The organism is Methylobacterium sp. W2 (assembly GCF_020662345.1).
Classification (GTDB): domain Bacteria; phylum Pseudomonadota; class Alphaproteobacteria; order Rhizobiales; family Beijerinckiaceae; genus Methylobacterium.
Genome location: NZ_VMOA01000001.1, coordinates 226,514 through 282,419, shown reverse-complemented (window position 1 = coordinate 282,419; position 55,906 = coordinate 226,514). Strand labels below are relative to the sequence as shown.

52 protein-coding genes and 1 tRNA gene (1 of these 53 only partly in view) are annotated in these 55,906 nt (G+C 67.2%); 25 read left to right on the top strand and 28 right to left on the bottom strand.

Going from position 1 to position 55,906, the window contains the following annotated elements; translation table 11 throughout:
* The 3 genes from FPV16_RS01305 to FPV16_RS01295 all read left to right on the top strand — a co-directional run.
* Positions 1-663 (top strand): extensin family protein (locus tag FPV16_RS01305; protein ID WP_227435520.1); only part of this gene is annotated, 663 nt, incomplete at its 5' end.
* Positions 664-740: 77 nt separating this feature from the next.
* Positions 741-2,093 carry a L,D-transpeptidase family protein gene (locus tag FPV16_RS01300; protein WP_227435518.1) on the top strand — a complete coding sequence of 451 codons (1,353 nt, stop codon included), beginning with the start codon at positions 741-743 and terminating at the stop codon, positions 2,091-2,093.
* 257 nt (positions 2,094-2,350) lie between these two features.
* Complete coding sequence (locus FPV16_RS01295; RefSeq protein ID WP_227435516.1) at positions 2,351-3,820, top strand: PAS domain S-box protein; 1,470 nt, start codon at positions 2,351-2,353, stop codon at positions 3,818-3,820.
* A gap of 468 nt (positions 3,821-4,288) precedes the next feature.
* Here FPV16_RS01295 and FPV16_RS01290 read toward each other — a convergent pair whose 3' ends face one another.
* The 3 genes from FPV16_RS01290 to FPV16_RS01280 are packed head-to-tail and all read right to left on the bottom strand — an operon-like array spanning position 4,289 to position 7,187.
* Positions 4,289-5,029: an ABC transporter permease gene (locus tag FPV16_RS01290; RefSeq protein WP_227435514.1), complete on the bottom strand. Its 741-nt coding sequence runs from the start codon at positions 5,027-5,029 to the stop codon at positions 4,289-4,291.
* Positions 5,026-6,183: an ABC transporter permease subunit gene (locus FPV16_RS01285; protein WP_227435513.1), complete on the bottom strand. Its 1,158-nt coding sequence runs from the start codon at positions 6,181-6,183 to the stop codon at positions 5,026-5,028. Before FPV16_RS01285 ends, FPV16_RS01290 begins: the two co-directional genes overlap by 4 nt.
* Before the next feature lie 23 nt (positions 6,184-6,206).
* The gene (locus tag FPV16_RS01280; protein ID WP_264483617.1) at positions 6,207-7,187 is read right to left on the bottom strand and encodes a glycine betaine ABC transporter substrate-binding protein; all 981 of its coding nucleotides are present in this window, start codon (positions 7,185-7,187) and stop codon (positions 6,207-6,209) included.
* Between the two features lie 187 nt (positions 7,188-7,374).
* Here FPV16_RS01280 and FPV16_RS01275 point away from each other — a divergent pair, with 187 nt between their 5' ends.
* On the top strand, positions 7,375-7,764 hold the full coding sequence (locus tag FPV16_RS01275; protein ID WP_227435557.1) for a response regulator: 390 nt from the start codon (positions 7,375-7,377) through the stop codon (positions 7,762-7,764).
* Between the two features lie 36 nt (positions 7,765-7,800).
* Here FPV16_RS01275 and FPV16_RS01270 read toward each other — a convergent pair whose 3' ends face one another.
* The gene (locus tag FPV16_RS01270) at positions 7,801-8,193 is read right to left on the bottom strand and encodes a YraN family protein (protein ID WP_227435510.1); all 393 of its coding nucleotides are present in this window, start codon (positions 8,191-8,193) and stop codon (positions 7,801-7,803) included.
* Positions 8,180-9,142 (bottom strand): 16S rRNA (cytidine(1402)-2'-O)-methyltransferase, encoded by a 963-nt coding sequence (gene rsmI / locus FPV16_RS01265; RefSeq protein WP_227435509.1) that lies wholly within the window; start codon positions 9,140-9,142, stop codon positions 8,180-8,182. The genes FPV16_RS01270 and rsmI overlap by 14 nt, the downstream gene beginning before the upstream one ends.
* Before the next feature lie 289 nt (positions 9,143-9,431).
* Between rsmI and FPV16_RS01260 the strand changes: the two genes are divergently transcribed.
* Complete coding sequence (locus FPV16_RS01260; RefSeq protein ID WP_413629140.1) at positions 9,432-10,523, top strand: penicillin-binding protein activator; 1,092 nt, start codon at positions 9,432-9,434, stop codon at positions 10,521-10,523.
* Positions 10,524-10,609: 86 nt separating this feature from the next.
* On the opposite strand, the gene hemW is transcribed toward FPV16_RS01260, so the two are convergent.
* From hemW to FPV16_RS01240, 4 genes are all read right to left on the bottom strand, one after another.
* Positions 10,610-11,788 (bottom strand): radical SAM family heme chaperone HemW, encoded by a 1,179-nt coding sequence (hemW, locus tag FPV16_RS01255; protein WP_227435555.1) that lies wholly within the window; start codon positions 11,786-11,788, stop codon positions 10,610-10,612.
* A gap of 114 nt (positions 11,789-11,902) precedes the next feature.
* Positions 11,903-12,538 (bottom strand): RdgB/HAM1 family non-canonical purine NTP pyrophosphatase, encoded by a 636-nt coding sequence (gene rdgB, locus FPV16_RS01250; protein WP_227435507.1) that lies wholly within the window; start codon positions 12,536-12,538, stop codon positions 11,903-11,905.
* Positions 12,535-13,248: a ribonuclease PH gene (gene rph / locus FPV16_RS01245; protein WP_227435506.1), complete on the bottom strand. Its 714-nt coding sequence runs from the start codon at positions 13,246-13,248 to the stop codon at positions 12,535-12,537. The genes rdgB and rph overlap by 4 nt, the downstream gene beginning before the upstream one ends.
* A gap of 121 nt (positions 13,249-13,369) precedes the next feature.
* Positions 13,370-13,690: a hypothetical protein gene (locus FPV16_RS01240; protein ID WP_227435505.1), complete on the bottom strand. Its 321-nt coding sequence runs from the start codon at positions 13,688-13,690 to the stop codon at positions 13,370-13,372.
* Between the two features lie 484 nt (positions 13,691-14,174).
* On the opposite strand from FPV16_RS01240, the gene FPV16_RS01235 reads away from it, so the two are divergent.
* On the top strand, positions 14,175-15,215 hold the full coding sequence (locus FPV16_RS01235; RefSeq protein WP_227435503.1) for a glutamine synthetase beta-grasp domain-containing protein: 1,041 nt from the start codon (positions 14,175-14,177) through the stop codon (positions 15,213-15,215).
* A 192-nt stretch (positions 15,216-15,407) separates the two neighbouring features.
* Here the strand turns inward: FPV16_RS01235 and FPV16_RS01230 are convergent, their stop codons facing one another.
* Positions 15,408-16,010, bottom strand: coding sequence for a glutathione S-transferase family protein (locus FPV16_RS01230; protein WP_227435501.1), 603 nt, complete (start codon positions 16,008-16,010; stop codon positions 15,408-15,410).
* A gap of 75 nt (positions 16,011-16,085) precedes the next feature.
* Between FPV16_RS01230 and FPV16_RS01225 the strand changes: the two genes are divergently transcribed.
* Positions 16,086-16,790, top strand: coding sequence for a helix-turn-helix transcriptional regulator (locus tag FPV16_RS01225; protein WP_227435500.1), 705 nt, complete (start codon positions 16,086-16,088; stop codon positions 16,788-16,790).
* 29 nt (positions 16,791-16,819) lie between these two features.
* Here the strand turns inward: FPV16_RS01225 and FPV16_RS01220 are convergent, their stop codons facing one another.
* Positions 16,820-17,749 (bottom strand): glutaminase, encoded by a 930-nt coding sequence (locus tag FPV16_RS01220; protein WP_227435554.1) that lies wholly within the window; start codon positions 17,747-17,749, stop codon positions 16,820-16,822.
* 213 nt (positions 17,750-17,962) lie between these two features.
* Between FPV16_RS01220 and hrcA the strand changes: the two genes are divergently transcribed.
* Positions 17,963-19,060, top strand: coding sequence for a heat-inducible transcriptional repressor HrcA (gene hrcA, locus FPV16_RS01215; RefSeq protein WP_227435498.1), 1,098 nt, complete (start codon positions 17,963-17,965; stop codon positions 19,058-19,060).
* Positions 19,061-19,470: 410 nt separating this feature from the next.
* Here the strand turns inward: hrcA and FPV16_RS26235 are convergent, their stop codons facing one another.
* Both FPV16_RS26235 and FPV16_RS26230 read right to left on the bottom strand, forming a co-directional pair.
* On the bottom strand, positions 19,471-19,815 hold the full coding sequence (locus FPV16_RS26235; protein ID WP_319802212.1) for a DUF1236 domain-containing protein: 345 nt from the start codon (positions 19,813-19,815) through the stop codon (positions 19,471-19,473).
* 29 nt (positions 19,816-19,844) lie between these two features.
* The gene (locus FPV16_RS26230; protein ID WP_319802210.1) at positions 19,845-20,306 is read right to left on the bottom strand and encodes a hypothetical protein; all 462 of its coding nucleotides are present in this window, start codon (positions 20,304-20,306) and stop codon (positions 19,845-19,847) included.
* A gap of 400 nt (positions 20,307-20,706) precedes the next feature.
* On the opposite strand from FPV16_RS26230, the gene FPV16_RS01205 reads away from it, so the two are divergent.
* On the top strand, positions 20,707-22,068 hold the full coding sequence (locus FPV16_RS01205; RefSeq protein WP_227435494.1) for an MFS family transporter: 1,362 nt from the start codon (positions 20,707-20,709) through the stop codon (positions 22,066-22,068).
* A gap of 93 nt (positions 22,069-22,161) precedes the next feature.
* Here the strand turns inward: FPV16_RS01205 and FPV16_RS01200 are convergent, their stop codons facing one another.
* The gene (locus FPV16_RS01200) at positions 22,162-24,039 is read right to left on the bottom strand and encodes a chloride channel protein (protein ID WP_413629139.1); all 1,878 of its coding nucleotides are present in this window, start codon (positions 24,037-24,039) and stop codon (positions 22,162-22,164) included.
* Between the two features lie 191 nt (positions 24,040-24,230).
* Between FPV16_RS01200 and FPV16_RS01195 the strand changes: the two genes are divergently transcribed.
* From FPV16_RS01195 to FPV16_RS01170, 6 genes are all read left to right on the top strand, one after another.
* Positions 24,231-24,307, top strand: a tRNA-His gene (locus tag FPV16_RS01195).
* Between the two features lie 345 nt (positions 24,308-24,652).
* Positions 24,653-25,798, top strand: coding sequence for a transglycosylase SLT domain-containing protein (locus FPV16_RS01190; protein ID WP_227435490.1), 1,146 nt, complete (start codon positions 24,653-24,655; stop codon positions 25,796-25,798).
* A gap of 209 nt (positions 25,799-26,007) precedes the next feature.
* Positions 26,008-26,619 (top strand): response regulator, encoded by a 612-nt coding sequence (locus tag FPV16_RS01185; protein ID WP_227435552.1) that lies wholly within the window; start codon positions 26,008-26,010, stop codon positions 26,617-26,619.
* Positions 26,620-26,841: 222 nt separating this feature from the next.
* Positions 26,842-27,762, top strand: coding sequence for a transglutaminase family protein (locus FPV16_RS01180; RefSeq protein WP_227435488.1), 921 nt, complete (start codon positions 26,842-26,844; stop codon positions 27,760-27,762).
* Between the two features lie 72 nt (positions 27,763-27,834).
* Positions 27,835-28,641, top strand: coding sequence for a transglutaminase-like domain-containing protein (locus tag FPV16_RS01175; RefSeq protein ID WP_227435486.1), 807 nt, complete (start codon positions 27,835-27,837; stop codon positions 28,639-28,641).
* Between the two features lie 110 nt (positions 28,642-28,751).
* Positions 28,752-29,405: a L,D-transpeptidase gene (locus FPV16_RS01170; RefSeq protein ID WP_227435484.1), complete on the top strand. Its 654-nt coding sequence runs from the start codon at positions 28,752-28,754 to the stop codon at positions 29,403-29,405.
* Positions 29,406-29,478: 73 nt separating this feature from the next.
* On the opposite strand, the gene FPV16_RS01165 is transcribed toward FPV16_RS01170, so the two are convergent.
* From FPV16_RS01165 to FPV16_RS01150, 4 genes are all read right to left on the bottom strand, one after another.
* A complete protein-coding gene (locus FPV16_RS01165) occupies positions 29,479-29,811 on the bottom strand; it encodes a hypothetical protein (RefSeq protein ID WP_227435482.1) in 333 nt (110 codons plus the stop codon).
* Between the two features lie 141 nt (positions 29,812-29,952).
* Entirely contained in the window at positions 29,953-30,120 is a 168-nt protein-coding gene (locus FPV16_RS01160) for a hypothetical protein (protein ID WP_227435480.1), read from the bottom strand.
* Between the two features lie 220 nt (positions 30,121-30,340).
* Positions 30,341-30,601, bottom strand: coding sequence for a DUF2798 domain-containing protein (locus tag FPV16_RS01155; protein ID WP_227435478.1), 261 nt, complete (start codon positions 30,599-30,601; stop codon positions 30,341-30,343).
* Positions 30,602-30,869: 268 nt separating this feature from the next.
* A complete protein-coding gene (locus FPV16_RS01150; protein ID WP_227435476.1) occupies positions 30,870-31,358 on the bottom strand; it encodes a phasin in 489 nt (162 codons plus the stop codon).
* A gap of 202 nt (positions 31,359-31,560) precedes the next feature.
* Between FPV16_RS01150 and FPV16_RS01145 the strand changes: the two genes are divergently transcribed.
* The 7 genes from FPV16_RS01145 (at position 31,561) to FPV16_RS01115 (ending at position 42,790) form a co-directional block, all read left to right on the top strand.
* Complete coding sequence (locus FPV16_RS01145) at positions 31,561-34,482, top strand: ATP-binding protein (RefSeq protein WP_227435475.1); 2,922 nt, start codon at positions 31,561-31,563, stop codon at positions 34,480-34,482.
* A gap of 120 nt (positions 34,483-34,602) precedes the next feature.
* Positions 34,603-35,919, top strand: coding sequence for an ABC transporter substrate-binding protein (locus tag FPV16_RS01140; protein WP_227435473.1), 1,317 nt, complete (start codon positions 34,603-34,605; stop codon positions 35,917-35,919).
* 123 nt (positions 35,920-36,042) lie between these two features.
* The gene (locus FPV16_RS01135) at positions 36,043-36,303 is read left to right on the top strand and encodes a hypothetical protein (RefSeq protein WP_227435471.1); all 261 of its coding nucleotides are present in this window, start codon (positions 36,043-36,045) and stop codon (positions 36,301-36,303) included.
* Between the two features lie 169 nt (positions 36,304-36,472).
* A complete protein-coding gene (gene acs, locus FPV16_RS01130) occupies positions 36,473-38,422 on the top strand; it encodes an acetate--CoA ligase (RefSeq protein ID WP_227435469.1) in 1,950 nt (649 codons plus the stop codon).
* A gap of 246 nt (positions 38,423-38,668) precedes the next feature.
* Positions 38,669-38,977 carry a DUF485 domain-containing protein gene (locus FPV16_RS01125; RefSeq protein ID WP_227435466.1) on the top strand — a complete coding sequence of 103 codons (309 nt, stop codon included), beginning with the start codon at positions 38,669-38,671 and terminating at the stop codon, positions 38,975-38,977.
* On the top strand, positions 38,974-40,668 hold the full coding sequence (locus FPV16_RS01120) for a cation acetate symporter (RefSeq protein WP_227435464.1): 1,695 nt from the start codon (positions 38,974-38,976) through the stop codon (positions 40,666-40,668). The genes FPV16_RS01125 and FPV16_RS01120 overlap by 4 nt, the downstream gene beginning before the upstream one ends.
* Positions 40,669-41,050: 382 nt before the next feature.
* Entirely contained in the window at positions 41,051-42,790 is a 1,740-nt protein-coding gene (locus tag FPV16_RS01115) for an MFS transporter (RefSeq protein WP_227435463.1), read from the top strand.
* Positions 42,791-42,935: 145 nt separating this feature from the next.
* Here the strand turns inward: FPV16_RS01115 and FPV16_RS01110 are convergent, their stop codons facing one another.
* From FPV16_RS01110 to FPV16_RS01100, 3 genes are all read right to left on the bottom strand, one after another.
* Complete coding sequence (locus tag FPV16_RS01110; RefSeq protein ID WP_227435462.1) at positions 42,936-44,306, bottom strand: DUF2252 domain-containing protein; 1,371 nt, start codon at positions 44,304-44,306, stop codon at positions 42,936-42,938.
* 57 nt (positions 44,307-44,363) lie between these two features.
* Positions 44,364-45,962 carry a bifunctional phosphoribosylaminoimidazolecarboxamide formyltransferase/IMP cyclohydrolase gene (gene purH, locus FPV16_RS01105; protein ID WP_227435460.1) on the bottom strand — a complete coding sequence of 533 codons (1,599 nt, stop codon included), beginning with the start codon at positions 45,960-45,962 and terminating at the stop codon, positions 44,364-44,366.
* Between the two features lie 74 nt (positions 45,963-46,036).
* Positions 46,037-47,821: a heparinase II/III family protein gene (locus FPV16_RS01100; protein ID WP_227435458.1), complete on the bottom strand. Its 1,785-nt coding sequence runs from the start codon at positions 47,819-47,821 to the stop codon at positions 46,037-46,039.
* A gap of 384 nt (positions 47,822-48,205) precedes the next feature.
* On the opposite strand from FPV16_RS01100, the gene FPV16_RS01095 reads away from it, so the two are divergent.
* Positions 48,206-48,760, top strand: a complete 555-nt coding sequence (locus tag FPV16_RS01095; RefSeq protein WP_227435456.1) for a hypothetical protein — start codon at positions 48,206-48,208, stop codon at positions 48,758-48,760.
* A 9-nt stretch (positions 48,761-48,769) separates the two neighbouring features.
* On the opposite strand, the gene FPV16_RS01090 is transcribed toward FPV16_RS01095, so the two are convergent.
* Both FPV16_RS01090 and FPV16_RS01085 read right to left on the bottom strand, forming a co-directional pair.
* Positions 48,770-49,912, bottom strand: a complete 1,143-nt coding sequence (locus FPV16_RS01090; RefSeq protein WP_227435454.1) for a hypothetical protein — start codon at positions 49,910-49,912, stop codon at positions 48,770-48,772.
* An 8-nt stretch (positions 49,913-49,920) separates the two neighbouring features.
* The gene (locus FPV16_RS01085) at positions 49,921-51,318 is read right to left on the bottom strand and encodes an RsmB/NOP family class I SAM-dependent RNA methyltransferase (RefSeq protein WP_227435453.1); all 1,398 of its coding nucleotides are present in this window, start codon (positions 51,316-51,318) and stop codon (positions 49,921-49,923) included.
* An 86-nt stretch (positions 51,319-51,404) separates the two neighbouring features.
* Here FPV16_RS01085 and FPV16_RS01080 point away from each other — a divergent pair, with 86 nt between their 5' ends.
* Complete coding sequence (locus tag FPV16_RS01080; protein WP_227435452.1) at positions 51,405-51,623, top strand: DUF1674 domain-containing protein; 219 nt, start codon at positions 51,405-51,407, stop codon at positions 51,621-51,623.
* 8 nt (positions 51,624-51,631) lie between these two features.
* Here FPV16_RS01080 and FPV16_RS01075 read toward each other — a convergent pair whose 3' ends face one another.
* Together FPV16_RS01075 and bluB are read right to left on the bottom strand one after the other, a co-directional pair.
* Complete coding sequence (locus FPV16_RS01075; RefSeq protein WP_227435451.1) at positions 51,632-52,147, bottom strand: L,D-transpeptidase; 516 nt, start codon at positions 52,145-52,147, stop codon at positions 51,632-51,634.
* A 187-nt stretch (positions 52,148-52,334) separates the two neighbouring features.
* Positions 52,335-52,991, bottom strand: coding sequence for a 5,6-dimethylbenzimidazole synthase (gene bluB, locus FPV16_RS01070; protein WP_227435450.1), 657 nt, complete (start codon positions 52,989-52,991; stop codon positions 52,335-52,337).
* A gap of 480 nt (positions 52,992-53,471) precedes the next feature.
* On the opposite strand from bluB, the gene FPV16_RS01065 reads away from it, so the two are divergent.
* Positions 53,472-53,846, top strand: a complete 375-nt coding sequence (locus FPV16_RS01065) for a DUF2794 domain-containing protein (protein WP_227435449.1) — start codon at positions 53,472-53,474, stop codon at positions 53,844-53,846.
* A 9-nt stretch (positions 53,847-53,855) separates the two neighbouring features.
* Here FPV16_RS01065 and FPV16_RS01060 read toward each other — a convergent pair whose 3' ends face one another.
* The 3 genes from FPV16_RS01060 to FPV16_RS01050 form a co-directional block, all read right to left on the bottom strand.
* Complete coding sequence (locus FPV16_RS01060; protein WP_227435448.1) at positions 53,856-54,113, bottom strand: hypothetical protein; 258 nt, start codon at positions 54,111-54,113, stop codon at positions 53,856-53,858.
* 88 nt (positions 54,114-54,201) lie between these two features.
* Positions 54,202-54,969: a Bax inhibitor-1/YccA family protein gene (locus tag FPV16_RS01055; RefSeq protein ID WP_227435446.1), complete on the bottom strand. Its 768-nt coding sequence runs from the start codon at positions 54,967-54,969 to the stop codon at positions 54,202-54,204.
* A 301-nt stretch (positions 54,970-55,270) separates the two neighbouring features.
* Positions 55,271-55,906, bottom strand: partial view of an ABC transporter permease gene (locus FPV16_RS01050; protein WP_227435444.1) — the final stretch only. Its footprint extends 1,941 nt past the window's final position; only the last 636 of its 2,577 coding nucleotides appear in the window; the start codon falls outside the window, past its right edge; its stop codon occupies positions 55,271-55,273.

The following is a 55,906-nucleotide window of genomic DNA, read 5'->3' as shown; positions in this document are numbered from 1 at the left end:
CCCCCTCCCCCGGCCGCGCCGGAGACCGGCCCGGCCGCCGAGATGCCGCCGCCGCCGCCGCGCCCGGCCGATCTCTCGGCACCGCCGGCCACATCGCCCGCCCTCACCCTGACGGTCGCCCCGCTCGACGACACCGCCTGCCGCAAGCGCCTGGAGCGTCTGGGCGCGACGTTCGAGGCGCTGCCGCCGATCGCGAACGGGCAATGCGGCGCGGAGAAGCCACTGAAACTCACCCGCCTCTCCGGCGACGTGGCGCTCACCCCGCCGGCGACCCTGGTCTGCAACACCGCCGAGGCCCTGGCGCGCCTGGCGACGGAGGCGCAGGAAGCCTCCGAGCGTATCCTGAAGGCGCCCCTGCGGAGCCTGTCCATCGGCACGTCCTACGAGTGTCGCGGCCAGAACCACGATCCCGAGGCCAAGCTCAGCGAGCACAGCTTCGCCAACGGCGTCGACATCATGGGCTACGGCTTCGAAGGGCGTGGACCGATCAAGGTCGGCGCCGGTCTCGACGACGCAGCGGAGGCGACGTTCCAGGCCGCGATCCGCGCCAAGGCCTGCGGCTTCTTCCGCACGGTGCTCGGACCCGGATCGGATGCGGCCCACGGCAACCATCTCCATCTCGACGAGCGCGAGAGGAACGCGGGACATCGTCTCTGCCAGTAGGAGGTGTGGAACGCCCGAGGCCCCACCCGGCTTGAAGGAGCGCACCTGTCGATCCCCCGGCGAAAGTTGACCCCGAAATGGCCCACCTGCCCCTGACGAGCGCCGTCGCGCTCATGGCCCTCGTCTGCCTGGCGACACCGGGGGCGGCAGAGGCGAAGCCGGCAGGAAACACCGCTTCGAAGCCGGACAAGAAAGCATCCGAACCGGATAAATCCACCCCCGGCGAGGCCCTGACCGTCGAGGCGATCAACGGCGCGACCTTCACGGCGCCGGAGAGCGGCGACAGGACGAGCGGCGACAAGGCGGGCGGCAAGAAGGCGCGCACGAGCGGAAAAGACAAACGGCCCCAGCCGCTTCTGGTGAAGGTCCAGGTGCTCCTCGACCGGGCGCATTTCTCCCCCGGCGCCATCGATGGCCGCGACGGCGAGAACATGCGCAACGCCCTGTCGGCCTTCGCCGTGGCGCAGGGGTTGCCGCCGGCGCAGACGCTGAACCAGGCCCTGTTCGACAAGCTCGCCGCGTCGAGCGCCGACCCGGCGGTGGTCTCCTACACGATCACCGATGCAGACGCAGCCGGCCCCTTCGCGGAGAAGATTCCGCCCAAGATGGAGGAGCAGGCCGATCTCGAGGCGATGAGCTACACCAATCCGCGCGAAATGCTGGCCGAGCGCTTTCACATGTCGCGCGACCTCCTCACCGCCCTGAACCCGGACGCCGCCCTCGACAAGGCCGGCACCGGCATCCTCGTGGCGGCGGTCCCGCCCCTGGAAACCGGCAAGCCGGCGAAGGACGAGGCGAAGCCCAAGGGCAAGGCTGACGGCAAGGCTGATGGAAAGTCCGACGGAAAGGCGGCCGGCAAATCCGAAGACAAGGCCCGCGATGCATCGGACGGCAAAGCCGAGGGCAAGCCGGCCGAGGGCAAGCCGGCCGCGGACACCGGCACGGACACGTCGAAGAAGGACGATGCGTCCAAGAGCGATGAGGCGCAGAAGAAGGACGACACACCCAAGAAAGACATCGCGCGGGTCGAGGTCGACAAGGTCACCCGCCATGTCCGGGGCTTTGGCGAGGACGGCACCCTGCGGGCCTATTATCCTGCCTCCATCGGCAGCGCGGAGAAGCCGGCCCCCTCCGGCGAGGCCAAGGTGAAGGGCGTCGCCTTCGCGCCCGTCTATACCTACAACCCCAAATACGCCTTTAAGGGCGTCAAGACGAAGAAGACCTTCTCGATCCGCCCCGGCCCGAACAACCCGGTCGGCATCGTCTGGATCGACCTGTCGATCCCGTCCTACGGCATCCACGGCACGCCCGAGCCGGAAAAGGTCGGCAAGACCGAATCCCACGGCTGCATCCGCCTCACCAACTGGGACGCCCGCGACCTCGCCACCCGTATCGAGCGCGGCGCCAAGGTGGTGTTCAAGGACGAGTGAAGGTTTTCGCGGCGGTGGATCAAGACTCACGCTGGCCGATCCTGCGAGGGGCCGGCCTTGACCTGATGCGGTCATGGTAATTCAGGCAGTCATCGAGGCTGGAGCAGGTCGTCCAGTCTTGTCTATTGGGTCACCGGGCCGGGGGCTCGCGGGGTGATCGACCCTGGTGCGATGGCATGTCCAAGGGATCATTTGCCACGCTCGCCTTGTCGCGATCCGCCCCGTACATCAAAGCCAGGCTTGAGAGATCGTGACGGGTGAGCGACCACAACGAAGACGAGCGCATCGACGCCGAGATCGCACGTCCCGAGCCGGGTTCCGACCCGTTCGCCGGGGCTGTCCGTGCCACACGCATGCCGATGCTGATCACGGACCCCCGCCAGCCCGACAATCCCATCGTCTTCGTGAATAACGCCTTCTCGAGGCTGACCGGCTACGAGCGGCACGAAATCCTGGGCCGGAACTGCCGGTTTCTCCAAGGGCCGGAAACGAACCAGGCCGACGTGACGCGGGTCAGAGATGCGATCGAGCGGCGCGTGCCCATCGAACTCGATCTGCGCAATCACCGCAAGGATGGGACCCTCTTCTGGAACCGCCTCCTCGTCTCGCCCGTGTTCGACGAGGACGGCGAGCTGACGTATTTCTTCGCGTCGCAGTTCGATGTCACCTTGGAAAAGGAGCGCCTCGTTCGGCTCCAGCAGGATCGTGACGCCTTGGAGGCCGAGGCCTCTCAACGGTCGCAGGACTTGATCCAGAGCGAGGGACGTCTCCGTTTCACGCTCAAGGCCGGACGCCTCGGATCGTGGAGCGTCGATCTGCGCACGATGCGGTTGATGGCGTCCGAAGGTTTCAAAGAGAATTTCGGCCGCTCGCCGAACGAGCCTTTCACCTACGAAGAGACGCTGGCCGCGATCCACCCGGATGACCGGGAGCGCAAATTGTCCGCGCGGGATGCGGCGATTGCCAGCCATTCGGACTACGACATCGAAGTTCGGGTGGTAACGCCGCCGGGCGATATTCGTTGGCTCCAGCTACGCGGACAAGCGTCGTATCGCGCCGATGGCACACCGTTGAGCATCGCCGGGATCAGCCTCGACATCACCGACCGCAAGCGCGCCGAGGAACACCGCGACCTCCTTGCGGGCGAACTCAATCACCGCATCCAGAACACCCTCGCGACCGTCCAATCCATCTCCCGTCAGACGCTGCGGGGCGCCTCCTCGCTCGAAGAGGCGCAGGTGGCGATGGAAGCGCGTCTCAAATCCCTGTCGGCCGCGACGGCGATGCTGGCCCGTGGCAGTGGAGATTGGGCGACCCTGACGGAGGTGGTCATCTCGGCGCTGCACGCCTTCGGCGTCGAGCAGGAGCACCGCTTCAAGATCGGCGGCCCGATCCTCCGGGTCGCCCCCCGCGTCGCCCTGGCGTTTGCATTGGCGATCCACGAGCTCGCCACCAACTCGGTGAAATACGGGTCTCTGTCGAAGGACGAAGGCCGCGTGATCGTGAGTTGGGATGTGTCGGAAACGTCGACCCCGGCCCGCCTCTGGTTCCAATGGCAGGAGATCGGCGGGCCTCGGGTGTCTCGACCGACCCGGACCGGCTTCGGCTCACGGATGATCGAGCGGGCGCTGGCACAGGAGATCGGCGGCACGGCCGAGATCGACTATCGCTCACGCGGCGTCGTCTTCACGGCCGAAGCCGCTTTGCCGGAAATCACACGGGATTGATTTGGCTCCGATACCCCAGCGTATCGGTCAGAATGCACATCTGCCATCATGTGGGGGGCCGCTCCCCAATTCGAGGCGACATTGCCGTTCCGGCCCGGGACAAGCAGGCAACGTCCGGTGACACCTTGCGATGCTCTGGAAACGGTACTCGCCGGAACGGTCACGTGATCTGAGCCGTCGGCAGGACGCCATCATCGAGGACGTCGAAATCGCCTGAACGGCCGTCGAGGGCGGACTGCCCGTGCCGCCGCTCGACATCCTGGGGCTGCGCCGGCCCGATGAGGTGCCGAAGCGTAGCGGAGGCCTCGAGAAAGCCCTCCAGTCGTCGCGCGATCCCCGGACGCCTCCTTCGAGGCCGCTACGCGGCACCTCGGGATGAGGTAAAGCCTTGGTAGAGCGACTCAAACGGGCCCTGACCCGTCGCCGGCTTCAGGGGGCAAAAGCCGTCACCGCCTTGGCGAAACCCGTTCATCGCTGCGCCCGGTCCGCCGAGGCGAGGCTCGCCAGGGCCAGCATGGCCGCATCGCAGAGGAAGGCCAGGGCGGCGGTGGCCAGCGCCCCCTGCAGCATCGGCAGGACGTTCTGGTTCTGCAGACCGGCGACGATGGGCGTGCCGAGGGTCGAGGCTCCTGCCAGCGCTCCCACCGCCGTGGTGGCGATGGCGAGGACGAGGGCCGTGCGCAGGGCATCGACGAGGCCCGGCATCGCCAGGGGCAGTTCCACCCGCAGCAGGATCTGCAGAGGCGTGAACCCCATGGCGTGCGCCGCCTCGCGCGCCTCGGGCGAGACCGATTCCAGCGCCCCCACCGTGCTGCGCAGCACCGGCATGATGCCGTAGGCGACGAGCGCCAGCAGGGTCGGCGGACCGCCGAAGCCGAGGACGGGCAGGGCGAGCGCCACCATCACCACCGGCGGCACCGCTTGCGCGGCGGCGGCGATGCCGTCGATGCCGCCGCGCAGGGACGCCGCGCCGGCGCGCGTGGCGAGGATGCCGAGGCCGAGGCCGAGCAACGCCACCAGGGCGAGCCCGATGCCGGCGAGGGCGAGGTGGTGCGTTGCCAGGGCGAGCAGGCGCTCCGCGCTCAAGCCGCGTCGCGGCGCCTCGCCAAGGCCCGCGACGATCCAGGCCGCCACGGAGGGGTGGCTCATGGCGGCGAGGACCGCCCCGACGAGGCCGGTGATGAGGGCGGTGCGCAGGCTGGGCCTCATGCGCGCCACCGCGCCCGGCAGGAGGCCTCGACGGCGCTCAGCGACCCTTCCGCCGCCAGCGACAGCAGGATGATGGGGATGGCGCCCAGCAGGATCAGGTCGGGGGCGAATTGCGCCATGCCGTCGAAGACGATCCGCCCGAGGCCGCCCGCGCCGATGAGGGCGCCCAGCGTCGCGAGGCCGAGGCTCTGGACCGCCGCGACTCGCAGGGCGCCCACCAGCATAGGCGCGCCGAGGGGCAACTTCACTCGGGCCAGGATCTGAACCTTCGTCAGGCCCATGGCCTCGGCGGCGTCGATGACGGCGGGATCGGCGGCGCGCAGGGCCGTGCCGATCCCGCGCCAGAGGGGCAGCAGCAGGTAGGCGGCGATGCCGAGAAGGGCGGGCCATGGCCCGAGGGCCGACAGGCCGAGATCGCGCAGGGCCGGCACGGCGCGCAGCACTCCGCCGACGAGGGCGACGAGGGCGCCCAGCAGGGCGACGGCGGGGATCACCTGCACGCCGCTGACGAGGAGCCCGACGAGCCCCTGCCCGGAGCGCCAGAGGGACAGAAGGACCGCTGCCGGGATGGCGAGGGCGACCGCTCCCCCCGCCAGGAGCAGGTGCTCGGCGATGGCCTCATGCACCGCCTCCCGCCGCCCGGCATATTCCACCGCCAGGGACAGCCCGTCCAACCCGCCGCCGCGCCACGCCGCGACCAGGAACCCCGAGGCGGCGAGGATGGCGAGCACGCCGAGCCCCCGGCGCCGGACCCGTGCGATGCTGCCGCCAGCGAGGGCCAGGAGGCAGGCCGAGGCCAGCCAGAACCCGGAACCGAGGCTGGCCCTCGCCGCCGGCGGCATGGTCGCCACGATCCGGGCCGCCTCCGCGCCGAGGCCGAGCACGAGCACGGCCCAGGCCGACAGGAAGAGGCAGAGCGCCAGAAGACCGCCCGCGCGCCGGGGCAGCGCCGCGCCGATGACGAGGCCGGTCAGCGCCAGGAGCGAGACGAGGCCGATCGACCAAGTGTGGAACGCGGAAGCACGGACGGGATCGCCGGGCAGGAGGCGGTTTGCCGCCACGTCGAGGAGCGTCATCCCATGGAAGGATGCGACGAGAATGGCAGCCCCGAAAAGCCCGGCCCATGGCGCTCGATTGCCCGTCGCATGACGCATGGAAGCGGGTAGCGATGGCGCTTTCACCCGATCAGCCCGCGCTCGTTGAGGTAGCGCCGAGCGACCCGATCCGCGACCTCGCCGTCCACGGTGATTCGGCCGTTGAGGCCGCGCAGGGTCGGTGCATCGAGCCCGGCAAAGACCCGCGCCAAGGCCGGGCCGATGGCCGGGTAGCGCTCCAGCGCGGAGGCGCGGATCACCGGGGCGACCTCGTAGACGATCTGGGCCGCCTTGGGATCGCTCATGACCACGAGGTCGAGGGCCGAGAGCGCGCCGTCGGTGCCATAGACCATGCCCGCATTGACCCCGCTGATCCGCTGCGCCGCAGCCCGGGCCGTCACCGCCGTGTCGCCGCCGGGCAGGCTGATGATGCGATCGAGGGGGAGGCTGAAGCCGTAGGCCGCCTCGAAGGACGGCAGCGCCGCCGGGCTTTCCACGAACTCGGTGGAGGCCGCGAGCAGGATGAGGCCGTCATTGGCGGCCTTGGCGAAATCCGCCATCGTGGCCAGATGCCGCGAGCGGGCGAAGTCGCCGTTGAGGGCGAGGAGCCAGGTGTTGTTGGCCGGCGCCCTCGCGAGCCAGACCAGCCCCCGCTCGGCATCCTTGCGCCGGATGGTCTCGTAGGCCTCCTGCGGGATTTTCCAGGCGGGATCGGTCTCGGTGCCGGTGAAGAACGCCCCGTTGCCGGTGTATTCCGGGTAGATGTCGACCTCCCCGGAGAGCAGGGCGTCGCGGACGATCAGGGTGGGGCCGAGGCCGAGCTTGCGGACCACCGGCACGCCGAGATGCTCCAGCGCCAGGGCGATCATCGCCCCCGTGAGCGCGCCCTCGGTGTCGCTCTTCGAGGCCACGACGAGGGGGCGGTCCGCCCGCGCGGACGTGCCCGCCGTGACGGCCCAGGTGACCAGCCCAGTGACCAGCAGCGCCAGCGCGCCGCGCCGGTTCGTTGCTCCGGGCGCCACAGGTCCCGGCGATCTGCGCGAAAATGTATCGTCCGATAACATTAACCCGATCCTGAACCTCCGCGGCCACTTCCTGCGCCTTGACACGCCAAGCGGAACGGGCGACGGCTCGACCGTTGCCGCAGGCGCTACACGTCATTCTCGCCAACCTCACGGATGGCAAGCCTGTAAGGCTCCGGATGACGGCACCGTTCCAGGCCGGAACGAATCGAAGGGAAGAATCCCCAGCGTGAGTGCTGAACAGAACGAAACTCTCCTCGACGGCGCCAGAGTTCTGGTGGTGGAGGACGAAGCCGCCATTTCGATGCTGCTCGAAGACATGCTCCTCGATTTCGGGTGCACCGTCGTCGGGCCCGCGGCTCGTCTCGCGACGGCCTTGGAAATGGCCCGGACCGAGACGTTCGAGGTCGCCATCCTCGACGTGAACGTCGCTGGCGAACCCATCTATCCGGTGGCCGAGGCGATCACGGAGCGCAACCTGCCGATCGTGTTCTCGACAGGGTATGGCGGCGCCGGAATCCGCGAGCCGTTCCGCGACCGTCTTGTGGTCCAGAAGCCATTCAGCCAAGCCGATCTCAAGCGGACGCTGATCGCTGCCCTCGCGGCCGCGAGAAAGTAGGCCGATTCCGGTGGGCCGAACGGCCAGCGCGCCGGTTCACACTTCCTCGATCGCAAAAGCATCGGGCAGATGGCGCGGCCAGGTCCGTGGCGCCACGAACACGGCATCCGCGCGCCACGTCATCGCCTCGTAGCGCGGATTGCGCGCCATCCAAGCGCGCACCGCGCGTGAAAAACGCGCACGTTTCTTCGCATCAATGGCGGTCCGGGCCGCGTCGAGGGTCGCCCTCGCCTTCACCTCCACGAAAGCGATCGTGTCGCCCCGGCGCAGGATCAGATCGATCTCCCCGCCACTCGCGCTGAAGCGCCGGGCCAGGGGACGATACCCCTTCATCATCATAGCAAGGAGGGCGAGGGTCTCGCCCGAATGGCCGCGCAGGTAGGTGGCGCGTCGCCGCTCTTTCGCGCCGACGAGCTTAGACGTCCGCATCGGTGCGCCGGGCAAGGACGAGGGCGCGGGCATAGACCACGCGACGGGGCTGGCCAGTGGCATCGGCCACGAGGGCGGCGGCATCCTTGATCGAGTGGCGGGAGAGCGCCGCTTCGATCGCCGCATCGAGACCGGCCTCGACCTCCTCCTCCGGCGGTTCGTCCGGGTTGGTCCCGATCACGACCACCACCTCGCCCTTGGGCGCTCCCTCCTCGGTGAAGGTCTCGGCCAGGGTCGCGAGAGTGCCGCGCCGGATCGTCTCGTAGAGCTTGGTGAGTTCGCGGGCGACCGCCGCGGGCCGGCTTCCGCCGAGGATCGCGGCGGCATCCACCAGCATCTCGGGCAGGCGATGGGGCGATTCGAACAGGACCAGCGTCCCTGGAATCTGCCCGAGTGCCGCAAGGCGATTGCGCCGGGCGCCGGATTTCTGCGGCAGAAAGCCTTCGAAGAAGAAGCGGTCGGTGGGCAGGCCCGCCGCGACGATGGCGGTCATCACCGCCGAGGGTCCGGGGATCGGCGTCACCGCGATGCCGGCCTCGATCGCCGCCTGGACGAGCTTGAAACCGGGATCCGAGACCAACGGCGTTCCGGCATCCGAGACCAGGGCCAGAGCTTCGCCGTTCTGCATCCGTGCGATCATCCGCTCACGCACCGCCGCGTTCGAATGCTCGTGATAGGCGACCAGCGGCGTCGTGATGCCGTAATGCATCAACAGTGTGCGGGTGACGCGGGTGTCTTCGGCGAGCACGGTATCGGCCGCCGCGAGAGTCGCGAGCGCACGGAACGACACGTCCATGAGATTGCCGATCGGGGTCGCTACCACGTGCAATCCGGGGTCGAGTGGTTCCGCCTCCGCCGCGAGGCCGAAAGCGGTGAAGGTGGAGACGGGCTTGGCCGGATCGTGGACTGCCCTGGAGCGGCGCGTCCGATTGTCGATTCTCTGAGTCATAGGCCGGACTTTGCCACGGGGACACGGGCCGGAGGAATGCCCGTGCCGGGGGTGTCGGCACATTTACTTTTGTCGTCCAGGCTTTAACCGTTCACGCATCGGGCGTGGGACACGGATTGGCGACGGGGAGTACCGTGCAATGGGGAAAAGCCTTGCAAGGGGCCACGGTTCGGCAACGCCCGTTTGGGCGAGGGCGGCGGCGATTCTCCTGCTCGCCGGGGGGCTTGGCGGCTGCATCGGCGGACCTGATGGTGGCTCGCGCGCTACGAAAGCCGCGCCCGACCCGGATATGTCCGCCGCGGGCGATCCGCAGGCCACGTCACCGGGCGCGATGAAGATCGGTACCGGGTCGGTGAAGATCGCCTTCATCTTGCCCCTGTCCGGTCCCGGTTCCGCCGTCGGTGCGGCTCTGCGCAATGCGGCGGAACTTGCCGTCGAGGATTTCCAGAAGCCCGACCTGCAGATCCTGGTCAAGGACGATCGCGGCTCGCCCGATGGCGCGCGGGAGGCGGCCCAGGCCGCCCTCGCCGAGGGGGCAGAACTGGTGCTCGGCCCGCTTTTCGCGGCCAATGTCCAGGCTGCAGCGGGGGTCACGCGTGGGGCCGGCAAGCCAATCATCGCCTTCTCCACCGATGCGAGCGTTGCAGCGCGTAGCGTCTACCTTCTCAGCTTCCTGCCGCAGACCGAGGTGGACCGGGTGGTCGATGAGGCAGTGGCGGCAGGTCGCCGCTCCTTCGCCGCGCTGATCCCCGAGAGCAGCTACGGGAATGCCGTGGAGGCGCAGTTCCGCGAGGCGGTAGCGAGGAAAGGTGCTCGACTGGTGGGAATCGAGCGCTATGCGCCGGGCGCGCCTGCCCCCGCCATCTCGCGCCTTGCCGGACTCATCAATGGTCCCGGTGCCCAGGCCGATGCCCTGTTCCTGCCGGAAAGCCCGGAAGGCTTGGCCATCGTCTCACCGGCGCTCACGAAGGCAGGCTTCTCTCCCGGCCGGGTGAAGCCCATCGGCACGGCGGTGTGGAACGACCCGCGCAACTATGCCCTCCCCGCCTTGCAGGGCGGCTGGTTCGCAGCGGCGGATGCCAATGGGTTCAACGGTTTCTCGCAGCGTTATCAGGCGCGTTTCGGCTCCGTGCCGCCACGCGTGGCGACACTGGCCTACGACGCCGTCTCACTCATGGCGGCGCTGACACGGCAGTACGGATCGCAGCGCTTTGCCGACGTCACCCTGACCACACAAGCCGGCTTTTCGGGCATCGACGGGACCTTCCGCTTCCGCCCGGAGGGGGTGAGCGACAGGGCGCTGGCCATCTACGAGATCCGTAGCGGCGCACCGACCATCGTCAGCCCGGCCCCGCGCACGCTCGGCCCCTCCGGCACGTGATCCGGTTTGCGCATTAGATGTGGCTGAGGAAGGCCGCGATGAGGACGAGGGCGACGACCGGCGCGGTCATGGCACTCGGCTTGGCATCAGGCAGCGAGTTCCGCCACCACCGCGTTCAGAACCGGCGCACCGCGCGGGGTCGCGGCGATGCGGCCTCCGTCCAGGCGGGCGACGAGCCCATCGCCGATCAGAGCTTCGACGCGGACCGGATCGAGGGGGCGACCCTTCAGGATCGCATAACGGGCCGGATCGACGCCCTCCCTTAGACGCAGGCCCATCATCAGGAACTCGTCGCCCTGGTCTGCTGCAGAAAGGCTTTCAGTCTCGACGACGCCGTGGCCGTCGCGCTCGACCCGGGCGAGCCATGCCTCCGGCGCCCGTTCGGTGACGGTGCCGATCCGCCCTTCGCCGGTCACCAGCCGGCCATGCGCGCCGGGACCGATGCCGGCATATTCGCCATAACGCCAGTACAGGAGGTTGTGGCGCGATTGCGCACCGGGGCGGGAATGGTTTGAGATCTCGTAGGAGGAGAGTCCGGCCGCGTCGCAGACCTCCTGCGTCACGTCGTAGAGCGCTCTCGCCATGTCGTTGTCCGGTGGGACGAGCTTGCCGGCGGCGTGGAGGCCGAAGAACGGCGTCCCCGGCTCGATGGTCAGCTGGTAGAGCGACAAGTGCTCGGCCGCCCGGGCGATGGCCTCTTTCAGCTCGGTTCGCCAGGCGGACGCGCTCTGGTTCGGCCGTGCATAGATGAGATCGAAGGAGTAGCGCTCGAAATGCGCGGCCGCCGTCTCAACCGCCGCCATCGCCTCGGCGGCCGTGTGGAGCCGCCCAAGGGCTTTCAGGGAGGCGTCGTCCATGGCCTGGACCCCGAGGGACACGCGATTCACCCCGGCAGCCCGATAACCGCGAAAACGGCCGGCCTCGACGCTGGTGGGGTTCGCTTCCAGCGTCACCTCGATATCCGGCGCCGTGCCCCAGGCATCGTCGATGGCCTCGAGCAATCCCGCAACGGTGGCCGGCTGCATCAGCGACGGGGTGCCGCCGCCGAGGAAGATGCTCGACACGGTCCGGCCCGGAATTCGCGCCGCCACATGGGCGATCTCGGACCGGAACGCCGCGAGAAAGCGGACCTCGTCCACCGGCGCGTGACGGACATGGCTGTTGAAGTCGCAATACGGGCACTTCGAGGCACAGAAGGGCCAATGGACATAGACACCGAACCCGGCATCGCGGGTCGGGTGGTCCGGGCCTGAACGATCGGTCATCGGGCGGATGTGCGCGCGGTTGGAGCTTTTGGCAATGGTGCCGGGACGATCCACGGTCATCGCCGCACCTCGGGATACGGCCGAAGTGAGGAGTAAAGAAGCTCGCCCGCCCGTTCAGCTAGGCCGACGCAGGCAGCTCCCGGCCAGAAGCACGAACGCGCGGGCGCGGTGCGACAGAGCGTTCCCGCTCTGCCAGTCGACGCCGTGCTTCTCCTCCGAGGAGATCTCACCGAAGGTCCGGTCGTAGCCGTCGGGTAGGAACATCGGGTCGTAGCCGAACCCCTGCGAGCCGCGCGGCTCCACGAGATCGCCGAAGACGCGACCCTCGAATGTCTCGGTATGGCCGTCGGGCCAGGCGATGACGAGGGCGGAGACGAAGTGAGCCCGGCGCGTGGTGGCACCACGCTTGTCGAGCTCGGCCGCGATGCGGGCCATGGCGCCGGAGAAGTCCTTGTTCGGACCGGCCCAGCGGGCGGAGAACAGGCCTGGTGCGCCGTCGAGAGCGTTGACGCAGAGGCCGGAATCGTCGGCAAAGGCCGGCAATTTCGAAGCCTGCGCCGCAGCAATGGCCTTGATCGCCGCGTTCTCGGAGAACATCGTCCCGGTCTCGTCTGGCTCGGGCAGACCGAGTTCGCCGGCTGAGACCGCTTCGACGCCGAACGGCGCCAGAAGCTCGCGCATCTCCACGAGCTTGCCTGGATTATGGGTGGCGATGACGACCCGCCCGGTGAGGATGCGCGGCTCGCTCATGCGATCGCCTGCTTCTGAAGAGCGACGAGCTGCTCGACGCCGCCACGGGCTAGCCGCAGCAATTCGATGAGTTCGGCCTCCGAAAAGGGCTTGCCCTCGGCGGTGCCCTGCACCTCCACGAGGCCGCCGGAGCCGGTCATGACGAAATTCGCATCAGTCTCGGCGGCCGAATCTTCCGCATATTCGAGATCGAGCACCGGGGTACCCTTGTAGATGCCGCAGGAGATCGCGGCGACGTGCTCGCGCAGGGGGTCTACCGAGATGATGGAGCGCCCGCGCATCCAGGTGAAACAATCATGCAGGGCGATCCAGGCACCGGTGATCGCGGCGGTGCGGGTGCCGCCATCCGCTTGGATCACATCGCAATCCACGGTGATCTGGCGCTCGCCGATAGCGGGAAGATTGGTGACGGCGCGGAGTGAGCGGCCGATCAGGCGCTGAATCTCCTGCGTCCGCCCGGATGGCTTGCCGGAATTCACCTCGCGGCGGGTGCGCTCATGGGTTGCGCGGGGGAGCATGGAATACTCGGCGGTAACCCAGCCCTTGCCCGAACCGCGCAGCCATGGCGGGCCGCGTTCCTCGAGAGAGGCCGTGCAGAGCACTTTCGTCTGGCCGAAGGTGACGAGGCAGGAACCCTCGGCGTAGCGGGCGACGGCGCGCTCCAGGGTGACGTTGCGCAGTTCGTCGTTCGCGCGCTTCGAGGGCCGCATGGGCACTCTCCTTGGTCGAGTTCCGGATTGATCGTCCGGGCTCTTAGGCCCCGGCTGGTCTACCGGCAAGCGCGCCCAGGAAGGGAGGGGCACGCCCGCAGGACGCGCCCCGAACTCACCCTCAGTAGCGGTAGTGGCGGCGATGATGATGACCGAAACGGCGGTGATGGTGATGGTGGCCGAAGCGACGGCCGTAGTGATGGCCGAAGTGGCGGCCGCGATGATGACCGAAATGACGGCGATGATGCCGGCCGTGATGGCGCCAGTGACCACCGCCGTACTGGACCTGCGTGGCGGCCACGTTGACCGAGCCGGCGACCTCGCTGGACACAGCCATCGGGGCGGCTTGTACGCCGCGCGGAGTGCCGAGGATCATCGCGCCCACCAGGGCGACCACGATGGCGAGGGTCTTCGCCATGGCGGACAGGGTTGGGTTCTTCATCAGGACGGACTCCGTTCCGTGAGTTACTCGTATCGCCGACCGTTCGGTGCGGATGCGATGGAACGCGTGTTCGCCTGGAAAGGCAGCATGCGATGGGTCGAATTTATATTTTTTGTTTCGGGATTAAGCACGGGAGCCAAATGCCGAACGGACGATATCCCTAACTTCACGATCGTGCCGCATCGTCGTTCGCCAGGTTGATGGGCAACGCACGGAAGGCGATCATCATGTGAGTGCTCGCCTCCGCTCGCCTGGTTTCCGGGAATGCCTATCTCGCAGGCAGGCGGGGCCTGCGGGTCAAGATCGCCATGCCCGGTGGTAAAGGCTCTTGTCCCGTTGCGGCCGGGGTTCACGTCAGTAGCGGCGTGCCCTGAGGCCGCCGGTGGCACACGTTATGCTAACGGCGATTCCGGCTACGAACGGCCGCGAACGATGTGAGGGGGAGACCCGGCCGTCGGATCGCTTGAGGGACGAGAGGCTCGAAATGACGAAATATAAGCTCGAGTATCTATGGCTCGACGGATACACGCCGGTGCCGAACCTGCGTGGCAAGACCCAGATCAAGGAATTCGACGGCTTCCCGACCCTCGAGCAGCTTCCGCTTTGGGGCTTCGACGGCAGTTCGACGATGCAGGCCGAGGGCGGGAGCTCCGACTGCATGCTCAAGCCCGTGCGGCACTTCCCCGACAGCACGCGCAAGAACGGCGTGCTGGTGATGTGCGAAGTGATGATGCCGGACGGCGTGACGCCGCATGCCTCCAACAAGCGCGCCACGATCCTCGACGATGACGGCGCCTGGTTCGGCTTCGAGCAGGAGTACTTCTTCTACAAGGACGGTCGTCCCCTCGGCTTCCCCGCCAGCGGATACCCGGCCCCCCAGGGCCCGTACTATTGCGGCGTCGGCTACAAGGAAGTCGGCTCGATCGCACGCAAGATCGTCGAAGAGCATCTGGACCTGTGCCTGGACGCCGGCATCAACCACGAGGGCATCAACGCCGAGGTGGCCAAGGGCCAGTGGGAATTCCAGATCTTCGGCAAGGGCTCCAAGAAGGCCGCCGACGAGATGTGGGTCGCCCGCTACATCCTTCAGCGTCTGTGCGAGAAGTACGAGATCGACATCGAGTATCATTGCAAGCCGCTCGGTGCCACCGATTGGAACGGCTCGGGCATGCACGCCAACTTCTCGACGGAGCACCTCCGCACGGTGGGCGGCAAAGCCTATTTCGAGTCGCTGATGGCGGCGTTCAAGGAGAACCTGGACGACCACATCGCCGTCTACGGCCCGGACAACCATATGCGTCTGACCGGCAAGCACGAGACCGCGGCAATCGACCAGTTCAGCTATGGCATCGCCGATCGCGGCGCCTCGATCCGCGTACCGCACAGCTTCGTCAACAATGAGTACAAGGGCTACCTGGAAGACCGCCGTCCCAACAGCCAGGGGGACCCCTACCAGATCGCTTCGCAGATCCTGAAGACCGTCGCCTCGGTGCCGACCTCCGAGGAAGCGAAGGCCGCAGCCTGATACGACATCCGCCACGGCGCCCCTTGGCGTCGTGGCGATTTTCTTTCTCCATGATTGTTTTATGAGCCAGATGGCGTCTTTTTAGGCACAATGCCTGAACTGGACGCTGCGCTGATCATATCGGAAGCACAAGCTAGAGCTCAGAACCGCGTCGCTCACCCATGCAGAGATGTGGTGGCCTGCTGAGACCGCTCATTTCAGCGCGTGCAGGATGTCGAACTCCGTGGCGAAAGCCGCTCCGGGACGGGCCATGCAGCGCTCCACCCACGCATCGAGGACCGGCTCGTCCGGCTTGCCGAACCAAGCATAGGGCGAGTGAAGCAACAGATCAGCCGCCGTGAAGCGCTCGCCGAAAAGGTAGGGCCCCTCGGCGAGCGCTGAGGCGAGCCGCTGCCGCATCTCCGCGCCGCTGCGAAAGGTGGATGCGAGGGCGGGATGCGTGAGCCCGATCGCTTCCAGCAGCATGACCGGCTCGACCACGCCCGCATACCACGCGAACCAGCTGAGATAGGCTCCCCGCTGCGGATGATCCGGTGGGATATTCAGGCCGGCCTTCGGGAAGAGGTCGGCGAGATAGAGCATGATCGCACTGCTCTCCCAGATCGTCACGCCGTCATGGACAAGGAACGGCACCTTTCCTTCGGGATGGGGGTTGGCGGGATCACGCTGGCCTGAGCCGTCCTGGCGCGTGATGGCGACGATTTCCACCGACACGTCGTCGAGGGCCCCGAGCTCGTGCAGCAGTGCGATAATGCGGGTCGAACGGCTTTTGGGCGAATGGAAGAGGGTCAGCATCGGGGCACTCCTGTTGGCTGGGTCGACCCCGATGTCTATAACTGCGCGCTACTGTCACTTTGCGTCAGTTGGACGATGGCTCGCACGGACCGTCTCTTTCGATTGCTCCAGGCCCTGCGCACGCTGCCAGCGCCGGTGACGGCGGCCCGGCTTGCGGAGGAGACGGGCGTCTCCCCCCGCTCGCTCTACCGCGACATCGACAGCCTTCGCGCAGCCGGCGCCCATATCGAGGGCGAGCGCGGCTACGGCTATCGCCTGATCGAGGACGGGGCGCTGCCGCCGCAGATCTTTGATCGAATCGAGATCGAAGCGCTGGTGCTCGGCTTGTCAGAAGTCCGGCACATGGGGGATCCGGCGCTGGCGAAGGCCGCCGCCGCAGTGCTCGCCAAGGTGGCGGCGACCCTCCCCGATACCGGCCAACAGCACCTGCTCCACGCGGTCTCACAGGTCCGCCGGTCCGAGGAGCGCTTCGCCCCCTCCCCCGCCACAGCGGTGATCCGCGAAGGGTGCTGGCGCGAGGAAGCGGTGACGATCCGATACGCGGATGGTGACGTGCGAATCACGGAACGGACGATCTGGCCTCTCGCGATCGTCTATCTCGACAGCAAGTTGGTGGTCCTTGCCTGGTGTTGCCTGCGCAAGGCACACCGGATGTTCCGGGTAGACCGGATCGCCGTGGCTGACCTCGCGGGCGCAAGTTTCCGGCCGAAACGCGTGGGGCTCCTGCGGGACTACCTCGCCGCGTTGAAGAGAAGGGCCGCGGACGCGCCGGAGGTCTGAGCACTGGGACGGCGCCTGCGCGCGTGTGATCAGGCGCCGAAGATCGACCAGCCGAGGCGCTTGGTCAGCTGTTCCAGGGCGATCCGGCCGAGATGGGAATTGCCGGATGCGTCGAGTCCCGGAGACCAGACCGCGATCGAGGCCTTTTCCGGTGCCACGGCAATGATCCCGCCGCCGACTCCACTCTTGCCGGGCAGGCCGACCCGATAGGCGAACTCACCCGAGCCGTCGTAATGCCCGCAAGTCAGCATCACCGCATTGATACGCCGGGCTCGCTCAGCCGAGACCACGGAGTATCCGGTCATCGGGTTTCGCCCGGAATGCGCCAGGAAACGGGTCGCGTTGGCGAGCTGCCGGCACGACATGGCGATGGCGCAGTGGTGGAAGTAGACGCCGAGGGTGAAATCTACCGGATTGTCGAGAACCTCGAAGGATTTCATGTAGTTGGCAAGCGCGATGTTGCGGAATCCAGTGCGGAGTTCCGAGGCCGCCACCGCCTCGTCGATGATGATCGTCGGATCCTGTGCCAGGAACTGCATGAAACGTAGAATCTCGCCCAAGGCTTCCCTCGGCTGATGGCCCGAGAGGATCACGTCGGTGACCGCGATGGCCCCGGCGTTGATGAAGGGATTGCGCGGGATACCGCGCTCACGCTCCAGCTGGACGATGGAGTTGAACGGGCTGCCCGAGGGCTCGCGTCCCACCCGGCGCCAAAGCCGGTCACCGGCCATGCCGAGTGCCAGGGTAAGGGTGAAGACCTTCGAGATGCTCTGGATCGAGAACGGCGTATCGCTGTCGCCTCCCGCCGCCACGTGGCCGTCCGCGTCGATGACGACGAGACCGAACGCTTTTGGATCGACTCGGGCGAGTTCCGGGATGTACGTGGCGACCTCCCCCCGGTCCGGCCTGTCAGCCATCTCCTCGGCGATTTCTTTGACGACGGTATCGAGGTCGGGCACGGCGGCGTTGTCCTCCGGACGGACGGGAGCGGCGGGTCCGTCAGCCAAACCCGCCGGCCCCGGCGAGACGGCTCGCGAGGGCGGCGACGCAACGCAAAGGCCGTTCCGTTCGAGGGACGACCGAATTAGCGGGCGACAGGGCGGCTATGCCTCACCGGTAAAGGTTGTGCCCGGGCTCCGAGCCGGACACAATCGGCGGTCAGGAAACACCCAGTGACCGAACGCGCGCATCCCTATTCCTCCTCGCAGCAACTTCAGGCCCTCTCGGCCCTGAACGAGCGCACCCGCGAGATCTTCCGGCAGATCGTCGAGAGCTACCTCACGACGGGCGAACCGGTGGGGTCGCGCAACCTCGCCCGTATCCTGCCGATGGCCCTGTCCCCAGCCTCGATCCGCAACGTCATGGCGGATCTGGAGCATTCCGGACTCATCTTCGCACCCCACACTTCGGCCGGGCGCCTACCGACGGAACTCGGCCTGCGCTTCTTCGTCGACGCCATGCTGGAGATCGGCGATGTTGGCCGCGAGGAGCAGGAGCGGATCGAGGCGCAGATGCGCGCCGCCGCTTCGGGCCACACCTTCGAGAGCGCCCTCGCCGAGGCCTCGTCGATGCTGTCCGGCATTTCGCGGGGGGCGGGCGTGGTCGTCACGACCAAGACCAACGTCCATCTCAAGCACATCGAGTTCGTGCGGCTCGATCCCGCCCGTGCCCTCGTCGTCCTCGTTTCCGACGACGGCTCGGTGGAGAACCGCCTCTTGGACCTGCCGCCCGGCTTGCCGGCGGGCGCCCTGCAAGAGGCCTCGAACTATCTCAATGCCCGCCTGCAGGGGCGGACCCTCGGAGGCTTGAGATCGGAGATCGAAGCTGGCCGCGAGGCGATGAAGCGCGAACTCGACGTCATCACCGAGCGGCTGGTCGATGCCGGCCTCGCCACCACAGTGGGGCCTTCGGAAGCGCGCCAGCTCATCGTCCGCGGCCAGGCGAACCTCCTCGATGACCTGCGGGCGGTGGAGGATCTCGAGCGAATTCGTCTGCTGTTCAACGATCTCGAGACACAGAAAGATGTCATCGAACTCCTCTCCCGCGCCGAGGGTGGCGAGGGCGTCCGCATCTTCATCGGCTCGGAGAACAAGCTCTTCTCGCTCTCGGGCTCCTCGATGATCGCGGCGCCGTTCCGGGACGGTTCACAGAAGATCGTCGGTGTCGTCGGTGTGATCGGTCCGACCAGGCTCAACTACGCACGGATCGTTCCGATGGTCGATTACACCGCTAGGGTGGTCTCGCGGATGCTGGATCGAGGCGGCCGCTGAGGGAAACCAGGCACCATGCAGGCCGGCTTCGCCCGAGCTGACTGGGCCGCGCAAAGGTGCCCCCGTTTCTGTGTTTGAAAACCTGTGACACGTGGAAGGCCTGAACCACCAAGCGGTGCCGGCGGCGGAAGCCATGAACCGAGAGATGACGAGGACAAAATAGGATCGCAGACCTCCGCTGGCGGAGGATATGCCTTCCGCACCGAGCGATAGATCGGTGGAAAAGCTGAAACGTGGAAGCTCCGAATCGGTGATGGCAGCCGATCCGGAGCTTCTAGACTTACCTTCGCATCATCACGTCGCGGCGGTTGAGCACCAGTATCGCTGTGGCCGGCATCGCGGTACGGACGACAAGGGAAGGTGCTTCGTTCTGCGGCGGCTCCCCCCTCGGGGAAACCGCCGATCCGCGATCAGCCGCGAATGACGTCCACGATTTCGTAGGTATCGGGATCAACGATGACGATGTCATCGTCGACGAGGACGTAGCGGTAATCCTCATATTCCGGCACGATCCGAACGATATCCGGCGGGAGGTCGTAAAGGGTGTAGTTGCGAGCGATAGCGGTCCCCACCGTCAGGGCGAAGGCACCGGCGGCGAGGCGCGGGATGCCGCGACGCAGCACGTTCTGGCGAAACTCAGTCCGCTGCGGAGCACCAAGCCGGCCATAGGCTCCGCGCACGGCACCACTGTCGCCTCGTCCGCCACGATCTCCACGTCCGCCCCTGTCACCACGGTCACCCCTGTCGCGATCCATCCGCTCGCCACGATCCGCCTTGCCGTCCTTCATGTCGCGATCGGCCTTGCCGCCACGCTCCATGCGCTCGCCACGATCCGGCTTATTATCACGATCTGCCTTGCCGTCACGGTCAGCCTTGCCGTCTCGATCGGCCTTGCCGTCTCGATCGGGCCGGCCGGCATCGATCCGTCCGCCGGCACCTGGGCGTTCACCCTGCTCCATGCGGCCATTTCGGTCGCTGCCGCCATCGCCGCGACCTTGCTCCATTCCGGCTGCTCCGCCGCGTTCGCCCGCCGGACCACCGCGTTCCCCCAGGGAACCGCCACGCTCCGGACCGCCTGCTGCTCCACCACGTTCTGCTCCGGCGCCACCGCCGCCACGCATTCCGGCGCCTCCGGCCGATCCCGCACCACCCGCGGCGCCGCCACCCGGCGCACCAGCTCCTGCCGCGCCACCGCCCGCACCACCACCGCCTCCAGGCCCACCTTGGGCGAAAGCAGTCGTCGCACCGACGACCAGAACGGCAGCCGTCATTGTATTCCGCAAGAGCTTGCTCATGTCGATCGGTCCATTTTCATGTTGAACTCAGACGCCGACAGGCGCCGATGCGAAGCCGAAACGGAAAGACCGGCAAAACCGTTCCTCCTTTTTTTGCGCTATTACCCCCTCATCATGGAGACCGCGACAGTCACTCACACTCAAGCTTGAATGATGCGCCTTTCCATTGGACCTGAACGCTCGCCTATCCTTGTGCGCTAAACAGCCAACCGCGCCTGCGGGAGAACGGCTGACATTTCCAGCGCGCTGTAGAAAAGCCGCGCTTAAGCCCTTGTGAATCGCGGACCGGTGCTTAACGTCGCCGCCTAAGAGACCTCTTCCGAAGGTCCTGCTCAAAGTCTGGGAGTCCACATGTCCGACGCTATCGCGATCGATCCTTCGCGGCCCGACGATCCGGAAGATCGCCGTCGCCGCATCTTCGCCATCGTCGGCTCGTCGTCGGGCAACCTCGTCGAGTGGTTCGATTTTTATTGCTACGCCTTCTTCGCGCTCTACTTCGCGCCGGTCTTCTTTCCGGAGGGCGACGATACCAGCCAACTCCTGAAATCCGCTGCCGTGTTCGCGGTGGGGTTCTTCATGCGCCCCATCGGCGGCTGGTTGTTCGGCCGCATCGCAGACCGTCTCGGTCGCAAGACCTCGATGATGATCTCGGTGCTGATGATGTGCGGCGGATCGCTGATGATCGCCGTGCTGCCGACCTATGCCAGCGTCGGACACTGGGCTCCCGCCCTGCTGCTCCTCGCCCGCATGATCCAGGGCCTGTCCGTGGGCGGCGAGTACGGCACCAGCGCCACCTACATGAGCGAGGTCGCGCTGAAGGGTCAGCGCGGATTCTTCGCCTCCTTCCAGTACGTGACGCTGATCGGCGGCCAGCTCCTCGCCTCGCTGGTGCTGATCATCCTGCAGAGCGTCCTCACCGCCCAGCAGCTCACCGACTGGGGCTGGCGCATCCCGTTCCTCATCGGCGCGATGGCGGCCGTGGTCGCCCTGTTCCTGCGCTCGTCGCTCGCGGAGACCGCCACGAAAGAGGACATGGCCTCGAAGGAGTCGGGCACCTTCGCCGCCCTGTTCAAGCATTGGCGAGCGTTCTGCGTGGTGCTTGCCTACACTGCCGGCGGCTCCTTGAGCTTCTACACCTTCACCACCTACATGCCGAAATATCTCTTCAACACGGCGCATATCGACAAGATCACCGCCTCGCAGATCTCCACGGCGGCGCTCCTTGTCTACATGGTGATCCAGCCCTTCTTCGGTTGGCTGTCGGACCGGATCGGCCGCAAGACCAACATGCTGCTCTATAGCGGCCTCGGCACGCTGATGGTGGTGCCGCTGATGACTGCCATCGGCGCCACCACGAACCCGTACCTCTCGTTCGGCCTGATCATGATCGGCCTCACGGTGATCAGCTTCTACACCGGCATCAGCGGCATCGTGAAAGCCGAACTGTTCCCGACCCAGATCCGCGCGCTGGGCGTCGGCCTCTCCTACGCGGTCGCAAACTCCATCTTCGGCGGCACGGCGGAGATGGTGGCCCTGTATCTGAAGCAGATCGGCTCGGAGAGCAGCTTCTTCTGGTACGTTACGGCGATGCTCGCCATCGCCTTCATCGGCTCGCTGATCATGCCGAACCCGAAACGCCACGGCTATCTCGACGGCGACGGCACCGTGGAAGAGGCACTGATGCGCAAGTCGCGCCGGGTTGTGCCGGCCTGAGACGAGCATCCCATCCGCCCCTTCCCGGGCGGATGGGGCGATGGCAGAACCAAATCCCGAGTCCGGCCCAGATAATCGCGAAACGTCCGGTGCTCATCCGGCCTCGCCCATGATCGCCCGCCGCTGCCGGTCGAGTTCCTCGCTGTAGCGCTTGAGCGTGTGACTCTCGGTGAGCAGGCCGACCACCCGGCGTGAGGCCGGATCGTCCACCACCGCCAGCGCCTCGCTCTCAGCACCATCGAAGGCGGAGGCCGCCTGCTTGGCGTTCATGCCGGCGGTGAGGAACACGTCGGCATAGCGCATGGCCTCGGCGAGAGCGGCCTCGCCATCGACGGCGGCGAGGGCATGGGCCTCGGGCACCAGGACGATCCCGGCATATCGCCCGGCACCGTCGACCAGCACGACGCGCGAGGGCGAGCCGAGCGGATGGGCTTTCAGAAAATCGCGCAGCGTCATGTCGACCGACATGGTTTCGACCTCGCGGCGCATCAACGCCCCCACGGTGAGCGACCGGATCCAGCCGATATCGTGCGCGCTGCGGATGCTCTCGCCGCGAAGGTGAAAGCGCCAGGTGGCGAAGGAATAGCCGAAGGTCTTTCGCACGGTCATCGACGAGGCGATCACGGCCACGAGGACGAGGCCGGTTATGGGAAAGCTGCCGGTGAGTTCGAGGGCGAGGAACGTCATCGTCAGCGGGCCGCCGATGACGGCCACCGCCAGCGCGCTCATGCCGATCACCGCATAGGCGAGCGGTGTGAGGCCGAACATTGTGAGGCTCTCCAGGCCGGACAATCCGTGGAGGCCAGACAGGCCGGGGATCGTCTCCGCCATCAACGCGGCGAAAAGCTTCCCCGCCAGGGCGCCGAGGAAGAGGGACGCGAAGAACAGCCCGCCGCGAAAGCCCGAACCGATGGAGATCGCCGAGGCCGAGGCCTTGGCCACGAACAGCAGCGCAAGGGCACCGATCCCCATGGCGGGCATGTCGCCATCGAGGTGGAGATGGAGCGCGCCATGGCCGCCCGAGAGAATCTGCGGTGAGACCGCGAGAGCCAGGGCGCCGACGCAGAGACCGCCGGCGGCAGGAGCCAGGAAGGACGGCAGACGGGTCGCCCGCACCCCCTGCTCCACCAGAGTGACGCCGCGCATGATCAGGATGCCGAGCCCGGCACAGGCGAGACCGAGGGCGAGGCTCGGCAGGGTGTCGATTCCCGTGATCGCCCTGGTCGTCAGGGCATCGAACCCACTGGCGGTGACGAGGGGACTTTGCGTCACCAGCGCCTTGGCGACGAGACTGCCGCACAGGGCCGCCACCACGACGGGTGTCAGGGTGGCAATGGAATAGGTGCCGATGATGAGTTCGAACGCGTAGAACGCCCCCGTGAGCGGCGCGCCGAACGCGGCGGCGATGGCAGCGGCCGACCCGCAGCCCACCAGGGTCCGCAGATCGGAGCGGCGCATCTCGAAAGCGAGGCCAAGACGGGAGGCGAGGCCGGCGCAGATCTGGGTATAGCCGGCCTCGAGCCCGACCGAGGCACCGCTGCCGTTCGAGATCACGTTCTGGGCCGCCACGGCGACGGACCCCCTCACCGAGAGCCGACCCCCATGCAGGGCATTGGCCTCGATCGGATCGACGACGGGTCGTTGCGGCCCTCCGCGCCAGCGAGCGAGCCCGAAAGCGACGAGGCCGAGAATGAGGCCGCCCATGGCCGGACCGAACAGGATGAGGAACGGATCCACATCCGTCGATGCGCTGAGGCGCGCGCCGTGCGGCAGGCGATAGAGGATTTCGCGCAGGCCCTGAGTCGTGAGGCTCATGGCCGAAACCGCGATCCCGGCGATGGTTCCGACACAGGCGGCCAGGATCACGAGGCCGAGTTCGCTGCCGCGCACCAGGGCGCGCATTCGGCCTGGCACGTGAACCAGCATCTGGCCGGCGGGAAATCCACGGCGCGGCGCGTTTCTTGGCTTCATCGACCGATGGGAAGGATTGAGACGAAAGGGGTGGGGAAACACCCCGCATCTTACGGGCCGAAGGCTGGAGTCGTCGATCCGATTCCATTGCGGGGTCGCCTCCGGGGGCCAATGAGTTTTCCCCATTCTGCATTCCCTGCGCCGCAGGCGCTTGAAATGCCCGCGGCCTCAGGATACATCGCAGCCCGAGTGCCGCTGTAGCTCAGTTGGTTAGAGCGCTTGATTGTGGATCAAGAGGTCCCCCGTTCGAGCCGGGGCAGTGGTACCATTCGACCCTCCGGGCGTCCGTGACGACGCCGAGGTGAGGACCGGTTGCGGGCTCATCGCACCGAGCCGGAGCGCGGCTTTCCCAGGCTGGACTTCATGGTAAGTCCGACTGCTGCGCGCGATCCATCCCTCTGAAAGACCCGAATTGGCGATGTCGGCAGTGTCCGACGGGTATGGAGCGGTTGCACTTGGCCGGCCGCTCGCGAAGCCAATGTCCTCACTTACGGTCAAGCTGCCTCAAAGTGGCCATCGGCGCCACCGGATGAGCACAAGCCTAGCCGTTTTGTCGCCACAACTGTCCTCGTAAATGCCGATGTGCGCCACCACACGGAGATGAGTCGATCAGATGCGGGTTCAGAAGGTCGGATCATCACGGATTTCCCCTCCCTCGCGCCGCTTCGGCACTGGCGGTGACGTCGCGACATCGTCCGATGCCCTGACCCTCAAGAATCGCGTCGGCCGCGACCATGGCAGCCGTCCCGCACTCACGCGCTCCGTTCTCGCGATGATGCTGGTGGCCGGCGGCCTCAGCGCCGTCGTCCTCAACGGCACCGGCACCAGCGGCTTCGGCGCCGTGGTGCAATCGGCTCAGGCGATGACCGAGCTGTCGATGCCCAAGCCCAGAATTCAGTCGGCGGTCCCGGCGGTCCTCGATGCGGCGCCCACCGTGCTCACGGCATCCTCGGCGTTTGCCGCCGTGCACGACCTCGATACCGAGATCGGCTCGAATGCGGTCGACCGGGTCTCCTACGATTATCTGCTCACCGAAAGCGCCGTCGGCGACCCAAACGACATCCTCGAATTCGGTCCGATGAAGATCCGGCGCCACCTCGTGCAGAAGATCGTCCGCGCGGCCCAGGCCGTCCAGACCGACCCTGTCCTGCTGATGGCGGTGGCCGACAAGGAATCGAGCTTCATCACCGAAGTTCAGGCCAAGACTTCCTCGGCGACCGGCCTGTTCCAGTTCATCGAGCGGACCTGGCTCGGCGTCGTACGCGATTTCGGACCGAAATACGGCCTAACGCAGGAGGCGGCCCTCGTGGTCTCCGGCGACAATGGCAAGCCCAGCGTCGCCGATGCCGCCGAGCGGACCCGCATCCTCGAATTGCGGCGCGACCCCTACCTCGCCGCCCTGATGGCGGGCGAGATGCTCAAGCGCGACGCGGCGCGAATCTCTCTGCGCATCGGCCGCGAACTCACCCTCGGCGAGGTCTACCTCGCACACTTCCTCGGACCGGACGATGCCGAGGAATTCCTCGCCAGCGTGGTCGACAAGCCGAAATCCGCCGCGGCACAGATGCTGCCGGGCCCGGCACGCGCCAACCGCACCATCTTCTTCGCGGCCCAGCGCGGTCGCCGCAAGGCCGCGAGCCTGTCGGTGGCCGAGGTCCACGAGAAGTTCGAGACGATGATGAGCACCCGCGGTGCCCGCTACCGCGATGTCCGCTCGCTCTCGGGCGTGATGGCATACGCCGACGCCTCGGCCGAGTAGGCGCGCGAGACCTTATTCCCCTCGCGATGCTCTTCCGTCGGCGGCATGGATCACCCGCCGTTCGGCCGCTCTTATCCCTTGCCCGCCCTCTTGTTACCCCTTGGGGCAACTGACGCCGAACTCCCGACGTTGAGCTTGCAGTCGCACATCTCGGTGCGGAGGCGGATTACGAAAGTCGGAGGGATGACGTGCTCGATCCAAAAGGCCCGTTGAAGGATCGGTCCCCCACACCGTTCAAGGCCGCTCCCGCCAAGCGCGCCGGTCACGATACGCTCGCGCCCAGCCTCGCCCTGGATCAGATCGGCGAAGCGCTCGCGTCCTTCTATGACGACCTGATCGCCGAGGGCATTCCCGAGAACTTGGCGGCCCTCGTTCGTCAGGTCCCTTCGCCGGAAGCGGCGACCGAGCCGGAGCCCGTCCTCTCGGCACCGGTTCGCAAGTCCGGTCGCCTCGCCCTGGTGGTGGAGGACGACGCGTCGACGCAAGGTCTGGCGGTCGCCCTTCTCGATGAGACCGAACTCGACACGATCGGTTGCGCTTCGGCGGAAGAGGCGCTCGCGGTGATGCGGGATCGGGGCGGCGACGTCGCCCTCGTTTTCGCCGATATCCAGCTCTCCGGCGTCATGGACGGCCTGCAGTTGGCGCGGGCCGTGGCCATGCTGTGGCCCACGGCCCGGATGGTCGTCACCTCTGGCCGGCGCGCCCCACGACCGGATACGCTTCCGGAGAGAGTGGTGTTCATCCCCAAACCCTGGCGACCGCAGGACGTTCTCGTTGAGGCCGAGCACGCCACCAGCAATCCTCCACCGGCCGTGCTCTGAACCTCGCTCCACCCGCGGGTTTTCGGCTGGAGCGGTACGCTCGTTCATCGAAAAACATTGCTGTCGAGCGGGCTCGCCGACCATTGCCCCGGCGATGATATCCAGGACAATGCTGCGCAGGCGTTGGGGGTAGAATCATGCTCCGCCCTGGAGTTGGGCGCACCTCTTGCATTGCATCGATCCAAGAGAGTGGTACCGACCGGTGCCGCGGAGCCCGTGAACGTGCCGATACTGACCGTCCGACACATCACCACGTACCGTTACCGCCAGCCCGTGGGGCTGGGCGAGCACCGCATCATGTTCCGGCCTCGCGACAGCTACGACCAGCGCCTGCTCGCCGCGACCTTGAAGATCACGCCGGAGCCCTCGTCGCTGCGCTGGCTTCACGACGTATTCGGCAATTGCGTCGCGGTGGCCACCTTCCAGGGACGGGCCTCGTCCCTTGTCTTCGATTGCTCGATCACCCTCGACCACACGCCTGAATTGGCGCCTGAATTCCCGATCGCGCCGCATGCGGCCTTCTACCCCTTCGGGTACGGCGCCGACGACATGCCCGATCTCAGCCGTTCCATCGAGCGCGAGCATCGCGACCCGAAAAACGAGGTCGATGCCTGGGCGCGCAGCTTCGTTCCGCCCGCCGGACGCGTCGGTACACAGGAATTGCTGGCCGAGATGACGCGCCACGTCCGGCGCAATTTCGCCTATCTCGCCCGCTCGGAAAAAGGCGTTCAGGATCCGGTCACCACCCTGCGCCTCAAGCGCGGAAGCTGCCGCGATTTCGCGGTGCTGATGATCGAGGCCGTGCGTGCCCTCGGAATGGCCGCCCGCTTCGTCTCCGGCTACCTCTACAACCCGCGCGGGGACCGCAACCGCCATGTGGGCGGCGGCTCGACCCATGCCTGGGTCCAGGTCTACCTGCCGGGCGCGGGCTGGATCGAGTTCGACCCCACCAACGGCATCGTCGGCAACCGCGACCTCATCCGCGTCGCCGTCGCGCGCGACCCGCGCCAGGCGGTGCCGTTGCACGGCTCCTTCTTCGGGTTTCCCGCGGACGATCTCGGCATGTCGGTGAGTGTCGAGGTCGACGAAGTCGAACCGAGTTCCATAGAGCAGCGCACACCGGATCCGATCCTCGTGCGTTGAAGACGATCACGCCCCTGTCGTCGGACGGCGACCGGGTTCAGACCAGACCTTTGCAGATATGGGGCCATTACGATGAAGATCAGAACTGGGTTCGACATCGCCTTCGAATCGGTTCAGCCGACGCCCATGATCCTCGAACTGAGCGTGCACCCATCACGCATGCCGGATGTGATGACCCCGCACGTCATCAGCTTCAATCCGCCCATCCCCTTCCAGGAATACCGGGACGTCTACGACAACATCTGCACCCGCATCGTCACGCCGGTCGGGCGTCTCGACATCTCGGCCGATTTCACTGTCTATGACACGGGAATGCCGGACGAATACGCTCCCTACGCACAGCAGATCGACGTCCAGAACCTTCCGAGCGACGTGCTGGTCTACCTCCTCGGCAGCCGCTACTGCGACACCGACAAGCTCTCGGAGACCGCCTGGTCGCTGTTCGGCGGAACGATGCCGGGCTGGTCGCGGGTCCAGGCCATCTGCGACTATGTCCATGACCGCATCCGTTTCGACTACATGCTGGCCGACGCCACGCGCACCGCGTGGGACGGCTTCATGCAGCGGCAGGGCGTGTGCCGCGATTTCGCGCATCTGGCCGTCGCCTTCTGCCGCTGCATGAACATTCCCGCGCGCTACTGCACCGGCTATCTCGGCGATATCTGCATCCCGCCCGTCCCCGACCCGATGGATTTCTCGGCCTGGTTCGAAGTCTATCTCGATGGGCGCTGGTACACGTTCGACGCGCGCCACAACACGCCGCGCATCGGCCGCATCGTCATGGCGCGGGGTCGCGATGCCACCGACGTCGCCATCACCACCAATTTCGGATACTCGCACCTCGCCCGTTTCGACGTGCATACCGACGAGGTGTACTGATTTTGGAAGCTCACGTTAACGAGACGTGAAATCTGCATCGGGGGGTGGAACCGCGGGCCTACGCTTACGCTTGTATAGCAAAGGTTACCGTACAGCCAAGGCATCCGACCATGAAGACGTTGGCGACCGCTTTTGCAGGCATCATGGGTGCTTGCATCCTTGCTTCCACCCCCGTTCTCGCCGCCTCCTCCTACGACCCGTTCGGAACGGGTGGCGACGATTACTACCCCGAGACCGAGTACGCTCAGCCCTCCTACGATCCCTATGGTTATCAGGGCACCGTCGGCCAAGGCGCTCAGGCCGCTCCGCAGGCCCAGGTCGCGCCAATCCCGCGCGAGGTCGTCGGCTTCAACGGCGCATATAAGCCGGGGACAATCGTCGTCTCGACCGCCGAGCGGCGTCTCTACTTCGTTTTGCCGAACGGCGAGGCCATTCGCTACGGCGTCGGTGTCGGCCGCCCGGGATTTACCTGGTCCGGCACCAAGACCGTCACCGCCAAGCGTGAGTGGCCGTCGTGGACCCCCCCGGCTGCGATGATCGCCCGTCGCCCCGACCTGCCGCGTTATATGGCCGGCGGCGTGGAGAACCCGCTTGGCGCCCGCGCCATGTATATCGGCAATACCGAGTACCGGATCCACGGCTCCAACGAGCCCGACACGATCGGTCAGGCTGTCTCCTCCGGCTGCATCCGGATGACCAACGACGATGTCACCGATCTCTACGAGCGCGTGAAGGTCGGCGCCAAGGTCGTCGTCCTGAACTGAATGACATCCGGCTCAAGATACAACGCCGCGTCATCGCAGGATGGCGCGGCGTTGGTCGTTGTCGGCTCGCTCCTTACGGAACGACGCGCCCCACCGCCGTCTGAGGTGAGCTGAAGGACGCTATCGGCATGTCGCAGAAACAGCGTGCGCCGAGCGGACGTGGCCCCGGCAGCGGACAGGAATAGGGCTGCAGGCCGGTAATGCCCGATTGGACCGCATCGCAGTTCAGACCCACGGCCCGGCGGGGCGGGGGTCCACGATCGTCGTAGTAATCCCGGCGCGGCGGCGGACGGTCATAGCCTTCGTCATAATATTGCGCGCTGGCGGCGCCAGCGGAAAGCGCACCGGCCAGAATGAGGGCCAACAGGCCGAAACGCTGGGCGGAGCGCGAAAAACCAGGTCGCATGGAGGATCGCCCTCTTCGACGAGCCCGAAATTCGGGCGGGGCGCCAGGGTTATGAGACCGGCCTTCGCGGTGCAAGCGCCGCGTCGCACGTCGTTCGCTGGAGCCGCCAGCGGGACGACGGCACCCGCGATTGCGCGCCGTTCAAAGAACCGTGAGGGAAGCCACCGGCAGCCACGCTTCCTGCTCGTCACCGTCGACGTCGCCATCCACGAACCAGCGGCACAGGGCCCTGTCACCCTCGATCGCAACGACGGTCATGGTCGCCTCGTTGTCGTCCGACCCCACGTAATCACCCGGCTTGACCGTCATCGATCCCCGCTCCTCCTGATCGCTGATGCCTGCACATCCTGAGCTTTGGTGACGTAAGGTGCTCAAGCAAGCCCCCCACACCGCCTGCACCGCCTCGGACATGGTTACCGGAACGATGCGGGAGCTTCTTAGGTCGTGCCGGCTGGCCTGAGAACCTGCCTCTGTCCGGATCGTTCTTGCTGCCATTTCATGGCTCGAGTCCGGGCAGGACTGGTACGTGTCAGGCTGGCCTGACCAGAAACCCGACGATCCGGCGGACAAGGGGCAGGACCAAGAGAAGCGTCGGGAACGCCACCACCCACGACAAAGCCCAGGCGGGCGGCCAATGCTCCAGGAAAGCCGCACCGGGCGCGAGGGTCTTGTAGGTGGCGATCGCCGAAACGATGAGCGTCATCAGCACCGAGAGCACCAGGGGCATGAGGAGCCCCTGGCTGCGCGGCGGCAGGCATCCGCGGAGGCGGAACGATTGCAGGTGGTTCATGATAACTCGACGTCTGGACCGCAATCCGGGGCAACACTGACACCGACCGGATGACGGATCGGAAAATGCGTTGCTTGACGTCAGACGCTTACGGCACGCGCTTGGCGCGGCGAAACTTGACTAGGACGGACTAACCGGGATCGTCAAGAGCCGAATATCGGGACGGTCGTCCGGTCCATCTTCAGACAAACAGCAAGGCCCGCCTCACCGTGCGGGCGGGGCGGGCCTCTCGCGTCGGACGGATCAGATCCGTCCTATCATGACAGGATCAGGAATTGGCGTTGCGAATGGCCTGCTCGGCATCGGCGCCGGCCTTGCGGGCGGCTTCGGTACCCTGTTCCATCGCCTTGCGGGTGTTCTCGGCGGTCTCCTGCAGAGCGGCCTTGGCCTTCTCGGCACCCTGCTGCATGGCGCTCTGCGCCAGGCCGCCGAACTCCTTGGCCTGGGCCTGGATCGCAGCGAACTGGCTGCGGACGAACTCGGCCTGATGCTGCATGGCTTCCTGCAGGTCGCGCGAGCGAACCAGCTTCTGGGCGAGGTCGAAGGCGGCATTCACGTTCTGCTCGGCGAACTCGAAGCCGCGGGCGGAGACGTCATGCGCACTGGTGCGGGCCGTGTCGGCCGAGCCCTGGACCGTGTCGGCGGTGCGACGAGCCGCACCGATGAAAGAATCGAAGGCCTTGCGGGCCTGATCAACGCTCTTCTCGGCAAAATCACGCATCTCAGCAGGCACTTCATAGTTCGGGGTGTTGCTCATGTCCGTCTCCTCTGAACTTGCTTGTTGATCGTTTGTTGTGCGCTGCACAATAACATATCGCCTGCCCTATGCCACCCTCGTGCATGGCATTAAGGATGACAAAAGGTAAACGCGCACCGGCAGCGCTTGGTGTCTATATCAGCGGCGCGTTGCGGGTAAAAAAGGGCGCGAATCACCGACATGCCAGGCGAAACGGGTACGGATGTTCGAAAAAAGGGCTGAAGAACCCACCTCCGGCACCGAACCGGACCTTGGCGTTCTCGTCAGACAATGGAGTGGTGATTCGCGGTTCGGGCTTCGCCTGAGCGCCCCGGACGCGGCTTGGCTCGTGCTGGACGGGACAGTGGAGCGGATCCTGCTGGCCTCGACGGCGGCGGATGGCCTCGGCAAGGCGATCGGCACCGACGAATCCGGCCGGGTCGACGGTGCGATTCGTCTGAGCGATCAGGTCCGCCCGCGCAGCCTGCCGTTGGATCGACCGACGTTGATGAAGCTGCGATTCGAGACGCGCCGCCTCGGAGCGGCCACGACATGCCTGGTGTTGCGGACGAAGGACAAGCCGGGGCGCAACCTCCTGATCGTGGCGCTCCTGGACCGATTGCCGAACCACCGCGCATCGCCGCAGAAGGCTGTCGAGGAGCCCGCCCCCTCACAGGCCGACGAGGCGTCAGCGGTCGCGGGTCTGATTCCGGCCGCAGAAGACTTGCCTTCGCCGCAGAACGCCCCGCCGGTGCAGACCGGCCGTCTGGTATGGCGCAGCGATGCCGACGACAGGCTCACCGACATTTCCGGCGCGGCCGCCACGTCGGTCAAGCCGGCGATGCTCGGCAGAACATGGTCCGCCTTGTCCCAGACCCGTACGCTGCTCGATGCGGAGGGGCTCCTGCTCGCCCTCGCCCAGCGCCGCACCTTTCGTGCGATATCCGTCACTCTGCAGCCCGACGGGGCGCCGGACGCGATGGACCTCGACATTTCCGGTACGCCGACCCGGCGCGCCGGCGAGGAGTTCGCCGGATTCAACGGCTTCGCCATGGTCCGCCCCTCGCCGTCTCCCTCGGCGCAGGACGCCGTCGTGAGCCCGGACGTTGCGGACGCTTCCCCCGACCAGGCTCCGGGAGACCGACCCGTCTCGGAGGTGGAAGGCGACGTCAGTGACATTGCCGATACCGCTGAGGCGACGGCCCCCGTCGGCGCGATACCCGAGGTGACAGGGTCGTTCGTTTCCTCCGGACTGCCGGCAACCGAGCCGGTGGTGCTCACCCCCGTCACCGAACCCTCGACCGGTCTCATGGCCAACGAGGCGAGCGCGGTGGTGGACGCGGCTGTCCCCCCTGCCCCGCTGCCGCTCATTCCGGAAGTCGATGCGCCGTTGGACCAGGCCGAGTCCGCCGCCGAGCCTTCGCCCGATGGGGAGAGCGGTTGGCCGACGCTCCAGGACCCTCACCTGTCCAGCCACGAGCATGCGGCATTTCGCGAGATCGCCCGTGCCCTGGGCGCGCGCTTTGCTGGCGATTCCGAATCCGATGAGCCGGTCACGACGGGAGACGAACGCCCGGCCAGTGGATCGGTGACCCCGTTCCCCACCGCGATGGCGCGCCATGCCGAACCGGCGGCGGAAGGCCCGAACGCCGCCGTGGCGGCGACGCTCGAACGCTTGCCCGGCGGCGTGATGGTCTATCGCGACGACAGCGTCCTGTTCGCCAATCGCCGCCTGCTGACCATGGCCGGGTTCGCCGATCTGGCCGAACTCACCGCGTCGGGTGGCCTCGACAGGCTGTTTAGAGGGCTCGTCCCTCACGAGCGATCGGCGGACGGGGCGCCCGCCCTCCTCACCACCAGGACCGGAGACCGCCTGAGCGTCGACATACAGGCGTCCGAACTGGACTGGGCCGGCGCGCCGGCCCAGCTGCTCCTCGTCCGCGATGCGGTGGCGGGGGAGCCGGCCCGCGAGCGCGCAGCGCTGCAGATCGCCGACGCCTTCGCCGGAGCCCGCGCCGCCGACGCGCAGGCCGTGCTCGACAGCTTGGAAGACGGCGTCGTCACCCTCGACCGGAATGCCCGGATCATCGGGCTGAACCGCAGCGCAGCGACGACGTTCGGTCTCGACCCGCGCGAGGTCGTCGGCGCCGGCATTCTCAGCCTGTTCGCGCCGGAGAGCGCCGTGGCCGTGCTCGCCAGCGTCCATGGCATCGCCGGCCCGGTACAGACGGCTCTGTCGCAACCGACACCGGATGTCATCGCCCGGGCCGCCACCGGCATGCTGCCGATGCTGATCCACGTGGCGCCTCTCGCTGGGCGGGACGATGGCCGCATGGTGATGACCGTCCGGGACGTGCGCGCCACCAGAAGCGTCGAGGCCGAATCGTCGAACGCCCGGCGCGCGGCGGAATACGCCAGCGCGCGCAAGTCGGATTTCCTCGCCCGGATCAGCCACGAGATCCGCACGCCGATGAACGGCATCCTCGGCTTTGCCGACATGATGCTGGCCGAACCGTTCGGCCCCATCGGCCATGAGCGCTACCGCGACTACCTCGGCGACATCCATGCCTCGGGCACCCACGTCCTCAGCCTCGTCAACGACCTGCTCGACCTCGCCAAGATCGAGGCCGGGCGCCTCGACCTGTCCTTCGAGGAAGTGCCCCTCAACGATGTCGTCACCCATTGCGTGGCGATGCTGCAGCCGCAGGCAATGCGCGACCGGATCGTCTTGCGCACGAGCTTCTCGCACGACCTGCCTCCCCTGGTCGCCGACGAGCGCTCGTTGCGGCAGGCCGCCCTCAACATCATCGCCAACGCCATCGCCTTCACCGAGGCCGGCGGTCAGGTCATCGTCTCCACCACCCTGGCGGATCGGGGCGAGATCGCCCTCCGGGTGCGCGACACCGGCATCGGGATGAGCCCCGACGAGGTCGAGACCGCCCTCGAACCGTTCCGGCAGGTCGCCGTGGCGGCCTCGCACAGGGGGCGGGCGGATGGGCGAAGCACCGGCACCGGCCTCGGCCTGCCGCTCACCAAGGCCCTGGTGGAGGCCAATCACGGAAGCTTCCGCATCGAGAGCCGGAAGGACGAGGGCACCCTGGTGGAAATGCTGTTCCCGCCCCAGGCGGCGGTCAGGACGGCCTGAGCGCCGCTGCTGGCGCGGGCTCGTCGCAGAGCCGGGCATCTGCCATCATCGCCCGGCCATGTGGCGTGCGTCGCTCCTGCGACGCGCGGCCTGCGGAGGACCGGGCCCGATGCACTCTCCATGACGCGACGCCTCTCGCCTCCGACGGCCATGACGGCCCTGATCCTGGCGTTCTGTCTGCCGGCCGGAGCCGCCGAGCCCGTCCGCATGACCCTCCTCACCAACCGCACGGGCCCCGGCGCCGCCATCGGCGCGCGGGTCGCCAATGGCGTTCACGATTACCTGGAGATGCTGAACCAGCGCGACGGCGGGATCGGCGGCGTACCGTTGCAGCTGGAGGAGTGCGAGGTTGCATCGGAGGTCGAACGCGCCCGCGCCTGCTACGCCGCCGCGCGGGCGGCCGGAACGGTCCTGATCACGACACCGGACCGGGGCATCACCCAGGATCTGCTGGCACCGGCCGCGCGTGACCGGATCCCGCTCCTGTCCCTCGCCGACGGCTTCCCGGCCGGAACGCGCGGCGACCTGCTGCCATGGGTGTTCAACCCCTCCGCCACCGTACTCGGCGGCATCACCATCGCGATCCGGTATCTCGCCGACCGGCTGGGCGGCCTGTCCGAACTGCAGGGCCTCTCCATCGGCCTCGTCTACAGCCATGCGGGCGCCGACCCGTCCGCCCTCGCCATCCTGCAGGAACTCGGCGCCCGCTACGGGTTTTCGACGCCGCTCTTCGCCGATGACGAGACCGAGGCCGGCAACGCCGCCCTGTGGACACGCATCGCCGCCGCGCGCCCGGACCATGTCATCCTCCTGGGCCAAGGCGCGCGGAGCGGCGCTTCCGTCGAAGAGGCCCTGAAGGTCGACGTCCCGCCCGACCGGATGATCGCCCTGCGCTGGCCCGACCAGGACGGCATCCGCCGCACCGGGTCGGCGAGCCGCGGCTTCAAGGAAGTGAGCCGCCATGCTTTCGGCGATGCTTTCCCCGCCTTCGATGCCATCGACACCTTCGTCGCCGATCGTGGATTGTCCTCGACGCCGAAAGACGGTTCGGGCGAGACCCATTACAACCGGGGCGTCTACAACGCGGTCCTCGCCGCCGAAGCCATCGCGGAGGCCCAGAGAGCACGGCGCGGCGCGCCCTTGCGTGGTGAAGACGTGCGCCTCGCCTTCGAGGGCCTCTCGATCGACGATAGCCGCTGGAAAGGGCTCGGACTGGCGGGCTTCGCCCATTCGATCACCTTCACCTGCCGCGATCACGGCGGCCGACCTTCCGGCTTCGTGCAGGTCTGGGGCGGCGCCAAATGGCTCCGGGCGGCCGAGGGGGTCGCGCAGATGAACGATCTGGTGGATGCCCGCCTCGATGCGGTGGTGGCCGACTTCCGCATCGTCAACCCGACGCTGCCGGCCCGCACCGAGCCTTGCGGGTCGCCTCCCTGACACGATGCGGGCTCGCATCCGCGCCCCGACACGGTCTTTCCCGGTGCCGCCTCGCGGCGGGAAGCAACCCCGGCGCACTCCATCCGTTCTTCCGCAACACTGCCAAACACATGGAGAAGCGCGATGCGAACAACCCTGAGACTTCTGGCTGCCGGCCTTTTCATGACCGGAGCAACCGGCGTCCTGGCCCAGACGGCCGGCACTTCGACGACCGGGCAGAACATCGACTCGGCCGGCGCCTTCCGCAACATCACCCCCACCGGCGTCACCAAGCCTCCCGGCGCCGCAGCCGCACCCGACACGCCGGTGAAGCCTGACGACAAAGGCAAGCGGCCCAAATCGGAAGGTTCGGGGATTAAGGGGATCTGTATCGGCTGCAACTGACCTGCAGGCCACCGATGGCAAGGAGTATTCCCCCAATTGGGGGGTGCCGGCGCTGTTGGATCACGCCCCTTCGCGCTTGCGGTAAATCTGCTCCTGCGCATAAGAACAAGGTGGAAGTCCCGGCTGCGCGGTTTTCGCGATACGATCGGGCACCAGCAGGGAAAACGTCATGGACGAGAAGGTGGTCGACGTCCGCGCGGCCTGGATCGACGGCGCGCATGTGGACGATGCCGGATATCAGGCGATGTACAAGGCCTCGGTCGACGATCCGACCGCGTTCTGGGACGAGCACGGCAAGCGGATCGACTGGTCGACGCCGTACTCCACCGTGAAGAACACGAGCTTCGCTCCGGGCAACGTCTCGATCAAATGGTTCGAGGACGGCAAGACCAACGTCGCCTATAATTGCATCGACCGCCACCTCGCCATCCGCGGCGACCAGGTGGCGATCATCTGGGAAGGCGACGACCCGAACGAATCCAAGCACATCACCTACCGCCAGCTTCATTCGGAAGTCTGCCGGATGGCGAACGTGTTGCGCAACCGCGGCGTCGGCAAGGGTGACCGCGTCACCCTCTACCTGCCGATGATCCCGGAAGCCGCCTATGCCATGCTGGCCTGCGCCCGGCTCGGCGCGATCCATTCCATCGTCTTCGGGGGCTTCTCGCCGGATTCCCTGGCCGGCCGCATCGAAGGTTGCGCCTCCAAGCTCGTCATCACCGCCGACGAGGGTCTGCGCGGCGGGCGCAAGGTCGCGCTGAAGGCCAATGTCGACGCCGCCATCGCGCGGCTCGGCAAGGATGCGGTGGACCATGTGGTCGTCGTACGCCGCACCGGCAGCGCCGTTCCGATGGAACCCGGCCGGGACGTCTATTACGACGAAGCCGCCGGTCAGGTCACCGACGAATGCCCGGCCCTGGCCGTGGAAGCGGAGCACCCGCTCTTCATCCTCTACACCTCCGGCTCCACGGGCCAGCCCAAGGGCGTGGTCCACACCACCGGCGGCTATCTCGTCTATGCCTCGATGACGCATCAATACGTCTTCGATTACCGCGAGGGCGAGGTCTACTGGTGCACGGCCGATGTGGGCTGGGTCACCGGCCACAGCTACATCGTCTACGGGCCGCTCGCCAACGGCGCCACGACCCTGATGTTCGAGGGCATCCCGACCTACCCGTCGACTTCGCGGTTCTGGGACGTGGTGGACAAGCACAAGGTCAACATCTTCTACACCGCCCCCACGGCGATCCGCTCGCTCATGGGCGGCGGCGAGGGCCCGGTGAAGAAGACCTCGCGGGCCTCTCTCCGCGTCCTTGGCTCGGTGGGCGAGCCGATCAACCCGGAAGCCTGGGACTGGTACTACCGCGTGGTCGGCGACAGCCGTTGCCCCATCGTCGATACCTGGTGGCAGACCGAGACCGGCGGCATCCTCATCACCCCGCTTCCCGGCGCCACCAAGCTGAAGCCAGGCTCCGCCACACGCCCGTTCTTTGGGGTGCAGCCGCTGATCGTCGATGCCGAGGGCAAGGAACTCGACGGTCCCTGCGAGGGCAACCTCTGCATCAAGGACTCCTGGCCGGGCCAGATGCGCACGGTCTACGGCGACCACGAGCGGTTCGAGCAGACTTACTTCTCCACCTACCCGAACCTCTACTTCACCGGTGACGGCTGCCGTCGGGACGCGGACGCATATTACTGGATCACCGGTCGCGTCGACGATGTCATCAACGTCTCGGGCCACCGCATGGGCACGGCAGAGGTCGAATCCTCCCTCGTCGCCCATCCGAAGGTGTCGGAAGCGGCCGTCGTCGGCTACCCGCATTCCATGAAGGGACAGGGCATCTACGCCTACGTCACCCTGATGGAGGGCGAGGACGGCTCGGACGAGCTGCGCAAGGAGCTGGTGGCCTGGGTCCGCAAGGATATCGGCCCCATCGCCTCACCGGACCTGATCCAGTTCGCCCCCGGCCTGCCCAAGACCCGCTCCGGCAAGATCATGCGCCGCATCCTGCGCAAGATCGCCGAGGACGAGTTCTCATCGCTGGGCGACACCTCGACGCTCGCCGAGCCGGCCGTGGTCGACGACCTGATCGAGAACCGGCAGAACCGCGCGTCCTGATCGCCGAACTCCCGCAACGAAGCGGCGCATCTCGAGAGAGGTGCGCCGGTCGCGTCCTGGCCGGATCCCGAGCCGTCGCTGCCGCTCGCCCTGACGAAATCGTGACCGTGCGGCGCTTGCGCAGACGCGCCTCGGGACACGAGACAAGGTCGGCAGCATTAAACGCGCTCGCCCCTCCATCTCTACAGTATTCGTCGAGACCGAGACCCCGTTCAGAAGGGTCGACGCTTCAGGGAAAGTAACGCCATGTCCGATATCGAGACTGCGCGGATTGCGCAGAACCCGCGGTTCAAGGAGCTCGTGCACGAACGCACCCGCTTCGGCTGGACGCTGACCATCCTGATGCTGCTGGTTTATTTCGGCTTCATCGGCCTCATCGCCTTCGACAAGTCCCTGCTCGCCTTGAAGATCGGGAGCGCCACCACCTCCCTTGGCCTGATCCTCGGCGTCGCCGTGATCATCTTCGCCTTCATTCTCACCGGCATCTACGTCCAGCGCGCCAACGGCCGTTTCGACGAACTGACCGCCGCGCTCAAGCGGGACCTCGGCCGATGATCCGCTCAGCGCACCCGATCGCCCTCGGCTCCACCCTCGCGGTCATTCTGGCGGGAGCCGCCTATGCGGCCGGCCCGGATATCGGCGCCGTCACGAAAGCCCAAACGAACTGGCCGGCCATCGGCATGTTCGCGTTCTTCGTGCTCTTCACCCTCGGCATCACCTACAAGGCGGCCAAGGGCACCAAATCGGCCTCGGACTTCTATGCCGCCGGCGGCGGCATCTCGGCCGGCACCAACTCGCTGGCGATTGCCGGCGACTACATGTCGGCCGCCTCGTTCCTCGGCATTTCTGGCCTCGTCTACACCTCCGGTTTCGACGGACTGATCTACTCCACCGGCTTCCTCGTGGGCTGGCCGATCGTGCTGTTCCTGATCGCCGAGCGCCTGCGCAACCTTGGCAAGTTCACCTTCGCCGACGTGGCCTCCTTCCGCCTCGACCAGACCTCGATCCGCATCATCTCGGCGGTGGGTACCCTCGTCGTGGTGGCGTTCTACCTGATCGCCCAGATGGTGGGCGCGGGTAAGCTGATCCAGCTCCTGTTCGGGCTCGAGTACCTCTACGCCGTGGTCATCGTCGGCGTGCTGATGATCGTCTACGTCGCCTTCGGCGGCATGAAGGCGACCACCTGGGTCCAGGTCATCAAGGCCTGCCTGCTGCTGGGCGGCGCCACCTTCATGGCCGGCGCGGTCCTCTACAAATACGGCTTCAATCCCGAGGCCCTGTTCTCGGCCGCCGTCGCCACGCACCCGAAGGGCGACGCCATCATGGCACCGGGCGGCCTCGTCTCGAACCCGATCGAGGCGATTTCCCTCGGCGTCGGCCTGATGTTCGGCACCGCCGGCCTGCCGCACATCCTGATGCGGTTCTTCACGGTCTCCGACGCCCAGGCCGCCCGCAAGTCGGTGTTCTACGCCACCGGCCTGATCGGCTACTTCTACATCCTCACCTTCATCATCGGCTTCGGCGGCATCGCCCTGCTGATGTCCGACCCGGCCTATTTCAAGCTCGATCCGGCCGGCGCCTTCGACAAGCTCAAGGGCATGGTCGGCGGCACCAACATGGTCGCGGTGAACCTCGCCAATGCCGTGGGCGGACCGTACTTCCTCGGCTTCATCTCGGCGGTGGCCTTCGCCACCATCCTCGCGGTGGTGGCCGGCCTGACCCTCGCGGGCGCATCGGCCGTGAGCCACGACCTCTACGCCAGCGTCATCGCCCGCGGGCGCACCAACGAGGCCTCCGAGGTCCGGCTCTCGAAGCTCTCAGCGGTCGTCATCGGCATCGTGGCGATCTATCTCGGCTACGTCTTCGAGAACCAGAACGTCGCCTTCATGGTGGGCCTCGCCTTCTCTGTGGCGGCGAGCTGCAACTTCCCGATCCTCACCATGTCGATCCTGTGGCGGGGCACGACCACCTGGGGCGCCCTCATCGGCGGCTTCGTCGGCCTCTTCGCGGCGGTCGGCATGGTGATCCTGTCGAAGGCGGTGTGGGTGACGACCTTCGGCAATCCGGTGGCGATCTTCCCCTACGACAACCCGGCCCTGTTCTCGATGCCGCTCGCCTTCCTCACGATCTACGTCGTGTCGAAGCTCGACAACACGGCCCGGGCCAAGCGCGAGCGCGCCTTGTTCGACCAGCAGTTCGTGCGCTCCGAGACCGGGATCGGCGCGTCCGGCGCCCACGCTCACTGAACGATATCAAAACCAGTCTTCGGACCTTGAGAGGGCGCGGCGCGAGCCGCGCCCTTTCTCGTTCGAAGTACCGGGTGCCGCGAGGAAGCCTGCTGCGGGCGAAAAAGCGACGCCCGCACACAAAAACGTGAGTATCCAGCCCCTCTGCCGCGTTTTCACTCTTGGGCGAAATCATGGCGTGGGGTAGCGTCGTGTGCTCTCATTTTCGTGAGCGGCAAGACGAATGCGCACCAGGACTTGGCCGACTGCGAACGCCGACGCAGAAGCCGGGTCTGGAAAGTGATGAAAGCCAGGCCTGCAAAAGCCTGGAAGTAAAAAATCCGGAGGAACCCCCATGTCTGCAACGTCAGCGGTCCCGTTACCAAAGGAAGCCGCGCGGCCCATGAGTGCCGGCGAGAAGAAGGTCATCCTGGCCTCCTCGCTCGGCACTGTGTTCGAGTGGTATGATTTCTATCTCTACGGATCGCTTGCCGCGATCATCGGTGCGCAGTTCTTCTCAGCCTATCCGGAAGCGACGCGCAACATCTTCGCCCTGATGGCCTTCGCCGCCGGCTTTCTGGTCCGCCCCTTCGGTGCGCTGGTGTTCGGACGTCTCGGCGACCTAGTGGGCCGCAAGTATACCTTTCTCGTGACCATCCTGATCATGGGCATCTCGACCTTCGTCGTCGGCCTGCTGCCCTCCTATGCCACGATGAACGAGTACGGCGTCGGCTGGGTCGCGCCCGTGGCGCTGCTGGCGTTGCGCATGCTCCAGGGCCTCGCGCTCGGCGGTGAGTACGGCGGCGCGGCGGTCTATGTGGCCGAGCACGCTCCTCCCGGCCGTCGCGGCTTCTACACCGCCTTCATCCAGACCACGGCGACCCTCGGTCTCCTGCTGTCGCTGATGGTGATCCTGTTCACCCAGATCTACGTCAACGCGAACTATGCACCCGTCGCCACCACCCTCGCCGATGGTTCGGCCGGGACGATCACGCCCTTCGCCGCCTGGGGCTGGCGCATTCCGTTCCTGGTTTCGATCGTGCTGCTCGGCGTCTCGGTCTGGATCCGTCTGCAGATGCAGGAGAGCCCGGCCTTCAAGAAGATGAAGGACGAGGGCACCGGCTCGAAGGCGCCGCTCTCCGAGGCGTTCGGCCAGTGGCGCAACGCCAAATGGGCGCTCCTCGCGCTTCTCGGCCTCACCGCCGGCCAGGCCGTGGTCTGGTACACCGGCCAGTTCTACGCGCTGTTCTTCCTGCAGACGATCCTGAAGGTCGATCAGTTCACGGCCAACGTACTCATTGCCTGGTCGCTCATCCTCGGCACCGGCGGGTTCCTGTTCTTCGGCGCGCTCTCCGACAAGATCGGCCGCAAGCCGATCATCCTCGGCGGTTGCGTGATCGCGGCACTGACCTTCTTCCCGCTGTTCAAGGCGTTGACCGCGGCCGCCAACCCGGCCCTGCACGCGGCCCAGCAGAGCACGCAGGTGGTGGTCAAGGCCGATCCGGCGGATTGCTCGTTCCAGTTCAATCCTGTGGGAACGGCCAAGTTCACCAATTCCTGCGACATCGCCAAGGCGCTGCTCGCGCGCTCGGCCGTGAACTACACCACCGAGCCGGCCGCTCCCGGCACCAAGGCCACCGTCACCGTCGCCGGCAAGGAGTTCGCCGCCGCCGATCCGACCTTCGCCAAGGAGGTCGGCGCGGCCCTCACCGCCTCCGGCTACCCCACCGCCACCAACCCGAGCATCGTGAAGATCGCCATCGAACCGAAGGACGGCCTGTCGAACTTCGCCAAGATGATCGACATCTTCTCGGTCCAGAAGCTGACGATCATCGGTATCCTGACGATCCTCGTCCTCTACGTGACGATGGTCTACGGCCCGATCGCGGCGGCCCTCGTCGAACTGTTCCCGACGCGTATCCGCTACACTTCGATGTCGCTGCCCTACCATATCGGCAACGGCTGGTTCGGCGGCCTGCTGCCGGCCACCGCCTTCGCCATGGTGGCCCAGACCGGCGACATCTATTTCGGCCTCTGGTACCCGATCGTCATCGCCCTCGCGACGGCCGTCATCGGTGCCCTGTTCATCCCCGAGACCAAGGACAGGGACATCTTCACCTGGGACGACCGCCCGGCGCGATAGTCCTCGAATCGGGACGCCGGACCGGGTCCTCGGCCTCGGTCCGGCGCTTGCTGTGACGCCGTCGATATGACGATACGAAAAAGGGCCCCGGATCGCTCCGGGGCCCTTTCTCGTATCGTCCGCGCGTTGCGGAATTCGTCTGCCGTCATGCAGGCTCGGCGGTCTCCGCATGTTCCGCCTGCAGGGCGTGATGATCGGCCATCGTCTGCCAGGCGTAGCGCATGGCGAACTCGGCCACCGCCTCGTCGAAGGCGTCGCCCTTGCCGAGATAGCCGGCGATCATCGCCGCGTCTCCCGACCGGGCATGGGCGCGGGCAAGCGTGGTGCCGCAGAGACGGGCATAGGCTTTGGGGCCGCTCTCGGCGAGGATCTCGGCGACGGCCGAGAGCTTCTTGTTCTTGAGCTGGCGCACGTAATAGGAGCGCCCACTCACCTCGGAATGGGCGGTACCGAGGAACATGTCGCTGGCGGCCTGCATGATGCGCTGGCCGTCGATCACGCGCTGGCCCTCGGATGCGAGGAAGAACGGGCTGAGGGCGAGCTGACCCAGGACCGAAGGCCGGGCTTCCTTGATCTGCAGGAACAGCGGCGCGCCATCCGCGTCGGAATAGAGCCCCACGGCGCAGACCGTGCCCACCGAGCCGATGCCGACCACCTTGAAGGCGACGTCGCGCTGCATGTAGCGCAGGGTCAGCAGGTTGCGGTCGGCCTGGAGGCTCTGCGGATAGGCGAGCAGCGCGGCGGCCGCTTCCTGCACCGCCTCGGTCAGCCCGTTCGACCCTTCGTGGAAGATCGTCGGCGCCTTGTCGGCGATGCGCCACAGGGCCGGGTCCGCATGGACGGTCGCCGGGTCGAGGTCCGGAGCGTCGCCATGGCTCAGACCGTCGGCGGTCTCGGAGGCCGCGTCGGACAGGAGGCGCCGGCACAGATCTCCGTCGCCGAGGCGGCCGATCTCTTCATTGAGGTCGATGCGGCTGTGCCAAATGGCCAGCGGCGAGAGATAGGACAACTCGCGGATGTGCTCGCGATAGGCGCAGACGCACGCCCGTGCCGCACGATACGCCTTGTCCTCGCCCTGGGCGAAGGCGGCGACGGCGACGCTGGCAGCGAGGCGCTTCACGTCCACGGTGAAATCGACGTTCCAGAGCGTCTCGTCGAAATCGTTGATGTCGAACAGGGTCTGGCCCTCGCCGCTGCGATACACGCCGAAATTGCCGATATGGCAATCGCCGCAGGCCTGGACCGGGATGCCCGGAACCGGAACGCCGACGAGATCGGAGGCCATCACGGCGGCGGCCCCGCGCAGGAAGGCGAAGGGACTGGCCCGCATCCGCTCGTGGCGCAGGGGAATCAGTTCGAGCAGCCGGCCGGCATCGTTCGCTCGCAAGACAGCCAGCGGATCGCGGTCGTCGGCCGGATACCAATCGGCATGAGATTCCCGGGGGACCGCATCGCGCAGGCGCTTGCCGGCCGCCCGGCGCTCCGCGCGATTGGAGGAGAGGTAGGTGTTGGTCATGGAAGATAGCCTCGACAGGGCGATGCGCGCAGGCCGTTCGCCGCACACCGCGCGGCATCAGTGCCGGAAGTGGCGATGCCCTGTAAACACCATGGCGAGCCCGGCTTCGTCGGCGGCCTTGATCACGTCGGCGTCGCGCATCGAGCCGCCGGGCTGAATCACCGCCGTCGCGCCGGCCTCCGCCGCCGCGATCAGGCCGTCGGCGAAGGGGAAGAACGCGTCCGAGGCCACCACCGAGCCCTTGGCGAGGCTTTCCGCCGCCCCGATTCGTTTTGCGCCCTCCGCCGCTTTCCAGGCGGCGATACGCGAGGAATCCACCCGCGACATCTGCCCAGCGCCGATGCCCACGGTGGCTCCGTTCCGGGCGTAGACGATGGCATTCGACTTGACGTGCTTGGCGACACGGTACGCGAAGCGCAGGTCGGCATATTCCTGCGCCGTGGGCTCGCGCTTCGTCACCACATTCAGCGTCATGTCGTCGACCACGGCCGCGTCGCGGCCCTGAACCAGGATGCCGCCAGCGAGGTTGCGCATGGCAAAGCCCTTGGCGCGCGGATCGGGCAGGCCGCCCGCGAGGAGGAGGCGCAGGTTCTTCTTGGCCGCCACGAGAGCGATCGCCTCCTCGGTGGCGTCCGGCGCAATGATCACCTCGGTGAAGATCTCGACGATGCGTGCGGCCGATTCGGCATCCAGCGTGCGGTTGAGGGCGACGATGCCGCCGAAGGCCGAGGTCGGGTCGCAGGCGAGCGCCCGCTCGTAGGCCTCTGCCAGGGTCTCGCCTTCGGCGACGCCGCACGGGTTGGCGTGCTTGATGATCGCCACCGCGGCGGCGCGGACCGGGTCGAACTCGGCGACGCATTCGTAGGCCGCGTCGGTGTCGTTGAGGTTGTTGAAGGACAGCTCCTTGCCCTGGAGCTGGCGGGCGCTCGCCACACCGGGCCGAACGAGGCCGGGCGTCCGATAGAAGGCCGCCGATTGATGCGGGTTCTCGCCGTAGCGCAGGGATTGGGCGAGGGTGCCACCGAAAGCACGGAAGGCGGGGGCCTCCTCCATCTCCACATGGTCGGCGAGCCAGGCGGCGATGGCGGAATCGTAGGAGGCGGTGCGGGCGAAGGCCTTCTGCGCCAGCCGCCTGCGGGTCGCTGCACCCAGCGTGCCGTTGCCGGCTTCGAGCTCCGAGAGGACGGCGCCGTAATCGGCCACATCCACCACCACCGCCACGTCGGCATAGTTCTTGGCCGCCGCGCGGATCATCGCCGGGCCGCCGACATCGATGTTCTCCACCGCGTCGTCATAGGCGCAGGGTTTCGCGATGGTCGCCTCGAACGGATAGAGATTGACCACGAGGAGGTCGATGGCGCCGATACCGTGGGCGGCCAGCGCCGCCTGATGCTCGGGATCGTCGCGCACCGCGAGGAGGCCGCCATGCACCGCCGGGTGCAGGGTCTTGACCCGCCCATCCATCATCTCGGGAAAGCCGGTGATCTCGGCGACTTCCGTGACCGGCAGTCCCGCCTCGCTCAAGGCCCGGTGCGTGCCGCCGGTGGAGACCAGGGCGACGCCGCGCTCGGACAGCGCGCGGGCGAAATCCACGAGGCCCGTCTTGTCGGAGACGGAAAGGAGTGCGCGGGCAACCCGCGCCTGATCATGCGACATCGTCGAGAACCGTCCGGCACAGGGCAGATCCTGCCCTTGAAGCGCGGCGGGTACCACAGATGGCGCCCTATCGGCTACCGCGCCGCCTCATCGGCCACCGGAGCCTCGAGCCGGGCAGGGTCGTTCCGCCCCGGCGCCTGTGCGAGGTGAAGGAAGCGCCAGCGCACCCGGGTACCCTCCCCGGCCGTGACGTAGAGGACGATCTGGTCGGTGCGCCGGGCCCCCGTCAGCCCCGCGAAATACACGCTCTCCTCCAGCGCCAGAGCGGCGCCGTCGGCCTCGAACCGCCAGACCTCCCCCAACGGCGAGGCCAGATCGATTCCTCCGCCCTCGGCTGCATTGGCGGCGATGGCGGGATGCAGATGGAATCGGATCGCCGCCTCCGGCGGACGCAGCCGGATGCGGTTGCCCTTGTGGGCGACGGGCACGAAGGCATCCTCGCCTTCGAGCCCGGCCCCGTCGGGGAGGAGGCACCAGCGTCGCTCATGGACGATCCCGAATTCGGCGGCATAGCCGTCATGGCGGCCGGCGAGGATCAGCGCGCCGTTATCGCTCGTCCGCTCGGATTTGACCGCGCGCGGGCCGCGCACCAGCACGGGGCCGATCCGCCCGATGAGCCAGTCCGACGCCCAGCGGCTGCCCAATCCCTCGCTGGCGCCGAGGAAGCGGCAGGACGAGGAATCCCCCACCGTCGCGGTGGAATGGGCGGCGGTGCTGCGGGCGAGGCGCCGCAATTCCGGGCCGCTCGCCGGCAGGCCGCAATTGATCACCACCCGCTGGGGGCCGCTCGACATCTCGAAGGAGAGGCAGCCGGCCCCGGCATTCGTCGAGAAGGGCAGCGGCGGCGGTGCACCCACATCGGCGACCACGACGACGCGGCCGCTCTCCAGCCGCTCGTAGCCGGAATTCGGCGCGTGCATCATCGGCTGCGCCAGGGCGCCGTCATAGACCAGCAGGGTGGCGAGGTGGTCCGCCGCCGTGGCGCCCATCCCGTTGAAATGGCTCAGGGACGCATCGCCGTGGCGCAGGAGCCGCAGCAGCGGCAGCATGCGGTCGATGCCATGGAGCAGGGCCACCGGCGGATCGAGGCTGCGGCTGAGGAAGCTCTGGCGCAGGGGCAGGAGATCGAGGAGGAGCTCCATGGCGAAGCGCGGGTCGCGGCTGCGATGGCCGCCATCCGCCATGATCTGCCGGTCGAGCTCCCGCGACAGGATGCGGGTGGCCCGGCGCAGGATCGGCTGGATGCCGTCGCAGCACAGGCCGGCATAGCACAGGGCCACCACCGCCAGGAGCCGCGATTGCGGCGGCAGGCCCCGGCGCAGGGAGCGTTCGAGGTCTCTGGCGCCGCGCCCGACTGCCTTGAGGAAGGCCTGGTAGAAGGCGTGGTCCGCCCCCTCCAGAACCAGCGGCGACTGGCTCAGGAAGGAGATCAGCCGCCGTGCCGCCACGGGCACGGGCGCGGCCAGGGCCTCGTCGCCACGGCCGGCGATGAAATCCGCCACGAAGGCACGGGCATTGGCCCGGGCCAGCGCCGTGTCGGCGGCGCGCAGATGGCGCAGCCAGCCGAAGCCGTAAAACGCATCCGCCCATTCCGGCGAGGGCGGCGCGTAATCGAAGGGCGACCGGCCGCTGACCGAAAGCGAGCGCCCGGCGAACACGAACAGGCCGGCATAGATATCGTCGGCGAAGGTGGCATCGCTGGTGCGCAGATCGTGCGGGGCGATCACCAGGGCGCTGACACGGGCGCGCGCCAGCAGGTCCGGGCTCGCGGTCAAGCGTGCCGAGATGCCCCGCGCCGAGCGCGCGATCTCACGCCCGACGAGCCGATAGAACCGCCAACGATCAGCCCCCCAACCCACGCACGCCTTTCCTCCAGCACCGCGACCCGGATGGCCATTGTGCCGGATGTCGTCCCATCGGGAAGCTAAGCCGTGCCTATTAACCAACAATTAAGGATGCCGATACTCGTCGCACCGCCTCATGCTCCCTCCGCGGGAATTTATCCCTCCGGAGTGGTGCCGCGCGAGGGGGAAAGGCGGTGTGCCGCCCCGGCCCACCAAACTGTATTTTTTGGCGAACTCGGCCGGAACGGTTGAATGCTGCACAGGTTATACACAACGCCAGCGAGTTTCGTTCCTGCAGCCTCCAGCAATGGCAGTGTGCCTATGACTGTCATCCCCGTCTTCAAGCGCGCCGGGCTCTTGATGTCTGCCGCAGCGTTATTGTGCACGTCTGGCGCTGCGATGGCCCAGAACGCTCAAGACCGTGGTCTCGGCGGCCTGTTCGAAGCGTTGTTCTCTCCGGCCCGCCCCGCCGCCGAAGCGCAGCAGGCTGCCCCCGCGTTCGAGATGCCGCAGAAATCCCTGACGATCCGGCGCGAGGCGAACCGCCCGCGCCCGAAGATCCGCTACGCCGCCCTGCCGAAAAGCGAGCCGCTGCAGCTCCAGATCGGCGACCGCCAGACGCCGATCCCGCTCTCCTCCGGACCGATGGCCGCCCTCCTCAAGGATCCGACCCTGCGCCCCGGCGACATCGTCGTGCTGAAGGACGGCGCCCGCGTCTTCACCGGCAGCGAGGAGAAGACCCATACCGTGCGGGATTTCGAGCCGGTGAGCCGCTCCGCCTCGGTCGATCGCAAGACCAAGGCGCTCCTGTCGATGATGATCGCCCCAGTCGGCGCGCTGCCGCCCGACGAAGTGCGCAAGTTCATGGCGCGGCTAAAGAAGACCTCCCCCGCTGGCGATGGGAACGGTGAGGCTCAGGTCCAGACCGTCTCCATGCGGGTGATCACGCCGTAAGGCGGACGCCTACCGCAGATACGTCACGCTATACAAAGTCCGCCGCAACTCACTCTCGGTGACCCAGATGCGGCCGTTGTCGCAGCGTTCGCGAATTCCATCGCGCATGCGGCCGCAATACTCGCCGGTATTGTCCTGAATTCTATACTGGCAGACGCTCCCCGCCTTGCGGCGGCCGATGACCGGGCTTGCATGGTCGGCGAAGAGGTCGGGGTCCTTCGGATCGCGGTCCTCCAGCAGATACCAGCTGTAGCCCACGGTTGGCACGCGGCCATGATCGAGAGCGTAGTCGACCATGGCGAGGATGCGGTCGAGCTTCGGCTTGCTCGGGTGGCGACCGGATTCGAGCATGTCGGCGAAATCGGCCTGGCTTGCGGCCACGCGGTAGGAGACCGGTAGGAGCGGCACCGGCAGCGGCGTACGGCGGCATGTAGCCTCCACATGCGCGATCCAGGCCGCGTTGAACGGATCGGCCCGCCGCCCGCGCAGATGAGACGCGGTCGCGGCCACGGCGCGGAAGCTCTGGCGCGTTGGGTGAAGCTTCGTCCGGTAGCGCAGCGCGCGCAATGTCGGCATCACATAGCGATAGCCGTCATTGGACGGCAGGTCGCGGTCCTCGCAATAGCCGCCGATATTGTAGAGGAGCGCCGCCGTATCCTCCTCGCCGCCCTCGATCTTGTCGAAATACGGTTCCAGGGTAGGGTTGCCGTCCTTGGTCACCTCGGCGGTGTTGCGGCTCCAGGCGATGTCGGCCCGGTAGGCCGGATGCGCGCGGAGATGGCGTCTCAGATGCGGGTCCGGGATCGCCTCCAGGCGCGCCGGGTCGGCAAAGTAGAACTTCGTCGCCACGTCGAGGGGCGAGACCGACCTTCCGACCCGGTGCGAGATCATGTCCGCCGTGGCGTAGGCGAAGCAGATCGCGCTCTCACCCTGGTTCAGGGGCAGGTCCTTCGGCGAGGGCGAGATCCCCACGTCGCGGGTGCCGGTATGGATCTCGAACGGGATCGTCAGCGAGACCGGGTCGCAGGCGGGATTGCGGGCATAGGCCGGCGCCACCGGCAGGATGCGGCGGTCGATCTCGCCGGCCCCGGCCTGGCCGACGAGCGACAGGGCCGCGATCAGGCCGGCCATGGCATGGGGCAGGGCCCGCACCGTGCGCCTTAAGCCTTCCGAACCAGACGGCTCGCGAAGAACCCGTCGATCCCGCCACGAACCACCGGCAGGTCACCTGCGTCGGCGGCCGTTTCGCCGGACAGGTGCGAGGGCAGCGTCCGCAGGTCACCGTCGCTGTTGATGAGCTCACCGAGGCCGCCGACCTCCTCGGAGCGGATCGCCAGCCGTTCGAAAGCCGGATTGCGGGCGAGGAAGGCGGCGACCTGCCCCTCGCCTTCCTCGGGCTCCAGCGAGCAGGTGCAATAGACGAGACGCCCCCCCGGCTTCACCAGGGTGGCGGCGCGGTCGAGCAGGCGGCGCTGCAGCCCGCCGAGGCGCCCGACATCGCCGCCGGCCTTGGTCCAGGCGACGTCGGGATGGCGCCGGATCGTGCCCGTGGCCGAACAGGGCGCGTCGAGGAGCACGGCGTCGAACGTATCAGCGTCGGTCTCGGGCAATTGGGTGGCGTCGCCGACGCGGATCTCGGCCGTCAGCCCGAGGCGGGCGAGGTTCTCCGTCAGGCGTTCGAGGCGCGGGGCCGAACGGTCCACGGCCACCACCTCGGCTCCCATGGCGGCGAGCTGGGCGGTCTTGCCGCCGGGCGCCGCGCAAAGATCGGCCACGCGCTGCCCCGGCCCGACAGCGAGCAGGCGCGCCGGGATGGCGGCGGCGGCGTCCTGCACCCACCACGCGCCCTCGCCGTAGCCGGGCAGGTCCGAGACCGCCGAGCGGACTTCATGCAGGCGGATGCTGCCGGTGGGCAGGGCGACGCCGCCGAGGCGCTCGGCCCATTCCGTCACGCTGCCGCGCGGTGTGATGTCGAGGGCGGCGCCGGAGAGATGGGCGGAGGCGATGGCGCGGGCCGTGTCGGGTCCGTAGGCGGCGCTCCAGCGGGCGGCGAGCCAGTCCGGGGTGTTCTGCGCCAGGGGATCGGACGCCTCGGCCGCGATGGCGTCCCGCTCACGGATCACCCGGCGCAGGATGGCGTTCACGAGACCGGGCGTGTGCTGCAGGTAGGGGTCGCCTTTGGCGAGCCGGACCGAGAGATCGACGGCAGCATGGTCCGGCACGTTGAGATCGAGGATCTGCACGGCGCCGGTGACGAGAAGGGCCACCAGTCGTGGCTGGTCCGGCGGCAGGCCTTGGGTCATGCGGGCGGCCAGCATCCGCCGCAGGAAGCCGAGGCGGCGGAAGGTGGCGGTGGCGATGGCCCGCGCCAGCGATGCGTCGGCGGCGTCGAGGCCGGCATCGAGGCCCGCCTTGGCCAGGGCATCTTCGAGGGCGAAGGCGCGGCCCTGGACGAGGAGATCGGCCACGGCGGCATGGGCCACCTGCCGGGCGGCGAGGCCCGGAACCGTGCGGTCGATCGTCGTCGCCGGCCCATCCGCGTTGCGGCGTGTCGCCATGAATGCCACTTTCCGTGTCCGAGGCCCGGTCACCCGGAGCCAGTCCCAACGGATGCCCTCCCATCCGGCCCACCGAGATGCAAGCCATGACGACGCCAGACGACGCGGAAAACGCCGAGATCCCGCCCCGCCCCGCTTTGACGCCGGCCGCCGCGCGGGCTCTGGCCGAGGCCGCCGACCGGCGCGCGGCCATCGATGCGAAGGCGGCGGAGATCTCTGCCGCCCGCGAGCGCCAGGGCCGTGGCGGCCTGGAGCCCGTCCGCTACGACGATTGGGAAGTCAAAGGCATCGCCGTCGATTTCTGACAGCGGGCTCAGCGCGTGACGTAGACCTGCGTCCCCACGGAGACGCGCCCGTAGAGATCGACCACGTCCTGATTGTACATGCGGATGCAGCCGTAGGACGCGTAGGTGCCCACCGAGTTCGGGCGGTTGGTGCCGTGGATGGCATATTCGCCGCCGGCCAGGGTCATCGCCGCCGCGCCCATCGGGTTATGCGGCGAGCCGCCGGCGATCACGTCGGGCAGGCGCGGGTTGTCGCGCTTGACCTCCCGCGGCGGCGACCAGGCCGGCTCGACATACTTGCCGTCGATCTGGGTGGCGCCGGTCCATTGCTTGCCGGGCTTGCCCACCGCCACGGGATAGCGGATCGCCGTGCCGTCGCCGTTGACGAGGTAGAGCCGGCGCTCCGAGGTGCGGACCACGACGGTGCCGGGCATGACGGCCTGGTCGAAGGCCACGAGTTCGCGGGACGCGGCCGGTGTCGCGGCAAACCCCACACTCAAGACTGTTCCAGCCAAACACGCAGCGAACCCATTACGCGCGAACATCTGTCGTCATCCTCGAAAGCGTGACCGTGAGCTTCACGATAAGCGGCGATCGAGATTGCCGTTCCGGTTACCGATGGGGGTCATGGGCCGGATACGCACCGGAATGACGAAGCGCGGTTAAACGGTGCCCTCGCGCTCGCGCTAAAGGCGAGCGGTCCGGGTAAGCTTTGGTAAAGTCGAAGGGCGGTCACCGCTCCAGCAGGACGGAAGCCGTCTCGTCGCGCTCCTGCCAGCCATGCCGGACGAGTTCGGGATCATCGTGCTCCTCCACCGGATAGCCGACGCAGAGATAGGCGACGAGACGCCAGGAGGCGGGAACGTCGAGTTGCGACGCGACGCAATCGGGTTCGATGATCGACACCCAGCCGACGCCGAGGCCATGCGCCCGCGCGGCGAGCCAGAAGGTGTGCACTGCCGTCACCACCGAGTAGCGCAGCATTTCCGGCATGGTGGCACGGCCGAGGCCGAAGCCGTTTGTCGTATTCTCATCGCAGAAGATCGCGAGATGGATGGGTGCCTCGCGCAGGCCCGCGAGCTTCAGGCGGGTATAGGCTTCGCGGCGCTCGCAATCGTAGGTCTCGGCCGCCGCATCGTTGCAGCGCTCGAAACTCGCGGTCACCGCCGCACGCCGGACGGGGTCGACGACACGGACGAAACGCCAGGGCTGGCTGTTGCCCACGGACGGGCTCAGCATGGCCAGGGCGAGGCAGCGCTGGAACACCGCCTCATCGACAGGGTCGCTCCGAAAGCGGCGCACGTCGCGACGCCAGGCGAACAGCTCGCCGAGCGTCTCGCGAAAGCCGGGATCGAACCTCACCAAGACCTGCCGCCCAACCACTGCCATTCCTTGTCGACGAGGCCGCCTCGGCCGCCTACCCCTCCGAGCCGACGCCCGAATCCGGACGGTCGCGAGAGGGACGGGAGAATGCGAAGGCCGGCCAACGCCATCGAAGGGGATTTTTAGACCAGAGCGCGCCGGTATGGCAGAAAAAAAGGCCGCACTCCGGAGAGGCGGCCTGAAGTCCTTGGGTCTCGAAACCTCTGGAGTGTCGTTCCCGTGACATCGGCAGGCTCCCGAAAGCTGGGGAGCATGGATATCGGCCGCCCGACCGAGCACGGAACCGACGAGGGTTCGGCCACAGGTATCATCTTCTATCGAGGCCGACGATGGGCAATAACGGGGCGAAATCGTGACGTTGTGTTGCCGGTCCGTAGCTGGTGCCGGCGCGCACTTGATGGTCGGCCGGGCTTGCAGGCTCGAAGTGGGAGGCCCATCATTCCTCCTTCGCGGCGCCCGTAGGGTCGCGGAAGCCGAGGAGTGAGGATGGACGAGAGGACCGGAGCCGAGCCGCGATCGCAGGATTCCACCAGCCGCGTCGTGCCGTTCCCGACGGCTCCGGTGGTGCCACAGGTCGCCTTCGACCGCTCCGAGCTCAGGACCCTGTTCAACCTCTACGGCCGCATGGTCTCGGCCGGGGAATGGCGTGACTACGCCCTCGACTTCCGCCGGGACAAGGCGGTGTTCTCAATCTACCGCCGCTCGTCCGAGACGCCGCTGTTCCGGGTCGAGAAAGACCCTAAGCTCGCCCGCCGGCAGGGTGCCTTCGCGGTGATCTCGGCAGCGGGCATCGTGCTCAAGCGAGGGCATGACCTCGCCCGTGTCCTGGCGGCGCTGGAAAAGCCCCTCCGCGTGGTGTGATCGCCCCCGTCACGGGATGAAGAACGGGACCGCCTCCCAACGGATCGGAGGCCAACCCCATCGCCGCGCTCCGATGGAATACAGGGCGCCGAGCACGAACAGTGTGACGATGCCGGCGATGATAGCAGTGCCGAGGCCGGCCCATGCGCCGGTACCGATCGCGGCGGCGGCGCTCACGCCCACAACGGCGTAGGTCGGTACGTCACTCGGAGGCGGCGTCTCCCACCCCGAGCCCCGCCCGATCTTTGGCACCGCCGGCTTACGCACCCCGACATCCTCGCATGACCGTCGCAACGGACAAAAAAAGGCCCCGGCGTTTCCGCCGGGGCCTCCGATCCGCGTTCCAGCGGCTCGCTTAGCGGCGATCGCCGAGGAGCTGGAGCAGGAACTGGAACATGTTGATGAAGTCCAGGTAGAGGGTCAAAGCGCCATTCACCGACAGCTTGGCCGCGCCTTCGGCATCGGCACCGCTGTAGAGGAACATCTCCTTGAGCTTCTGCGTGTCGTAGGCGGTAAGGCCCGCGAAGATCAGGACGCCGAGCACCGAGATGGCGAACTGAAGCGCGCTCGAGGCCAGGAAGATGTTCACGATCGAGGCGATGAAGAGGCCGATCACGCCCATGATCAGGAACGAGCCCATCCCCGAGAGGCTACGCTTGGTGGTGTAGCCATAGAGGCTGAGACCGCCGAACGTGGCCGCCGTGATGAAGAAGACTCTGACCACGCTGGCACCCGTGAACACGAGCAGCAGGGTCGACATCGACGCGCCCATCACCGCCGCGAAGGCGAAGAAGGTCATGCGTGCCGAGGAGGCCGACATCTTGTCCATCCGCATCGTGAAGATGAAGATGAACGCGAGGGGCGCCAGCATCAGAACCCACTTGAGCGGGCTGGTGTAGAGCATCTGGCCGAACGGGGTCAGCGCGACCTTGCCCGTCGTGGTCTGCGCGGTGGCGGCCATGTTCAGGCCAAGGGCCACGAGGCCGGAGATCCCGAGGCCGACGACCATGTTGTTGTAGACGCCGAGCATGAAGCTGCGCAGGCCCTGGTCGACCTCGACCTGGGAACCGGCATAGCCCTGGGGCTGGGCGCCGTAGCGGAAGGGGCTATTATCGAATGCCATGGGAGATTCCCTTGGAAGCTCTCTCAGCGTGTGATTTGGAACCGAGGCTCACGCACAGGACCTCTGGCACGTCACCGCGCCTTGAGCCCAAATATGTTCCGTCATGCCGCTCCGCACAAGGGGGCGGCCGAGCTTTGTGGCTCTGGAATCGGAGCTTCTGACCTCGATCTTTATTTGGATGGGAATGGATTAAATCTGGTTCATCATCCACCGGCCACGCAAGAGCTATAGTGACAGGTCATAAACCATGACTTCGATGTCCGCTTTCTCCCTCGATGGGGAGGCGGGCGAGCGTCCGGCCTCAGAATTGGCGCAGGTAGGGAGCCGGTTTCTGACCGAGAATACGCCACGTCCCGGCGAGCCCGAGGACGATCGCGAAGACCACCGCGAGGGTGGATGCGACCAAGGCACCGGACAGGTCCAGGGCGAAGTCGAGCTTCATCACGCGGGTCACGATGGTCCAGCCCGCGAGCGTGCCGGCGAGAAGCCCGAACAGGGCGGTGGCGATGCCCAGGGCACCGTATTCCAGCGTATAGGCCAGGAGCAGGCGCCCGCGCGTGGCGCCCAGAACCTTCAGCACCACGGCATCGTATAGCCGGGCGCGGTGCCCCGCCGCGATGGCGCCGGCGAGCACGAACAGGCTCGCCACCACCGCGACTCCGCTGGCGGCGCGAATCGCCAGGACCAGCTTGCCGACGATATCGTTGACCGTGTCGAGGGCGTCCTTCACCCGCACGCTGGTCACCGACGGAAAGGCGCGGGCGACGTCGCGCAGGATCAGGGCCTCGGTCCCGGCATCCGGCCCGCCCGCCAGGGTCAGGGTGGCGAGGTCCGAATGCGGCGCCCCCCGGAACGTACCCGGCGAAAAGACCATGACGAAATTGATGCCGAGGTTGCGCCATTCGACCTTGCGCAGGTTGGCGACTTTGGCCGTCAG

Excerpts from the sequence above, each read along its gene's own strand:
- FPV16_RS01300 (WP_227435518.1), top strand. The coding sequence starts at position 741 with ATGGCCCACCTGCCCCTGACGAGCGCCGTCGCGCTCATGGCCCTCGTC.
- FPV16_RS01290 (WP_227435514.1), bottom strand. The coding sequence starts at position 5,029 with ATGAGGCCCAGCCTGCGCACCGCCCTCATCACCGGCCTCGTCGGGGCG.
- FPV16_RS01285 (WP_227435513.1), bottom strand. The coding sequence starts at position 6,183 with ATGCGTCATGCGACGGGCAATCGAGCGCCATGGGCCGGGCTTTTCGGG.
- FPV16_RS01280 (WP_264483617.1), bottom strand. The coding sequence starts at position 7,187 with ATGTTATCGGACGATACATTTTCGCGCAGATCGCCGGGACCTGTGGCG.
- FPV16_RS01270 (WP_227435510.1), bottom strand. The coding sequence starts at position 8,193 with ATGCGGACGTCTAAGCTCGTCGGCGCGAAAGAGCGGCGACGCGCCACC.
- rsmI (WP_227435509.1), bottom strand. The coding sequence starts at position 9,142 with ATGACTCAGAGAATCGACAATCGGACGCGCCGCTCCAGGGCAGTCCAC.
- FPV16_RS01260 (WP_413629140.1), top strand. The coding sequence starts at position 9,432 with ATGTCCGCCGCGGGCGATCCGCAGGCCACGTCACCGGGCGCGATGAAG.
- hemW (WP_227435555.1), bottom strand. The coding sequence starts at position 11,788 with ATGACCGATCGTTCAGGCCCGGACCACCCGACCCGCGATGCCGGGTTC.
- rdgB (WP_227435507.1), bottom strand. The coding sequence starts at position 12,538 with ATGAGCGAGCCGCGCATCCTCACCGGGCGGGTCGTCATCGCCACCCAT.
- rph (WP_227435506.1), bottom strand. The coding sequence starts at position 13,248 with ATGCGGCCCTCGAAGCGCGCGAACGACGAACTGCGCAACGTCACCCTG.
- FPV16_RS01240 (WP_227435505.1), bottom strand. The coding sequence starts at position 13,690 with ATGAAGAACCCAACCCTGTCCGCCATGGCGAAGACCCTCGCCATCGTG.
- FPV16_RS01235 (WP_227435503.1), top strand. The coding sequence starts at position 14,175 with ATGACGAAATATAAGCTCGAGTATCTATGGCTCGACGGATACACGCCG.
- FPV16_RS01230 (WP_227435501.1), bottom strand. The coding sequence starts at position 16,010 with ATGCTGACCCTCTTCCATTCGCCCAAAAGCCGTTCGACCCGCATTATC.
- FPV16_RS01225 (WP_227435500.1), top strand. The coding sequence starts at position 16,086 with ATGGCTCGCACGGACCGTCTCTTTCGATTGCTCCAGGCCCTGCGCACG.
- FPV16_RS26235 (WP_319802212.1), bottom strand. The coding sequence starts at position 19,815 with ATGGATCGCGACAGGGGTGACCGTGGTGACAGGGGCGGACGTGGAGAT.
- FPV16_RS01205 (WP_227435494.1), top strand. The coding sequence starts at position 20,707 with ATGTCCGACGCTATCGCGATCGATCCTTCGCGGCCCGACGATCCGGAA.
- FPV16_RS01200 (WP_413629139.1), bottom strand. The coding sequence starts at position 24,039 with ATGAAGCCAAGAAACGCGCCGCGCCGTGGATTTCCCGCCGGCCAGATG.
- FPV16_RS01190 (WP_227435490.1), top strand. The coding sequence starts at position 24,653 with ATGCGGGTTCAGAAGGTCGGATCATCACGGATTTCCCCTCCCTCGCGC.
- FPV16_RS01175 (WP_227435486.1), top strand. The coding sequence starts at position 27,835 with ATGAAGATCAGAACTGGGTTCGACATCGCCTTCGAATCGGTTCAGCCG.
- FPV16_RS01170 (WP_227435484.1), top strand. The coding sequence starts at position 28,752 with ATGAAGACGTTGGCGACCGCTTTTGCAGGCATCATGGGTGCTTGCATC.
- FPV16_RS01165 (WP_227435482.1), bottom strand. The coding sequence starts at position 29,811 with ATGCGACCTGGTTTTTCGCGCTCCGCCCAGCGTTTCGGCCTGTTGGCC.
- FPV16_RS01160 (WP_227435480.1), bottom strand. The coding sequence starts at position 30,120 with ATGACGGTCAAGCCGGGTGATTACGTGGGGTCGGACGACAACGAGGCG.
- FPV16_RS01155 (WP_227435478.1), bottom strand. The coding sequence starts at position 30,601 with ATGAACCACCTGCAATCGTTCCGCCTCCGCGGATGCCTGCCGCCGCGC.
- FPV16_RS01150 (WP_227435476.1), bottom strand. The coding sequence starts at position 31,358 with ATGAGCAACACCCCGAACTATGAAGTGCCTGCTGAGATGCGTGATTTT.
- FPV16_RS01145 (WP_227435475.1), top strand. The coding sequence starts at position 31,561 with ATGTTCGAAAAAAGGGCTGAAGAACCCACCTCCGGCACCGAACCGGAC.
- FPV16_RS01140 (WP_227435473.1), top strand. The coding sequence starts at position 34,603 with ATGACGCGACGCCTCTCGCCTCCGACGGCCATGACGGCCCTGATCCTG.
- FPV16_RS01135 (WP_227435471.1), top strand. The coding sequence starts at position 36,043 with ATGCGAACAACCCTGAGACTTCTGGCTGCCGGCCTTTTCATGACCGGA.
- acs (WP_227435469.1), top strand. The coding sequence starts at position 36,473 with ATGGACGAGAAGGTGGTCGACGTCCGCGCGGCCTGGATCGACGGCGCG.
- FPV16_RS01125 (WP_227435466.1), top strand. The coding sequence starts at position 38,669 with ATGTCCGATATCGAGACTGCGCGGATTGCGCAGAACCCGCGGTTCAAG.
- FPV16_RS01120 (WP_227435464.1), top strand. The coding sequence starts at position 38,974 with ATGATCCGCTCAGCGCACCCGATCGCCCTCGGCTCCACCCTCGCGGTC.
- FPV16_RS01115 (WP_227435463.1), top strand. The coding sequence starts at position 41,051 with ATGAGTGCCGGCGAGAAGAAGGTCATCCTGGCCTCCTCGCTCGGCACT.
- FPV16_RS01110 (WP_227435462.1), bottom strand. The coding sequence starts at position 44,306 with ATGACCAACACCTACCTCTCCTCCAATCGCGCGGAGCGCCGGGCGGCC.
- purH (WP_227435460.1), bottom strand. The coding sequence starts at position 45,962 with ATGTCGCATGATCAGGCGCGGGTTGCCCGCGCACTCCTTTCCGTCTCC.
- FPV16_RS01095 (WP_227435456.1), top strand. The coding sequence starts at position 48,206 with ATGGCCCAGAACGCTCAAGACCGTGGTCTCGGCGGCCTGTTCGAAGCG.
- FPV16_RS01085 (WP_227435453.1), bottom strand. The coding sequence starts at position 51,318 with ATGGCGACACGCCGCAACGCGGATGGGCCGGCGACGACGATCGACCGC.
- FPV16_RS01080 (WP_227435452.1), top strand. The coding sequence starts at position 51,405 with ATGACGACGCCAGACGACGCGGAAAACGCCGAGATCCCGCCCCGCCCC.
- FPV16_RS01075 (WP_227435451.1), bottom strand. The coding sequence starts at position 52,147 with ATGTTCGCGCGTAATGGGTTCGCTGCGTGTTTGGCTGGAACAGTCTTG.
- bluB (WP_227435450.1), bottom strand. The coding sequence starts at position 52,991 with ATGGCAGTGGTTGGGCGGCAGGTCTTGGTGAGGTTCGATCCCGGCTTT.
- FPV16_RS01065 (WP_227435449.1), top strand. The coding sequence starts at position 53,472 with ATGGACGAGAGGACCGGAGCCGAGCCGCGATCGCAGGATTCCACCAGC.
- FPV16_RS01055 (WP_227435446.1), bottom strand. The coding sequence starts at position 54,969 with ATGGCATTCGATAATAGCCCCTTCCGCTACGGCGCCCAGCCCCAGGGC.